The following is a 56,528-nucleotide window of genomic DNA, read 5'->3' on the forward strand; positions in this document are numbered from 1 at the left end:
TTGCTGCCGTGGTGCTCGGCGGCACCTCGCTGGCCGGTGGGCGCGGCACCATTCTCGGCACGCTGATTGGTGCTTTCGTTATCGGCTTTCTCGCCGATGGTTTGATCATGATGGGTGTCAGCGAGTTCTGGCAGATGGTGATTAAAGGCATCGTGATTATCGTGGCGGTGATCATCGACCAGATGCAAAGTCGCATGCAGCAGAAAGCGGCAGTGGTGGCACAAAAAGCGGTGATTGAGGAGAGTGCCAGTCCGGCAAAAAGGTAATCGGTTGGGTGCAGGCGTAGTGAGTCTGCACCTTTTTTTCTTTATCGGGAATATATATTCATTGTCGATTTAAAATTCAGAGGTGTTTATGAATCCTTTCAACTACTCGATAGCGGATCTGGCTGCCAAAGCGCGTGCCGTGCGCCGCCGCATCATCCAGCTTAATGCAGGCAGCCCGGCTGGTGGGCACACGGGGGCCGATCTCTCTCAGGTGGAGATTTTGACCGCGCTCTATTTCCGCATCCTTAACTGCGCGCCGGATCGCACCAACGATCCCCAGCGAGACATTTATATTCAGTCGAAAGGCCACGCGGTTGGCGGTTATTACTGCGTGCTGGCGGAAGCGGGTTATTTCCCCACCGAATGGCTGCCGACGTATCAGCATGCTGATTCACCTCTGCCGGGCCATCCGGTACGGCAGAAAACGCCGGGCGTTGAGCTAAACACCGGCGCGCTGGGTCACGGTTTACCGGTCGCCGTCGGCATTGCCTTAGCAGCGAAGAAAGATAACAGCGACCGACGCATATTTGTCGTCACCGGCGACGGAGAACTGGCGGAGGGCAGTAACTGGGAAGCGGCGCTGGTGGCGGCGCATTACGGCCTCGATAACCTGGTGATCATCAACGACAAGAACAAGCTGCAGCTGGCGGGCCATACGCGCGACATCATGAACACCGATCCGCTGCCGGAAAAATGGCGCGCCTTTGGCCTGGAGGTGAGCGAGTGTAGCGGCAATGACATGGCTGCCGTGGTTGAGGCCATCGAAAAGCTGCCACGTAACGGCGGCAAGCCGCAGGTGATTGTGGCGCATACCGAAAAAGGCTTCGGCATCTCCTTTATTCAGAGTAAACCGGAGTGGCATCACCGCGTGCCGAAAGGCGAAGAGATTGCATTGGCATTGGAGGAGCTGAAAGATGAGTAATGCAAAACACCTGGCGACGGTGATGGTCGAGGCTTTTATTGATGCGGTGAATCGCGGCGTTGATTTGGTGCCGGTGGTGGCGGATTCCACGTCAACCGCCAAAATCGCGCCGTTTATTCAAGCGTTTCCCCATCGCCTGATTAATGTCGGCATCGCAGAACAAACGCTGGTGGGCACCGCCGCCGGTCTGGCGATTGGCGGCAAAGTCGCCGTCACCTGTAATGCCGCGCCGTTCCTGGTTTCCCGCGCTAATGAGCAGGTAAAAGTCGACGTCTGCTACAACAACACTAACGTCAAACTGTTTGGCCTGAATGCTGGCGCCAGCTATGGTCCGTTGGCCAGCACCCATCACAGCATCGACGACATTGCGGTGATGCGCGGCTTCGGCAACATCGAAATCTATGCGCCATCCTGCCCGCTGGAGTGTCGCCAGATCATTGAGTACGCGCTGGCGCATGTCGGCCCGGTGTATATCCGCCTCGACGGCAAAGATCTGCCGCAGCTGCACGATGAAAACTATCAATTCCGTCCTGGCCAGATTGATGTTCTACGTGAAGGTGATGACATCGTGCTGGTGGCGATGGGCTCCACCGTTCACGAGGTGGTGCACGCCGCTGAGCAACTGCATGAACAAGGCATTAGCGCGGGTGTGATCGCCATTCCATCGATTCGACCTTGTGATACCCAACGGCTGCGCGAGCTGTTAAATCACTATCCAGCGGTAATCACCGTGGAGGAGCATAACGTTAACGGCGGCGTCGGCAGCCTGGTGGCAGAAGTGCTGGCTGAAGGTGGCTGTGGTATTCCGCTATTACGTTTGGGCATACCGGACGGCGAGTACGCCATTGCAGGCGATCGCGCTTCAACGCGTGCTCGTCATGGCATTGACGCAGCCAGCGTGGTGAAGCGTGCAGTGCGCATCTGTGCAGGAGCGTAAAAATGGCAGGTTCGTTGATACTGGCGATTGATGAAGGCACCACCAACGCGAAAGCGATTGCGGTGGATCGTGCTGGAAACGTGGTGGCGCGCGCTAGCCAGCCGCTGACGCTGGAACATCCGCAGCCGGGCCTGGCCGAGCAGGACCCGCTGGCGATTTGGCAGGCGGTAAAACAGGCGGTGAGTGATTGCCTGGCGCAGTGCGCAGGCGCGGAGGTGGCAGCGGTGGCGATCAGTAACCAGCGCGAATCGGTACTGATCTGGCAACGACATAACGGCGAGCCGTTGACGCCGCTCGTGAGCTGGCAGGATCGTCGCTCGGAAGCCTGTTGCCGTGATTTACGTATGGCGGGTAAAGCGCCGCGTATTACGGGTCTGACTGGATTAGCGGTCGATCCAATGTTTCCTGCCGCCAAACTCACCGGCATGCTCGCCGCGCTGCCGAAGGGTTTGGTGCGTGCGCAAGCCGGTGAACTGTGCATCGGCACGGTAGACAGCTGGCTGAGCTGGCAGCTGAGTCAGGGCGAAAGCTTCGTTACCGATCATGCTAATGCGGCGCGCACCCAACTCTATAACCTGCACAGCGGCGACTGGGATGATGAACTGCTGGCGTTATTCCACATTCCACGCGCGGCGCTACCGCAGATTGTGCCGTCGGCCAGCGCCCATGGCGTGGTAACACGTCATGATATTCCCGGTTTAACGCCAGGCACGCCAATTCTGGCACGCATCGGTGATTCGCACGCCGCGCTGCAAGCGCAGCGCAGCGGCAACCAGGAGGTGGTGAAAGCGACTTACGGCACCGGGTCGTCATTAATGATGTCAATGGCGACGCCGTTGCTCACCGAAAATGGCCTCAGCACCACGGTAGCCTGGCACGACGGCACGCTGCGCTACGCTTTTGAAGGCAACATCACCCATACCGGATCGGGTGCCGCGTGGCTTGGGCGCATGCTCGGCGTTAGCGATCCGCGCGAACTTACGGCGCTGGCCCAGCGCAGCGAGCACAATCAGGGCATCTATTTTGTGCCAGCGCTCTCCGGCCTGGGTGCGCCATGGTGGGATCTTAAAGCGCGCGGTATGGTGTGCGGGCTGACCGATGCGGCGACGCCAGAAGTACTGGCGCGCGTGGCGCTGGAATCGATCGCTTTTCAGATTGCGGATGTGTTTTTCGCGATGGAACAGGCTAGCGGCGTGCGGTTGCCAGCGTTGTGCGTTGATGGCAGCGCCACGGAAAACAGCTGGTTGATGCAGCTGCAGGCGGATGTATTGCAGCGGCCACTTAAGCGAGCGCCAACGGCAGAAGTCTCCGCATTGGGCGCAGCGTTATTGGCGGGCCGCCAACTTAACTGGTGGCAACAGGGCAGTGAGATGCAGGCATTGCAGGGCGGCAGCGTCATTGTGCCGCGTGAGGAGCAGGCGAAAAGCATGCAGGATAATTATCAGGGGTGGCTTGATGCGGTGGCACGCTGTCGCTATCAGCCGCATTGACCGGTGCGGTTTTCGTAGGGTGCGCATTGATGCGCACCTGGGTTACTGGAATCGATTCGCTTTATCACGCGCCAGACGCTCCAGCGCAAAAATCACCTGCTGCAGCTGACGTTCCTGAAGGGGCTCGATGGCGGTAAAGCGGAAGCTCAGGCGTGGCGTCACGCGGGTTTCATTCTTGCTGGTAACGATGCTACGTTCGCCAATGTGCAGCAGCTGCGCAGTCACCTCGAAGTGACCATATTCCGCCAGGTCAACGCGGAGATTTTTAAAGGTATCGCCGCGATTCAGACCCTCAGGCAGCGCTTCGTCCGACAGCACGCCAACGCCGCCCAGTGACAGGTCCTGCAGACGGAAACGCGCAGTGCGGCCGTCGGGCCATTGACTGTGGCAATAAAAAACGGGCTCCAGCGGCGCGTTTACGCGGAAAAATTCGCGGCGCTGAATCTGCCACACCAGGTCGGGCAGCGAGGCGGCGAAAGCAGGCAATCCTTCGAAGTCGATACGCTGTAAACCGCTGAGGCCAAATTCCACTTTCGCACCGTGTGTTTCTGCGGCGATATTCACTTCGCCCCCCTGCAGCGCTAAATCGTTATCAAGCGCGTTGCTGCCAAGGTCAAAGATCACCTGGTCCTCATCGGCTGCCAACAGGCGGCTGATAAACTGCCCACGTGAGAAACTCACCATCAGCGGCGTTTGAAAACGCAGCAGGTCCTTCATGACCCCCAAAACCGCTAATGTGCCTCGCTTGAGGTATTGTTCTTTATCGGCTTCACCCACGTCCTGCTCCACTTATCCGATTATTGTTTTACGCGCGCTAAAGTTATCCGTCAGTTATCGGCACCGCTACGCTAAGCTTTAACATGCCAACGATGTCTTACTGCGACAATTTGCGAGGCAGATCAAAAAATCCCGTCTATACTTGTTGCGGTGAACACATTGATTAATAACGTAAGGAGCAGTAAATGGGTATTCTTTCATGGATTATTTTTGGTCTGATTGCCGGTATCATCGCTAAGTGGATTATGCCGGGCAAAGATGGCGGCGGCTTTATCATCACCGTGGTGTTGGGTGTGGTAGGTGCGGTGGTCGGTGGCTGGATCAGTACCCTGTTTGGTTTCGGTAAAGTTGACGGTTTCAACTTCGGCAGTTTCGTGGTGGCGGTAATTGGTGCCATCGTGGTGCTGTGGATTTACCGCAAAGTTCGAAGTTAACAGCGCAAAAATGATTTAATGAAATCCGCCATCCTTGCAGGGATGGCGGATTTTTTTATGTCAGGTTAAAAGTCGTAGCCTACCGTTGCCATTACGGTGCGCTCGGCGCCGCGATAGCAATAGCCGGTGCCATAACAGGCCGCCAGATACTTTTTATCCGTCAGGTTGTTGGCATTGACCTGCAGCCAGGCGCCTTTCAGCTGTGAATTCCACGCACCAAGATCCGCGCGTACCGATGCATCAAACAGCGTTACGGATGGCAAACGCGTGGTGTTTTCGTTATCTGCCCACTGTTTGCCGATATAGCGCACACCGGCACCGGCGCTTAAGCCATAATCAAACTGATAATGACCCCATAAAGACGCCATGCTGTTCGGCGTGACATACGGCGTATGGCCATCGTTGCCGTCCACGGAATCTTTGAAGCGCAGATGATTCAACGTGTAACCGGCGATGGTGCTGAAACGCGAGGTCAGCTGATTGCGTGCTTCCAGCTCAATACCCTGTGAATGCACTTTGCCCGATGGCGTATAAGTACCGTCCAGCACGTTACGGTTGGCGACATCATCCTGGGTCAAATCGTACACCGCGAGGGTGTACATATCACGCGTCCCGACCGGCTGATATTTCACACCCGCCTCATACTGCTCGGAAGTGGTCGGTTTCAGCTGATTACCATTAGGATCGGTTAATGACGCTGGCGTAATCGCCTGGCTCCAGCTGACGTAAGGCGATACGCCATTTTCGAAAGCATACAGCAGTGCGGCGCGTCCGCTGATGTGATCGTCCTGACGACGGCTGGTGCCGTTTTCCGACACGATGCGATCATAGCGACCGGAAAGATCCAGATGCCAGCGATCGAGCTGCAGCTCATCTTGTAAATACAGGCCGGTTTGATAGTAGCGGCGCGTTTGCGAGGTCCAGGCGAAGTCCGGCATGATGCCCACTTCATCGCCGTTCCAGGCATTCAGCGAACTGGCAGCTCCGCTGGCTTCGGTAATGTCATTTTTGTAGCGATGATACTCGGCACCCAGCGTCACGCGATGCTGCACGGCGCCCGTCGCGAAATCGGCCTGCAATTGGTTGTCGTTAGCCCATGCGCTCAGTGAAGAGCGTTCGCCGGAGAAATAGCGATTCAGCAGGTCCGGATTGGTGGCATTCCAGCCAATTTGATACACCTGATCAAGCGCGGTATTCGAATGGCTATAGCTGCCGGTAGAGTGCACGGACCATACATCGTTAAAGCGATGTGAGAAGTCATAGCTATAAATCTGTTCGTGGCGCTTGAACTGATCGTAGGCGCTGTCGCCCTCGTAGAAACTGTCGCTCAGCTTACGGCCATTGTGGCTGTAAAGCGTACCTTCAGCCGGCACCGAACCGTGATAGCCGCCAGAAGGATCTTTTTGCAGATAGGCGCGCAAGACTAAATTGGTGTCTTCACTCGGCTGCCACATCAGCTGCGGTGAAATCGCATACTTCTCTTCACGGGTGTGATCGTACTGGGTATCGCTGTTACGCGTGATGCCGGTTAAGCGGAATGCCCACTGATCGTTGATGGCGTTGGTGTAATCAAACGCGGCGCTGTTGGTGGCGTTGGTGCCGGTCGAAAGGCGGAAATGGCCCTCTTCAGCGAACTGCGGACGCTTACTCACCATATTCACTAAGCCGCCAGGTACGGTTTGGCCGTAGAGCGCGGAAGAGGGGCCTTTTATCACATCAATGCGATCGAGAAACCAGTTATCCACCTGCAGGATGTTGAAACTGCCGCCATCGCTCATGACGCGCAGGCCATCGAGGAAGGTGTTATCAACATCGCCACCGTGGAATCCACGCAGGGCAATGGTGTCGTAGCGCGTAGCGGCACCGCCAAAGTTGGTGAATACGCCTGGCGTGTAACCGAGCGCCTGATTGAGATCCTGTGCGCCCTGATCTTCCATCTGCTGACGCGTCACCACCGAAATGGACTGCGGCGTCGTGATCAACGGCTGATCGGTTTTACTGGCACCGCTGCTGCGCGTGGCGAGATAGCCTTGCGTGGGTGATGTTGCGCTCTCTTGCGGCTGAGCCGTGACAACAATCGATTCTTCAGCGAAGGTTGCGGCGGGTAATGCCAACGCAAGTGCGCACAGCATGCGGCCACGTTTCAGGGTAAACAGCGATGTCATGAGGGTTCCTGTTGTTATTAATGGGAATAGGTATCGATATTAGATTGAGAATTATTATCTTTTAATGCGGGTGTTTCAAGGTGTGAATTTGTTGTAAGAAGGTTGTGAGAAAATTGCACAGAGTGGCGAGTGGATTGCCTTTTATGGCATGAGGTTGGTGGATTAAGCGCAAGCCTGGTCGCCATGAATGGCGACCTTACGACAGGATGAAGTGGTTTTTGTAGGGTGCGCATTGATGCGCACCGGGAACCAATGAGGAAATAACTTACTTAACGCTGGTCAATGCCGGCATATTGGGAATATCGCCGGCGCTATTACAGGTTTTGTCTTTCGGGCAGTATTTGTCGAGCAGTTTCAACGTCACGCCGTTGGTCCAGCCAAAGCCATCCTGCAACGGATATTCACCGCCGCCGCCGCCGCCCAACTGAGCGCCTTCAACCACGTACTTCTCAACCAGCTTATGCTCCTTGTCATACGTCGCCTGTACGTTTTGCAGGAAGCGTTGACCAATCTGCTGTGCCAGCTTCGGTTGCTTATAATGCTCGAGACCTTCCACCGCAACCCATTGCAGCGGTGCCCAGCCGTTTGGCGCATCCCATTGCTGGCCGTTATTTACCGTGGTCGTAACCAAACCGCCCGGCTTCAGCAGCTGTTTCTCGACTGCGGAAGCGGTGCGTTCGGCTTGCTTATCGCTCGCCACCTGCATGTAAAGCGGGAACAGCGTCGCCGCCGTCAGCTGTGGATGAATCTGCTTTTTCTGGAAGTCGTAATCGGCATACCAGCCTTGTTTGTCGTTCCACAGATAGCGATTGATAGCCGCCTGACGTTTTTCCGCATCCGCCGCAAACGCTTTGGCTTTGTCATCCTGCTTGTCCAGTTTTGCTGCTTTGGACAGCGTTTGCTCCAGATGGAACAGCAGGCTGTTGAGATCGACCGGCGCTAGCTGGGTGGTGCGGATTGAGGCCAGATTATGCGCATCGGTAAACCAGCGCGAACTGAAATCCCAGCCTGAAGCCGCGCCCGCACGCAGGTCGCGATACACCTGCTGCTTATTACGCTCTGGCGCTTTGTTCGCCGTCGTCACGTCATCCAGCCAGGATTCGGTACGCGGCGCATCACGATCGTCCCAGTAACGGTTCAGTAGCGTGCCATCGCTAAGTTTGATAACACGTTTGCTGGCCTGGCCGGGCGCCACTTTGTCGCTATCCGCCATCCAATAGTCGTACTCTTTCTGCAGCTGCGGCAGGTATTGGCGATAGACATCATCACCTTTATGCGTCGCTAACAGGTCAACCATTAAACTGAAGAACGGTGGCTGCGAGCGGCTGAGATAGTAGCTGCGGTTGCCGTTAGGAATATGGCCATATTTGTCGAGCTCGGTAGCGAAGTTCTCCACCATATCCTGCACGCGATCCCAGTGGCCGCTCTCGGCCAGGCCCAGCATGGTGAAGTAGCTATCCCAGTAATAAACCTCGCGGAAACGTCCGCCTGGCACTACGTAGGGTTTCGGCAGCGGCAGCAGTGAATCGTACTGGCTGGCGCTCTGTGCGGTGCGCGTCAGCACCGGCCACAATCCATTAATGTGTTCGCGCAGGCTTTGACCGGCGGGCGGCACATATTTTTCCTGCTCTTGTGGCAGCGTAAAGTTGCTATCGACAAAATGCTTGAGATCAAAATTGCGCTGGCCCTTTTGCATCTGCCAGTCGGCCAGAATCGAAGAAGGATTCGATTTCGGTACCGCGTCGGCGAAGGTTTTCTGATCAGGGTAAAATTTAGCCTGCTGTACCGCATTGAACAACGGTCCCAGGCGCACATCCGGTGGCTGCGGTTGGTTGCTTAGCATGCGGCTTTGGTCATCGGCGTGTGCGGCGCTGGCACCCGCCAGCAGCGCGGCACTCAATAAAAAAGTCAGACGCGCGGGCGTAAATACGGCATTTTTTATCATCGGTTTTTCTCCTTGTCCGAAAAGGTGGTGTGCTAACGCATTGACCACCCGAACAACTTTAGTCGTTATCGCGCCGCTTAGCCTCGCATAGCGGTGGAAATGTGAAGCATCCTGAATTAATCACGCGAGAAATTGCGTGAGGCGACGGTTTTTGCTTGCCCTGTATCGCTATTTGCCTGAGGCTGAAGGCAAAAAAAGGAGAGCAGTATGGAGATTATCTGGTATCACCCGTCGCTGGCGCCGCAAAGCTGGTTGGACGGTTTGCAGCAACGTTTACCCGAAGCGCGCGTGCGCCAGTGGCAGCCGGGCGACAATGCGCCGGCCGATTACGCGGTGGTACGTTCCCCGCCCGTTGAGATGCTGGCGGGGCGTGAGCTAAAAGGCGTGTTTGCGATGGGGGCAGGAGTAGACGAAATCCTCAAACAGCTGCGCGACAACCCCCAGATGCTAGCTGATGACGTGCCGCTGTTCCGCCTGGAAGACACCGGCATGGCGCGTCAGATGCAGGAGTATGCCAACTGGTGCGTGTTGGGGTGGTTCCGCCGTTTCGCTGAATACCGTCAGCAGCAACAGCGGGCGCAGTGGCAGGAGCTTGACGCTATCGATCGCGAAAACTTCACCATTGGCGTGTTGGGCGCGGGTGTCCTTGGCCGCAGCGTGTTGGAAAGCCTGCGTCAGTGGGGATTCCCGTTGCGCTGCTGGAGCCGCTCCGCCAAACAGATTGACGGCGTGCAGAGTTTCCACGGGCGCGATCGGCTGAATGCTTTCCTCGATGGCACCCAGGTGCTGATCGATCTGCTGCCCACCACACCGGAGACCACGAACTTAATCGATAGCCAATTGCTGCGCGTATTGCCGCACGGTGCCTGTTTCCTTAATCTGGCGCGCGGTGCCCATGTGGTAGAAGCCGATTTGCTGGCCGCGTTGAACAGCGGCAAGCTTGCCGCCGCAGCGCTGGATGTGTTCCAGACCGAGCCGCTGCCGCAGGATCATCCGTTATGGTCTCATCCGCATGTCACAATTACGCCACATACTGCGGCCATTACTTTACCGGGTGAGGCGATGGATTACATTGCGGCTGCCATACTTGCTGTGCAGCAAGGCCAACAGCCGAGCGGTTTGGTCGATCGCCGACGCGGTTATTAATTCACATTGAGTCAGGAGATGAAGATGTATCCCGTTGATTTACATATGCACACCGTCGCCAGCACCCATGCTTACAGCACGCTGCATGATTATGTCGCTCAGGCGAAACAAAACGGCTTGAAGCTGTTTGCGATTACCGATCACGGTCCGGATATGGCCGATGCGCCGCATTATTGGCACTTTGTCAACATGCGTATCTGGCCACGCGTGATTGATGGCGTCGGCGTGTTGCGCGGTATTGAAGCCAACATTAAAAATCAGCAGGGCGAAATTGATTGCAGCGGCCCGATGCTGGACGCGCTGGATTTGATCGTGGCGGGCTTCCATGAACCGGTGTATGCGCCGCGCGATAAAGCGCATCACACCGAAGCGATGATTGCGGCGATGGCGGGCGGGCAGGTGCATATTATTTCGCATCCCGGCAACCCGAAGTTCCCGGTGGATATCCGCGCAATTGCTGAAGCTGCGGCGCATTACGATGTGGCGCTGGAGATCAATAACTCCTCGTTCACCCATTCGCGTCCGGGCAGCGAACCGAACTGCCGCGCCATTGCGGAAGCGGTGCGCGATGCGGGTGGTCGTCTGGCGTTTGGTTCTGATTCGCATACGGCATTCACGCTCGGACATTTCGAACACTGCCTTCGCATCACCCGCGAAGTGGATTTTCCTGAAGATCGCGTGTTAAATGTCACGCCGCGTCGCCTGCTCGATTTCCTCGAACAGCGCACCGGCAAACACATTGCTGAATTTGCTGATTTTTAACTTTTTTGCCTCAAGGAATTCTGTTGCATGAATGAGTTTTCCATTCTCTGCCGCGTCATCGGTTCGCTGTTTAATCGTCAACCTCAGGATCCGCTGTTGGTGCCGCTGTTCACTCTGCTGCGTGAAGGCAAACTGCAACAGCAGTGGCCGCTGGAGCAGGACGAACTGTTGTCGCGTTTGCAGCAGAATAGCGATCCGCAGGCGCTGGCTGCTGACTATAACGCTCTGTTTGTTGGCGGCGAGTGCAGCGTTCCGCCGTATGCGTCACAGTGGCCGAACGGTGTCGCTGAAGCGGACGTGCGCGCATTTCTTAGCGCACGCGGCATGCCGCTGAGCGACGCACCGGCCGATCATTTCGGCGTGCTGCTGCTGGCGGCATCGTGGCTGGAAGATCAGTCGGCAGAGGATGAATCCGCTGCGCAGCTGGCGCTGTTCGACGAGTATCTGCTGCCGTGGTGCGGCGCCTTCCTTGGCAAAGTGGAAGCTCACGCTACCACGGCATTTTATCGCACGCTGGCGGCGCTCAGCCGGGAAGCGATTCAGGCGATGTACGACGAGCTGAACGAAGAGCAGGGCGACGACGCCTGAGTATCACCAGCTTGCTGCGCTGCTGCCGAGCTTCACGCCTGGCGTAGCGCAGATCATTGGCGTGCCGGGCAGATATGCCGCGGCACGCAATCTCTCTGCAATCCCCCACTGATTAATCTCAATGGTGCTAAGTGCGTCATCGTGCTGTGCATGAATACCGTTTTGCCGATTTCCCGGTGCGGCGCCGTGCTGCTGCAACAGACGCGCGGTGCGGGCCAGTGACAAACGTGCCTGCCAGCCCACCCCTTGCGTGAGACGCTGACGTAAACCTTCCAGCACCGCCGCCGCCATCAGATAGCCGGTTGCGTGATCGAGCGCTTGCACCGGCAGCGGTGTCGGCTTGCCGCTGCCGCTCCAGCGCATGCCTTGTTCGGCAATGCCGCAGCCCATCTGCACCAGGCTATCGAATCCGCGCCGGTTGCGCCACGGGCCGCTCCATCCCCACGCATTCAGACTGACATCCACCAGCCCTGGCGCCAGCTGGCGTCGGGCGTCCGCATCCAGCCCCAATTTTTCCAACGCATCGGCGCGGTAACCGTGTACCAGTACATCGCTGTGCTGCAATAGCTGGCACAGCTGTTCGCGGCCCGCGCGGGATTTGAGATCGAGACGCGCGCAGCGTTTGCCGTAGGTGATATCTTCTTCCAGCGTCGGCTCCTGCCAGTTCGGCGGATCGATGCGCAGCACCGTTGCGCCAAGGCTGGCAAGAAAGCGTGTCGCCACCGGGCCGGCAATGATCCGCGTGAGGTCCAGCACGCGTACGCCGAGCAGCGGCCGCGCGGGCGATAATGGCCAATCTGGCGTTGGCGCTGCGTCGCTGGCCTGCTGGGCGATCAGCGGTTCCTGTTGCACCGCGCTGCCTTGCGGGTGCTGCAGCCATTGCGCTTCGCTGCGCATCTGCGCGGCGCAGCCGCCTGCCTCAATCACCGCCTGTTCCAGCGCGGCGGCGGGCCAGCGCGCCACGGCATGTGCCAGAGCGGCTCGGTTGGCCTGTTGGCCAAGCACCTGCTCCATTGCCGCCCGATGATGCGCGGCGTTGGTATGCAGGCGGATCCACCCGTCGGCGCTGGCATAATCACCGGCAAATTCATCCCAAAGCGCGGCAGGTGGACGATTCAAGGGGACAACGCTGTGTTGAAACCAGCGTGAAGCGAGGCGTACATTGACGCTCACCGGCCGGGATTGGCCAAGTAAATCGCTCAGCGCCTGGCTGGCGAGGCCAATACTGGTGGCCGCCAGTTCGCTAACGGCGAAGGCAGAGGCGAAGGTATCGGGTTGGAGAAAAGTGAGCGTGGGAAGCGGGTCCGCGCCACGCAATCCCTGCCACATTTGCTGCCACAGCGCGGCAGCACGTTGATAATCCATGTTGAGTCTCCGGATAACGCGCGAAACTCAAGCATAGCAGAGCGAATTTAACGGCGGCGTAAACGCGGAAACCGCGCGTGCATGCGCAGGTTGCGCAGGTTAATCACCGCAATTGCCGTACCTAAAATCACCAGCGAAGCGCCGAGAATTTTAAAGCTGTTCATGCTATCGCCGAGCACCAGCACGCCCATCAGCACCGCCAGCACCGGCGTCAGCAGCGAGTAGGGCATGATCAGGTTGACGTTATATTTCTTCAGTAAGGCGTACCACAGCGTATAGGCCACAATAGACGAGGCGATAGCGCTGTAAAGAATGCCAAACCAGCCGCGCCAGCCCGCGTGGCTCAGCGCATAAAACTGCTGTGATTCAGTGAGCCAGGAAGCCGCGCCAACGATGGGCACGGCGAGGAAGGAGATCCAACCGGTGAGCGTCAGAGGTTTGATCGGCGGCGATTTTTTTACAATCATATTGCTGATTGCCCAGCCAAAGGCGCTGCACAGTAAGATACACAACACCCACCAGGCAGGAATGGTTGGACTGCCCGAGAGCACCGCCACGCCGCTTAACGAAATGGCGATACCTATCAACTGCACCAGCCGCAGTTTCTCTTTCAATATTACCATCGCCAGCAGCATGGCAATCGGCGTACCGAGTTGCACCACGATGGCTCCGGTGCCGGCATCGGTGTAGCGCATGCCAACAAACAGCAGCGAGAAGTGCATAAAGCCGAAGGTGAACGCCAGCGTCAGCAGCCAGGGGAGTTGCTGGCGGGTGATGCGGCAGAAGGGGATCAGCACAATCGCCACCACCACAAAGCGCATCCAGGTAAGAAACAGCGGCGGAAGTTCCAGTAATCCCCACTTTACCGCCACGTTGTTGAAGGCCCAGATGGAAACCACCATCAGAACCATAAAAAAATGCCGCACTGCCACAATGTCTTCCTTCACGGATTAATCAAAATAAGCTCCGCCTAATGATGGCATGAAGGTGATGACTTCGGGCACAGGCGGCAAAATTTTTTCTTTCGCGCATGCGCTTATGCAGGAAAAAATAAGACATGTCGCTGATTTACTGGCAAAGTGGATGTCCGAAACACGACCATTATGAGGAACGTATTCGGCATGACACAGACCCGCGCTTTACCCCTTGCCCTGATTCAACTCGACGTTCCGCCGCAGCAGGTTGTGGCGCAAATTGGTGAACAACCTCAGTGGTTTATCGACGCGCTGCAACTGCAGCCCGATGACTATGTGATTGTGCGTCCGCATCTTGGCGATGATTTTCCGGCGTTTGACCGCGTCAGCGGTGCGATTCTTAGCGGTTCCTGGGCGATGGTGACCGATCACGCCGACTGGAGCGAACGTACTGCCGCATGGATCCGGGGCGCGCTCGAAGCCGAATTGCCGCTGCTTGGCGTCTGCTACGGCCATCAGCTGATGGCATATGCGCTGGGAGGCAAAGTGGGCGATAATCCGAATGGTTGGGAGCGTGGGCTCAAACCGCTCACGCGGAGCGAATGGGCAAAAAGCGATCCGTGGCTGGCCCCTTTGCCGGGTGAATTCCAGGCGTGGCTGTCACATCGCCAATCGGTATTAACGCCGCCGCCCCATGCGCAGGTGCTGGCGAGTTCGGCGCTCGATGGCTGCCAGATTTTGCGTTATTCACCGCAGGCGCTGTCGGTACAATTTCATCCCGAGTTTACCCGCAGCATCATGACTGCCTGTTTACCGGCTGGCATCAGCGATGACGGCACGCCATTAACGGGCGAAGATTGGTCACGTGAACTGTTGCGCAGCTTCTGGCAGCAAACGCGGCCGCAGCCGCGCGTGCAGGCTCAAGGTGCGTAATGCCGCGTGCAGCGGTAAACCCATGCGGGTGGCATGTTCTTCAGCACGCGTTGGCGCTCCCAGGTGAAGTAGCGTGACAAATTAGGCTGGGTAAACGAGGTGTATTGAAACTGCACAAATACGCCGCGTGGACCCAGCGCATCATGCACCGCATTCAAAATGTTATCGCGCGTCGCCGGCGGCAATGACAGCAGCGGCAAACCAGAAAAAATCACATCATATTCGCCGGAAAGATACTCCGCAGAACAGGCGCGCACCTGCATGCGCGGGTCCGGTAAGCCGCGCAGGCTTTTAACCAGCTCCGGGCTAATTTCGAACACATCCAACTGGGCTTGCGGCGACATGCGGGCCAGCAAATGGCGCGTCAGTACGCCGTCACCGGCGCCGAGTTCAGCGATACGCAAACTGTGATCCCAATTCACCGCATCACACATGGTGCGGCACAGCGCGGCGGAAGAGGGCGTGATGCTGCCCATTTTGCGCGGGTTGCGGATAAATTGCTGAACAAAGTTCGCTTTGGCGCGCATTAACGTCAGGGCTGAAGCCAACATCTGTTTCTCCTGGTTAGTATCCTGCTTCATATTGACCGCATATTTCGCCTATGTTTCGTTTTTTGCAGCATCACCGGGAAAACTCGGAATTATCTGGCGCCTGTTGCGCAAAAGCGCGCAATAAATAACGTAATGCCGATCGGTTAAGCGCGTTGTTTATCGCGCATCGCACCCTCTATTGCGCCGGATTCCCACGGTGAGGTCACAGTTTCCGGCTCTGCGATCTGACAGGCTGGCATTGATCGCTCAATGTTAATAACAAGTTTCACAGTTGTTAATGTCCACTCAGTCCCGCAAGGAGGAATACCATGCGTTACGCTGCTCCAGGAGAACAAGGTTCTCTCATTACTTTGCAATCGCGTTATGGCAACTTTATCAACGGCGAATTTGTTGCGCCGGTGAACGGTAATTACTTCGTCAACACCTCACCGATTAATGCTTCAACCATTGGCGAGTTTCCACGTTCGGATCGTGCGGATATCGATAACGCCGTAGCAGCGGCGCAGGCGGCGGCCGATGCATGGGGCAAAACCGCACCGCAGGCACGTTCACTGGTGCTGCTCAAAATTGCCGATCGCCTTGAAGAGAATCTGGAATACATCGCGGTCAATGAAACCTGGGATAACGGTAAACCAGTGCGCGAAACGCTGGCGGCCGACCTTCCGCTGGCAGTCGATCACTTCCGCTATTTCGCCGGTTGCGTGCGGGCACAGGAAGGCACCGCCGCAGAGATTGATGAATTCACCGCCGCCTATCACTTTCACGAACCGCTCGGCGTGGTGGGCCAAATTATCCCGTGGAACTTCCCGCTGCTGATGGCCGCGTGGAAACTGGCTCCGGCGCTCGGCGCAGGCAACTGTGTGGTGCTAAAACCCGCCGAACAAACGCCGCTGTCGATTACGCTGTTTATGCAGGTGATCAAGGATTTGGTGCCGCCAGGCGTGATTAACGTGGTCCACGGCTACGGCAAAGAGGCCGGCGAAGCGCTGGCGTCGCATCCGGGGATCGCCAAAATCGCCTTTACCGGTTCCACCGCAACCGGTGGCCATATTCTCGAGCTGGCCGCGAAAAGTTTGATTCCGTCAACCGTCGAGCTGGGTGGTAAATCGCCAAACATTTTCTTCGAAGACATCATGGATGCCGAAGAGAGCTTTATCGAGAAGGCGGCAGAAGGCGTGGTACTCGGCTTTCTCAATCAGGGCGAAGTGTGTACTTGCCCATCACGCGCGCTGGTGCAGGAGTCGATCTTCGAGCCGTTTATGGCGGCGGTAATGAAACGCATCAAAACCATCAAACGTGGCGATCCGCTGGATACCGAAACCATGATTGGGGCGCAAGCGTCGCAGCAGCAGTTCGACAAGATCCTCTCCTATCTGGAAATTGCGCAGCAAGAGGGCGCGCAAGTGCTGCACGGTGGCGGGGTGGAGAAAATCGGCGAGGAGTTTGCCAGCGGCTACTACATCCAACCGACCTTGCTGAAAGGCGATAACAGCATGCGCGTGTTCCAGGAAGAGATCTTTGGGCCGGTGGTTGGCGTGCTCACCTTCAAAGATGAAGCGGAAGCGCTCGCCATCGCCAACGACTCGATTTACGGCCTGGGTGCAGGCGTGTGGACGCGGGATATTAATCGCGCCTATCGTATGGGACGCGCGATTAAAGCTGGACGTGTGTGGACCAACTGTTATCACCTCTATCCAGCGCACGCGGCGTTTGGTGGCTATAAGAAATCGGGGATTGGCCGTGAAACCCACAAAATGATGCTCGATCATTATCAGCAGACCAAAAATCTGCTGGTGAGCTACAGCACGCAACCGCTGGGCTTCTTCTAATCGACGGCGGCAGCGGGGCGAACCGCTGCCGCCGTCATCACAGCGTCATTTAGGCGTGTCACAGTGCCTGAATCACGAATACAGATTTTTCCTCATGAAATTAAGCCAGGTCTTGCCGATAGTAATAACTCAGAGCGAGTAAAGTGATGCACTGCTTTTAAGGAGAAAAGATGAATACGCTGTATGACTTTGCGGAACTGCACGATGAAGTGCTGGATGCCGAGGAACAAAACATCATTACCGTGAATTTGCCAGGGCGTCAGGCAATTTACGTGATTGGTCAGAATGACGACGATGTGGATATGCTGTTAGACGTGCAAATTTGTGGTGTGTAGACCCACGTAGATGATGAGAAACGAAAAAATCCGCAGCCATTGAGCCGCGGATTTTAGTTTTGAGGCAGGTAAAGGGTTACTTCACGCAGGCCGCGCAGTTATTGTGAATCTGCTGGAAGAAGTCGTTACCTTTGTCATCCACCAGAATGAACGCCGGGAAGTTTTCCACTTCAATCTTCCAGATCGCTTCCATGCCCAGTTCGGCATACTCCACGCATTCCAGACTCTTAATACTCTGCTGCGCCAGCACGGCTGCCGGGCCACCGATGCTGCCGAGGTAGAAACCGCCGTGTTTGTGACACGCATCGGTAACCTGTTTGCTGCGGTTGCCTTTGGCCAACATCACCATGCTGCCGCCGTTGGCCTGCAGCAAATCAACGTAAGAATCCATACGACCCGCAGTCGTTGGGCCGAGTGAGCCGGAAGCATAGCCTTCTGGCGTCTTGGCCGGACCCGCGTAGTAAACCGGATGATCCTTGATGTACTGCGGCAAACCTTCGCCGTTATCAATACGCTCCTTCAGCTTGGCGTGCGCAATATCGCGCGCCACGATGATGGTACCATTCAGTGACAGACGGGTTGAGACAGGATAGGCCGACAGTAGCTTCAGGATCTCGCTCATTGGCTGGTTCAGGTCAACATGAACCACTTCACCTTCGCCCTGCTGGCGCAGTTCTTCCGGGATGTAGCGGCCAGGATTGTCTTCCATCTTCTCAATCCAGATACCTTCGCGGTTGATTTTGGCTTTGATATTACGGTCTGCGGAGCAGGAGACGCCCATGCCAACCGGGCAGGAGGCGCCGTGACGCGGCAGACGTACCACGCGGATATCGTGCGCGAAGTATTTACCACCAAACTGCGCGCCCAGGCCAAGTTCCTGCGACGCTTTCAGCAGCTCTTCTTCCAGCTGTACGTCGCGGAAAGCCTGACCATGCTCATTACCTTCGGTCGGCAGTGAATCGTAGTAGTGCGTTGAGGCCAGCTTAACGGTTTTCAGCGTGCTTTCCGCTGAGGTACCGCCAATAACGAAGGCGATGTGGTATGGCGGACAGGCTGCAGTACCCAGCGACATCATTTTATCGACCAGGTAGTTCTTCAGCTTCGCAGGGGTAATCAGCGCTTTCGTTTCCTGATACAGATAGGTTTTGTTAGCGGAACCGCCACCCTTAGCGATGCACAGGAATTTGTATTCGTCGCCGTCGACGCTGTAGAGGTCGATCTGTGCCGGCAGGTTGGTGCCGGTATTCACCTCTTTATACATATCCAGCGCGGCGTTCTGGGAATAGCGCAGGTTATCTTCGATAAAGGTGTTGTAGACGCCTTGCGACAGCGCGGCTTCATCGCCACCGCCGGTCCAGACGCGCTGGCCTTTTTTACCCATGATGATCGCGGTGCCGGTATCCTGGCAGGTTGGCAGTACGCCTTTCGCGGCAATCTCAGAGTTGCGCAGGAACTGCAGGGCAACGTATTTATCGTTTTTGCTGGCTTCGTCATCGGCGAGGATCGATGCCACTTGTGCCTGATGCGAGGCGCGCAGCATGAAGGAAGCATCGTGAAATGCCTGCTTTGCCAGCAGCGTCAGCGCTTTGGGATCCACTTTCAGCACTTCTTCACCATCGAAGTTGGCCACGGAGACGTAATCGCGGCTCAGCAGATAGTATTCGGTATCATCTTTGGCGAGAGGAAAGGGATCTTGATAATAGAAGGGTTTGTTCGACATGTTGGCTCACTTAGCTTCGTGTTGCCCGCCAGCATGACGGGCGACAAATTAGGCGATCTGTTATTTGGTTTTCTCTCGCCAGCCCTCCGCAGGGGCTGACTGGCGAGTATCATAACATTTTCACGGTAATGCGCGGCTCCGTTTTAACACCGAAGCAACATCATCAGAACATCATCACCATCCATGGATAGGCGACAACCATCAGCAGAACCAGGAATAACGCACCGAAGATGGTACCAAGACGCCAGTAATCTTTAGTTGGCAGATAGCCGCTGCCGTAGTAAATCGGGCTTGGGCCGGTGCCGTATGGCGTAATAATGCCCATCACACCTAAAGAAACACACATCATCAGACAGAATACCGGCATGTTGATGCCTGGGATTGATGCTGCAATGGTCAGCATGGCAGGCAGCAGTGCGGTGGTGTGCGCCGTGGTGCTGGCAAACAGGTAGTGCAACAGGTAGAAGGCAACCAGCAGGACCACAGCAGAAACTTGTGGGTCATAGCCCTGCAGTAACATGGCACCCTCTTTACCCAGCCAGGCGATGAAGCCAACGCGAGCTAAACCATCAGCCAGCGCAACCAGCGTGGCGAACCAGGCGAAGGTGTTCCACGCCGCTTTATTGCTGGTGATGTCATTCCAGTTCAGAACACCAGTCCACAGCATCAGCACAATAACTAACAGCGCGGCCATGGCTGGCTCAATCCACGCGGTAGCGAAGATCCACATCATCAGTGCGGCAACAACAAAGCCCAGCAGCAGGATTTCATTGCGTTTCAGTTTGCCCAGTTTAGCCAGCTCAGCGGTGGCCCAGCGTGGCACTTCATCATTCACTTTCACTTCTGGCGGATAGAGCCAGTAAGCCAGCAGCGGCATGGTGAGAATCAGCAGCACGCCCAGCGGCAGGAAGGCGAGGAACCACATGCCCCAGGAGATATCGAAACCGACCACGCTTTTCACCAGCGCCAGCGCCAGCAGGTTAGGAGCCAGTGCTGAGAGGAACATGGAACTGGTGATACAGGCGGCGGTGATCGCTACCCACATCAGATAAGAACCAATTTTACGCGCGCTCGGATCGTTCGGTTTTGAACCGTACAGCGGCGGCAGGTTAGCGATAATGGGGTAGATAGTACCGCCACTGCGCGCCGTGTTTGAAGGCGTAAACGGCGCCAGCAGCAGATCGGCGAAGGTAATGGCATAACCGAGCGTCAGGCTGCGACGGCCGAGATATTTCACCAGAATCAGCGCCAGACGGCGGCCGAACTGGGTCTTATCGTAGCCCGCAGCGAACATAAAGGCACCGAAGATCAGCCAGACCGTAGAGTTGCCGAAGCCACTTACTGCCCATTTGAACGACTGCGCCGCCGTTTTAAACTTGGGATCGGCCAGTTCCGCCGGGCTAAACAGCACCCATTGGCTGAACAGCGCAATCACCACCACGCCGGTTAAGCCGATAACGGCGCCCGGCAGTGGCTCGAAGATCAGCCCGACAATCACGCCGACAAAAATAGCGAAGAAGTGCCACGCATAAGGTTCCAGTCCCGCAGGGGTGGGAACCAGCAGCAACAGCACGGCCACAATAATTGGCAGGCACAACATGATCAGGCGGTTCTTTTTCCCCGGCGCCGCAGGCGGCGCTTGTAGGGATTCACTCTGGGTTGTTTGTGTGTTCATAGTTTTGGTCTGCAAGTTATGGAGAATGCGTTTGTACGCCCCGAATCAATCCGATTTTTTTAGTTACAAAACTCTTTTAACAGATTAGTCGTGACATTTAAAACTGGCTTTTAAATAAATCGCTTTCAGGAAAATTTGATACGCGAATTATCAATTGAATGTGGCTATGATGCGATTAATTAAAATATCTATTTTGATCCAGATCAATAAAATTTATTAGTGGTTTTTTTGCTTTAAGCATGCGTGCATTAATAAACGAACCATTAGGTGAAAAATAACCGTGCGATGTTAACGAAACGCCAAAAATCAAGCAAAAAAGAGCGGAAGGAGGCATTTTATCTTTATGATAAGGCTGGATTTGTTTTAAATGTAAGGAAAAAGTTGATTTTTGTCAAGTATTGGTTAAAACTTAGCGAAGCGAAGCTTTGAGACATGAACATCAAATATTATTTCCAAAGGTAAAACTTATATAACTAACGAATAAGGTTATGTAACTAAATAAAATGGTATATTTACACCATGAAATCGGACCACTTAAATAATTATAAAATCTCCGAACCGCCAAAGAATTGAATACAAAGTTTCTTAATTTTGGAGTTGCTCATCATGAATACGCTCACCCCGATTCTTAATCCGCTTACGTTACCGAAAGGTGCAGTGCTTAAAAACCGCCTGGTTATGGCACCGATGACCACCTGTACCGGTTACTTTGACGGCGGTGTTACCAGTGACCTTGTCGAATATTACCGCGTACGTGCCGGCAGCATCGGTACCGTCATTGTTGAATGCTGTTTTGTCGATAACCGTGGTCCGGCGTTCCCCGGCGCGCTCGGTATCGATAGCGATAACAAAATCCCCGGTCTGGCAAAAATTGCGCATGCCATCAAATCGCAGGGTTCAAAAGCGATTCTGCAGATTTATCATGGCGGCCGTATGGTGGAACCTGCGCTGATTGGCGGTAAAACGCCGGTCGCGCCAAGTGCCATTGCGGCGCCACGTGAGGGTGCAACCAAGCCGCAGGCGTTGACCGCAGAAGAAGTCGACGTGATGATCACCAAGTTTGGTGATGCGGTGAACCGTGCAATTAAAGCCGGCTTCGACGGTGTCGAAATCCATGGTGCCAACACCTATTTAATTCAGCAGTTCTATTCGCCCAATTCCAACCAGCGCGACGACAAATGGGGCGGCAGCCGCGATAACCGCGCCCGCTTCCCAATGGAAGTGCTAGAGATTACCCACAAAATGGCTGACCGCTTCGCCGCGGCGGATTTCATTATTGGTTATCGCTTCTCACCGGAAGAGCTGGAAGTCCCTGGCATCCGCTGGGATGACACGCTTTATCTGCTGGAGAAACTGGCGGAACGTGGTCTGGACTATGTGCACTTCTCTGTCGGCCAGCTGCTGCGTCCGTCTATTGTCGACACGCAAGATCCGACCCCGTTAATCACCAAATATCTGGCACAGCGCTCACCTAACCTGGCAAAAGTGCCGGTGATTGGCGTTGGCGGTGTGGTGAATAAAGAAGACGCGGAGAATGCGCTGGAGCATGGCTTTGATCTGGTCGCGGTAGGTAAAGCCTGCATTGCCTATCCAGACTGGACCGACCGCGTCATGAAGAATGAGCACATGGAGCTGTACATCGACAGCACCAAGCGCGAAGCGCTCACCATCCCAGAACCGCTGTGGCGCTTCTCGCTGGTGGATGCCATGATCCGTGACGTCAGCGATACCGGTCGTAAATACAAAGCCGGCGTTTATCAGGCGAAAGTGGAAGCCGAAGCGCTGAAGCTGAAAATCAACGTCACGCTCGACACCGACCGTATCACCGATATCTCGCTGGTGCCGGACCCGAGCCTCGACGTCGATTTCACCAGCACCTTTGAAAGCCTGCGTGAACGCATTCTGGTGGCGAACAGTCCACACGTTGATGCCATTACCGGCGCCACCACGCAGAGTGAAGCGCTGAAGAAAGCGGTATCCCGCGCCATGACCACCTCGAGCAAAGAGTATGTGATTGAAGAGGGCGGCAACCCGAATGCGCCGGTCAATTACGATGTGGTGGTAGTCGGAACCGGTGGTGCTGGTTTGGCGGCGGCGATTCAGGCACATGACGATGGCGCACGCGTCGTGATCATTGAGAAGATGCCCACCATCGGCGGTAACACCATCAAAGCGTCGGTCGGCATGAACGCGGCAGAAACCCGTTATCAGAAGCTGAAAGGCATTGAAGACAGCAAAGAGTTGTTCTACGAAGAGACGCTGAAAGGCGGCAAATTCAAAAACAACCCGGTGCTGCTGCGCGAGTTTGTTGAGCAAGCGCCCGAAGCGATTGAGTGGCTGGCGGCGAAACAGATTGAACTGTGCGACATCACCATCACCGGCGGTATGAGCATCGATCGTACGCACCGTCCGGAAGATCGCTCAGCGGTGGGTGGGTTCCTGATCAGCGGCCTGGTGAAGAACGTTAATCAGCGCAATATCGAAGTGCTGCTGGAAACGTCGGTCGCCGAAATTTTGATGGAAAACGGTGCGGTCACCGGCGTGAAAGTAGTGGATGAGTATAACGATAGCCGCATCATCAACGCGAAAAGCGTGATTGTGGCGACCGGCGGCTTCAGTGCTAACCGCGAAATGGTGGTGAAGTATCGCCCTGAGCTGGATGGTTTCGTCACCACGAACCATAAAGGCGCAACCGGTAGTGGCATCGCCATGCTGCAGCACATTGGCGCGGATACCGTCGATATGGGCGAAATCCAGATTCACCCAACGGTTGAACAAACCACCTCGTACCTGATTTCCGAAGCGATGCGCGGCGGCGGGGCGATTCTGGTGAGTCAGGCGGGCAAGCGTTTCTATAACGAAATGGAAACCCGTGACAAAGTCTCTGCTGAGATCATTGCGCTGCCAGAGAAGAGCGCATGGATCGTGTTTGATGAGCAGGTACGCGCCAATAACAAAGCGGCGGATGAATATATCGCCAAAGGTTTCGTGATCAGCGCACCCACGCCGCACGAGCTGGCGGTGAAACTCAACATGGATCAGGAAGCGCTGCAAACCACGCTGGGTCGTTACAATGAGTTCGTGGCGAAGCAGGATGACGAAGACTTTGGCCGTAAAACGGCGCTGCGTCATCCGCTGAATAAAGGTCCGTACTTTGCGATTCGTATCGCACCGGGCGTGCATCACACCATGGGCGGCGTCACCATCAACACCGATACCGCGGTGCTGGATGCACAGAAAGCGGTGATTCCAGGTGCGTGGGCGGCAGGTGAAGTGGTCGGCGGCATCCACGGTGCAAACCGCATCGGCGGTAACGCGGTGGCAGATATCATCATCTTTGGTATCAAAGCTGGTCACAATGCCGCTAAACTGGCGCTAGGACACTAAGCTGTAAAGATGCCCGCCTCGTGCGGGCATCATTTTCTTTAGAGGCATGCAATGACCGCTGGCGTCTTTTCTTACTCTGCCGTGCTCATGGGTTCGCCCATTCTGCTTAAACTCTTCGATGACAATCCCACGTTAGCCCGCCAGGTTTTTCAACTCATTAAACAGCAAGAAAATCTCTTCACCGTTAATCGCGCTGAATCTGAAGTGATGTCGATCAATCAGGCGGCTGGTCATCATCCGGTGGTGGTGAGCGAGCCGGTATTTGCCTTAATCAGCGTGGCACACGCCGTGAGTTTGCTGCCGGAAAGCGCGTTTAATTTCACTATCGGGCCGGTGGTGAAGTGCTGGAAAATTGGATTTCAGGGGCGCGCGGTGCCGCCGGCAAACGAGATTGCTGCTCTATTGAAACTGACCGATCCGCATCAGGTGGTGCTTAATTCCGCTGATTGCTCGGTATTTCTGCAGCAGCCGGGCATGGAGATCGATCTGGGTGCCATCGCCAAAGGCTATATCGCCGATCGCGCGCAGGCATTTCTGCGCCAACAGGGCGTGCAGCAGGCGCTAATCAATCTGGGCGGCAACGTACAAACGCTGGGCTCGCCGCCGCATGAGCCGCAAGGTTGGGGCATCGGCCTGAAAAAGCCGTTTGGCCGCGACGATGAACTGTTAGGCGTGCTGCAGGTGCAGGGAAAATCGGTGGTGACGTCGGGGATTTATGAGCGCTATTTTGAGTTGGATGGGCGCTGCTGGCACCATATTTTTGACCCGCAAACCGGTTATCCGCTCGATAACGAATTGCTGAGCGTGACGGTGATTTCCGATCGCTCAATTGATGGTGATATCTACACCACGCTATTGTACGGCATGGGCGTAGAGCAAGGGCTGGCGTATCTCGCTGACCAGCCCGACATCGATGCGGTATTTGTCACGCGCGATCGGCAGATTATCTGCTCCTCGCCGCGCCACTTCCAGTTCCAGCAGCGCGATTTCGCCTGGCAACTGCGTTACTGACAATATTGCTGCAGCAGCGAATGGTACTCCGGCTGCAGGCGATAGCGATATACCGGTCGACCGGTCGCGCCATAGTGAATGCTGGTAAACAGAATATTAATCTGCGCCAGCCAAATCAGATATTTACGACAGGACACGCGCGAAATATTCACTTCCGCCGCCAGCTCATCGGTTGAGAATTCGTGACCTGGATGGGCATCAATCCACTGGCACAGCGTGCGCAGCGTCTGCGGCGTTAAGCCTTTTGGCAGTCGCTTATTGTCGTGCTGCGTTGCCGGGCTGCCGTGAATCAGCAAATCAACATCGGACTGCTGATAGTAATGCTGATTGTCCATCAGCGATTTCTTCTGTCGCCAACCGGTCAGCGCCTCTTCAAAGCGCGGGAACTGGAATGGTTTGATCAGATAATCCACCACGCCGTAATGCAGCGAAGTTTTGATATTCTCCGCATCCGCGGCGGACGAAATGATGATCACTTCGACTGCGCTCTGCGCCGTGCGCAATTCCGGCAACAGATCGAGACCATTTTCCTGCTGCATATAGATATCCAGCAGCACCAGATCGACCTCGGTATCACTGTTAAACAGGATCTCTTTGGCCTGCTTCAGCGTCGAGGCGGTGCCGCAGCAGTTAAAGCCCTGTATTTGGCCGATATAAGCGCGATTCAGCTCGGCGACCATGGCGTCATCGTCGACCACTAGCACATTGATCATGCGGATTGGTTTCCTCCATCCCAGGGAAGTTGGACTAAAAATTGGGTAAATACCCCGGCTTCAGACTCTACGCTCACGCTGCCGCCGAGGTTTTCCGTTTGCTGCTTCAGCAAAAACAGTCCGACGCCGCGATTTTCACCTTTGGTAGAGAAGCCTTTTTCGAAAATGGTATTCAGGCGTTCAGCTTCAATACCGGGACCGTCGTCACTCACTTCACACGTCAGCCAGCCATTCTGATAATGCAGCATGACGTGGATCTCACCCTCAATCTGCTCGCTGAGCGCATCAAGGGCGTTCTCAATCAGGTTGCCGATCACGGTGATCAGGGCCGCCATTTGTTGCTCATTGCCGCTGTCAGGCAAGAAACTGGCATCGCTGATCGTGAGGCGATGACCACAATCTGACGCGCGATTAATTTTACTCAACAGAAAACCCGCAATCACCGGCGACTTAATTTTATCGAGCAGAAAGCCAATTTCGGTCTGATAATTGTTGGCGGTCTTGAGAATATAGGCTTCAACCTGCGCGTAATTTTTCATGTGCAGCAGGCCTAAAATCACATGCAGCTTATTCATAAACTCGTGCGAACGTTCACGCAGCGCATCAACGTAGTTTACCATGCCCGTCAGGCGCTGCATTAGCTGACTGATTTCTGTTTTATCCCTGAAGGTACACACGGCGCCGATAATCCGCCCCTGATTTCGCACCGGTACGGTATTGCTCAGTAATACGCGCCCATTCACATTAAGCTCTTCATCACGGCGCGCTCTCCCGTTGTGCAACACATGCTGCAGATGATCGTTAATCACCGAAGCATCATAAATACGGTCGCCGCTCATCATGCCGCTGGCCATCGGATCGTTAAGCAGCGAACGTGCCGCCTGATTCACCAGCGTCACCTGCGCCTGGTCGTCCATTGCCACCACGCCTTCTTTCAGCGAGTTGAGAATCGCCTGGCGCTGTTCGAACAGCGTCGAAATTTCGTAGGGTTCAAGACCAAACAGAATGCGTTTCAGCACGCGTACCAGGACAAAGGTACCGATAGCGCCCGCCAGCGTACCAATAAAAATGGTCCACAGGATACTCCAGCGGCTCTGGTTGATCTGCACGGTGACGGCATCCAGCGAGATGCCAATCGCCACCACGCCAATCTGCTGATGCTGCGCATTGAAAACCGGGGTGAAGACGCGTAGCGCTTTCGCCAGTGAACCTTGATTCACCGAGACGTTCTCATGGCCGTGCAGGGCCGGCTCAATATCTTCACCGATGAAGTGTTTACCAATCAGTTCAGGGTTGCGATGCGAATAGCGGATGCCGTCCATATTGGTCACCGTGATGAACAACAGGTTATTGCTCTCCTCAACGGCTTTGGCAATCGGTTGGATGCGCGTACCATTGGGCGGATAGGCTAAAGCGCGCTGTATTTCGGGCGAATCCGCCAGGGTGCGCGCCACCGCCATGGCTTTATCTTCCAGCTGCGCGCGGGTTGAGGCGCCAATCTGGAAAAAATAAAACATGTGCACGCTGAGCAGCACCAGCACAATGACCGCGCTGAGCATCAGGGTAACCAGCGTATTAAGCTTCATCGGCTGCTTACGCGCCGCGATTCCTTGCTGTGAAGAAGACATGATCGCTCTCGGTAGAGAAGAGGGCGCTTAGTATGACGGATAATAGAGGGAAGGTCGCGTACTCTCATCCATGGCATCGTGCCGGGTTTGATTGTGTAGGGTGCGCATGTACGCGCACCTGGGGTTCGGAATTAACTCGATTTAACGCGATTAGCAAAGCTCTTACGCAGCTTCTGCAATTTCGGTGGGATCACCGCCATGCAGTAACCGTTGCGCTGCCCGGCGCCTTCCCAATAATCCTGATGATATCCTTCCGCCGCATACCACTCTTTCAGCGGCTCGATGGTGGTCACCACCGGATCGCTCAGGCCTTCCTGCGCGCGCGCAATGGCGGCAATCGCTTCGGCTTCCTGCTCGGGGTTGGCGGGGAAAATCGCCGAACGGTATTGCGTGCCAATATCGTTACCCTGGCGGTTCAGCTGGGTTGGATCGTGGGTAGCAAAGCTGATATCCAGCAGATCGCCATAGCTCACCTGCGCCGGATCGAAACCAATGCGAATCGCCTCCGCGTGGCCCGTAGCGCCGCTGCACACTTGCTCATAAGTCGGATTCGGACGTGCGCCGCCGGTATAACCGCTCTCGACTGACTCCACGCCAATCACATCTTTAAAAACTGCTTCGGTACACCAGAAACAGCCACCGGCGATCACCGCATATTCGGTTGCCATTGTTTTTTACTCCTGTCAGGGCGAAAGCATCAAAGTGGGGTCAAGCCTATAGCAATTCAAGCAGTTAAATTAACATTTCTGGCTTAAAGTCATCGCGCTTATCGAGCAGTAATTTGCTCATCACGCTAAAGCGGCCTTCGCCCGTGTAGTGCAACGTGGGCGGAAACTCTGGCGTTTCGGTGATATGCGCTTTAACGATCTCGAAAATGAAGAAGTTGTAATTATTCACCATCGAATCGTCATACAGCTGACACTCAAAGCTGGCAAAACACTCATTAATTAACGGGACATTGACCACGCTTGCCGGTTCAGGCGTCAGTTTAAAGGCATCAAACTTATCAAGGCGATCGCCGTGGCTATTACCAATCGCCACCACGTTGTCGACCAGATCCGCCGATGGGACGTTGATCACGCACTGGCCGCTCTGGCGGATCAGGTCATGGCTGTGGTTGCCGCCAGCGATCATGCAGCCAACCAGCGACGGCGAAAATTCCAGAATGGTGTGCCAGCCGAGCGTCATGATGTCGCGTCGATCCTCATACTGAGAACTCACTAATACCACCGGACCCGGCTCCAGATATTTCCGCGCTTTGCTGACCGGAAAGTCGATTTTATGCATCGGGCTTCTCCTGTTGTAGGTAGCGATGTTCTAAGTGTAGCTGCCAGCCTTTACTGGGCGGCAATTTCGCGGCATGTTAATGCGTCATCTTATCTGGAGCTGTTTTATGGAATCTGTGTGCGCATCGACATCCCGCCCGACCTTACATCTGCTCTGTGGCAAAATTGCTGCCGGCAAATCAACGTTGGCCCATCAGCTGGCGCAGCACACGGGTGCGGTGATCGTCAGCGAGGATGCGTGGTTGGCCCATCTATTTGCCGAAGAGATGCATGATGTGGCTGATTATTTGCGTTGTGCGGGTAAGTTGCGTAACGCGATGACGCCGCACCTGATCGCCTTGTTGCAGCGTGGCGTTTCGGTCGTGCTGGATTTTCCAGCCAATACTGTCAATCAACGGCAGTGGATGAAGGCGGTGATCCACAGCGCCGGGGCAGAGCATCAGCTCCATTATCTTGATGTGCCCGATGACGTGTGTAAAACACGCCTGCATGCGCGCAACGCCAGCGGGCAGCATGACTTCGCCGCAACCGATGCGCAGTTTGCGCTGATCAGCAGCTACTTCGTTGCGCCCCAGAGTGAAGAGGGCTTTAACGTGGTAACGCATAGCGAATTAAGCAGGTAAATGATGAACCCTTCTTTGTGTCAGACGCTCAATCTCACCTATCCGATTATCCAGGCGCCGATGGCGGGCGTCTCCACGCCGGAAATGGCGGCGGCGGTCAGTAACAGCGGCGCGCTGGGATCGATCAGCGTAGGTGCTTCAACGCCGCAGCAGGCGGATATCATGATCCGTAAAACACGTTCTCTGACCTCCGCGCCCATTAACGTCAACGTCTTTTGTCACGCGCCGGTACAGCGCAATGCGCAGTTAGAACAGGCCTGGATTACACGCTTCCAGCCCGTATTTGAGCGTTATGATGCGGCGCTGCCCGCGTCGCTGTCGGAGATTTATCAAACTTTCCTCGATAACGACGCGATGCTGGAGGTGCTGCTGGCTAACGCACCTGCCGCAGTGAGTTTCCATTTCGGGTTACCTTCCGCCGCATTTGTGCAGCGATTAAAAAGCCGCGGCATTATTACGCTGGCGAGCGCAACTAGCCTTGCTGAAGCACAGGCTATCGAAGCCGCCGACATCGATTTTATTGTCGCGCAGGGCATTGAGGCCGGGGGACATCGCGGGATGTTTAATCCTGCAGATGAAGATCAGCAGCTCAGCACCTTTACGCTGGTACAAACGCTTCGCAAGGTTTCGCGCCTGCCATTAATTGCCGCAGGTGGGGTGATGGATGGTGCGGGAATTGCTGCCATGCTCAAGCTGGGCGTGGCGGGCGTACAGTTAGGTACCGCGTTTATCTTGTGCCCGGAATCAGCCGCCAATGCGGCTTATCGCCAAGCGTTAAACAGCGAGCAGGCCAATAGCACCGAGATTATTGCGGCCATCTCTGGCCGTTCGGCCAGATGTATCACTAACGATTTTTGCCACCTTGCACGTGAATTTGCGCAGGATTCCATTCCGCCTTATCCGCTGGCCTACGCGCTAGGCAAAGCGCTGGCTGCCGCTGCAGCGGCCAAAGGTGATCATGGATTTGGTGCTCAGTGGGCTGGTCAGGGCGCTGCACTGGCGCGAGAGATGCCTGCGGCAGAGCTAGTGAAAACGCTCGTCGCGGAGTGGCAGGCGGCGTAAGGCGGCAAAAGCGCGTTCATTGACGCTCAGCGTTCAGTAGCTGGATAACAAAGTCGATGAAGGCACGCACTTTGGCAGGGGGAAGGTGCCGCGAAGGATACAAGGCGTAAAGCGGAAAACGCTCGCCTTGCCATTCGGTGAGTAATTCTACTAAGCGGCCTTCAGCAAGCAGCGTTTCAATACCGCTGGCTTTGATGCGCGCAATACCGGCACCCGCCAGACAGGCCGCGAGCAGCGTGCCGGATTCATTGACCATCAGGCGGCTGGAAATTTTGGCCGCAACCACGTCGCCATTTAAACGGTACTCCCACTCGAGCGGCAACCCGGTCATGGTGCTTTTCATCTGGATACAGGCGTGATGAGCCAGATCGTCAGGTGTGGCAGGTTGGCCATGCTGACGCACATAGTCTGGCGATGCGACCGTCACCGTGCGCGTCTCCAGTAGCTTGCGTGCAACCAGCGAAGACGTGGGTGGATGCCCAAAGCGCACGGCAATATCAAAACCTTCAGCCACCATATCGCCAAGCCGATCGCGCACCACCAGCTCCAGAGCAATCTCCGGATAGCGCTGCATAAACCTATCAATATGCGGCGCCAGAATGTGGCGTGAGAAAAAGGGATCAACATTAATGCGCAGCCGCCCATGTATCGCGGTGGAAGCGCCGGAGGCCAGACTTACCGCATCGCCAATGCCCGCCAGCAATGGGCTTATCTCTTCATACAGTGTCCGCCCCTCATCTGTCAGGGTGATGGCGCGGGTGGTTCTGTCAAACAGTCGTACGCCGATGCTGGTTTCCAGACGTGTCACCGCACGACTCACTCCAGAGGGCGACAAATTGAGCGCGTCAGCCGCGCGAGCAAAACTGCCGCTGTGCACGATAGCGGCTAACACGCTGATATTTGACAACAAACGGCCATCAATGCTCATCAAAATTTCTCACATACGCAGGGTGATTCTATGTCATCAAAGTAATGAGTCGATGTGCATTCTGTCAATTAACCGGGTTTCCTATACTGCCGTCCGTACCGTTTCTTTAAGCAAACAGGAAATTAACCCATGTATGTGATCACTGGTATTACCGGAAAGGTTGGCGGCGCAGTTGCGCGCGCCTTACTCAGCAACAATCTTCCCGTGCGCGGCGTAATGCGAGATGTCAGTAAGGCTGCCCAGTGGCAGGACCTGGGCTGTGAGGTTGCCTTTGCCGAAATGAAGGATGCCAGTGCATTGGCCGATGCGTTTAACGGTGCGACTGGCGTGTTCATTCTTCCCCCGTCGGATTTTGATCCCGCGCCGGGATTTCCCGCCGCCCGCCTCATCATTGATGCAGTGGTCCAGGCTATTCGTTGCGAATCGCCTGAGAAAGTGGTTTGCCTCTCGACCATTGGTGCTCAGGCCGAGAAAACGAACCTGTTAACCCAGCGTACCCTGCTGGAGCAGGCGCTCAATGCACTGGATCTGCCGGTTACTTTCCTGCGTCCGGGCTGGTTTATGGAGAACTGCGCATTAGATGTCGTCTCTGCGCGTGATAATGGTGTGATTCACAGCTATTTGCATCCGCTGGATAAAGCGGTACCGATGATCGCCACCGCTGATGTCGGCACCCTAGCCGCAATGTTGCTGCAGCAAGAGTGGCAGGGGAAACGCATTGTTGAGTTAGAAGGCCCGCAGCGCGTGACACCCAACGACATTGCTAACACGTTTGCCTCCATTCTAGGGCGCCCGGTGGTTGCGGAAGCCGTCGAGCGTGATGCGTGGGAAGCGATTTTTCGTTCGCAGGGGCATCAGCATCCTTTACCGCGCATGCGGATGATCGATGGCTTCAATGAGGAGTGGATCTGCTTTGAAAAGCCGCAGGCAGAACGGGTAATGGGTGAGACGGAACTTGAAGTGGTGTTGCGCGCTTTGCTCAAAACCGCAGGCTAATGAAATCGGCGCCAAAGAAAATCTGCACCGCTAAGCCCTTCGGTGCAGATTTTTCATCCTTTCACTCTCGGTTTTCAGGGCTCATCAATACGCGCGACTTTTAATGTGGTTTGTTCCCCGTGACCATACACTTTTCCGCTGACGCGGACTTTGTCATCTGCCGAATAGGTTTTTCCCTTAAAGGCCTTTGCATCTGCGATAATTGTTACGTTTCCGGTGTTATCGCGAAATTTGTAACTGTCACCTTTTAATTTTTCGACGATATATCCCTCCAGCGTAACGTATCCTCCCTGACGGAAATCCCGTATTTGGGATATTGCGGTCTGTCCGGTATCTTCAGAACCTTTGTAACCCGCATCCTGTTTATTCTGCGGCGGCGGGGTTTCCCCGGCTTTGAATCCACCTTCAGCGGCACTCACACCTAAACTAAACATCATTATTACCGAAGCCAAAATAATAGGTTTCATCGTCTCTCCATGGATTTATTCGTTCATGCTGGATTAAGTCTGGCACAAATATTCACGATTGCACTGCAAGCGCACCGGTAATAACAAACGCCACTTCTGAGTATTTATGCCAGGGTATAAAGGTGACTTTTTTATCAATCGGGATAAGCGAGCCATTTCATTCGCGGTGCGCTTATTAGCACACCTAAAATTAAATCCCATTAATTAGGACAATAACGCATGAAAGCTATCGTCTATAACGGACCTTTTGATGTATCGGTAAAAAATGTACCGGATGCCAAAATTGTCCGCCCAACAGATGCGCTGATTCGTATTACGACCACGAATATCTGCGGCTCAGATTTACATATGTATGAAGGGCGTACCAGCTTCGAAGAGGGGCGTATTTTTGGTCATGAAAATCTTGGAGAGGTGATTGAAGTTGGCAGCGGAGTAGAACGTATCAAGGTCGGAGACTACGTTTGCATGCCTTTTAATGTCGGATGTGGTTTCTGTGAAAACTGTGAAAAAGGCTTAACCGGCTTCTGCCTGACAGCCAATCCGGGCACAGCGGGGGCTGCCTATGGATTTGCCGAGATGGGCGCCTGGGAAGGGGGCCAGGCCGAGCTGCTGCGGGTGCCTTTTGCCGATTTCAATTGCCTTGTGCTTCCTTCGGATGCGCAAGAGAAGGAGGAGGATTATGTCATGTTGTCAGATATCTTCCCCACCGGCTGGCATGCGACCGAACTCGCAGGTATGCGGCCCGGCGATAGTGTAGCCATTTATGGGGCCGGGCCAGTAGGCTTGATGGCGGCCCATTCCGCCGTGATCAAAGGGGCGTCACAGGTCTTCGTGGTGGATACGCATGCCGACCGTCTTGCGCTGGCAGAGAAAATGGGCGCTACGGCAATCAATGCCGTGGGGGAAGATGCCGTTGAGAAAATTCTTGCGCTGACCGATGGCCGTGGTACGGATTGCGGCTGCGAATGTGTGGGCTACCAATGCTGTAATCGGCATGGGCATGAAGACAATAGCGCGACGATGAATAGCCTGGTCGCCTCGACCAAAGCAACCGGCGGTATTGGCGTGGTGGGGGTATTTATTCCGCAGGATCCAAACGCAGCCAGTGAGCTGGCAAAGGTCGGTAAAATGCCGTTTGATTTTGGTAGCTTCTGGTTTAAAGGGCAGTCAATTCGTACTGGCCAAGCGAATGTAAAAGCGTATAACCGCCAGTTAGCCCGGCTAATTGCAACAGGTAAAGCTCAGCCGGGCAGTATTATCTCTCATCGCTTATCGTTGGAAGAGGGGCCCGACGGCTACCGTCATTTTGACGATCGCGACGATGGCTGGACCAAGGTTATCCTTAAACCCTAAATTGCCCGCTTGTGGCGCCACGGTCGCCATCCTTTACGCGATGTCGACCGTGACGATTAACCCGGCCTGCAACCAGAAAAGAGATGTCCCTGATTAATCCACTCTGACAAGCTATTATTTGCGTCAAGTCAACCTAAGCGAAACGGGTATTTAGTGACTGAACGAGTAAGTCTAAAAAAATAATTAAACGCTTCGTTTAAAATTACGCCTCTTTAAATCAATGTTATTGATTCATTCGCGCATCATTTATACATGAAGCGGCAATCTTTCTGATTTTATGCTCTACAGTTAATGGGGTCTTAACCTGAAGGAGCATGTGACATGTCGAAAGAAAAAAAAGAACAGAATTTAGAACATACCGCCCCGCATAAAGGGCCTGAAACATCTCAACCGGGATTAGGGGATTTAGCGCCGCAGGGCGGAGGACATAAACCTGCGGCAGAACCGACGCCACCGGGCAAACAGCCCACTGCACCGGGCAGCCTTAAAGCCCCCGAGACGCAAAACGCGAAACTTGAGCAGCTTGATGAGTATCGTAAAAATGGCGAAAACGCCGGGCTTACGACCAACCAGGGCACGCGGATTGCAAACGATCAGAACTCGCTTACCGCGGGTTCGCGTGGGCCAACGTTGCTGGAAGACTTTATCATGCGTGAAAAAATCACGCATTTTGACCATGAACGTATCCCAGAGCGTATCGTCCATGCACGTGGTTCAGCCGCACACGGCTATTTCCAGCCCTATCGTTCGTTAGAAGCCCTGACCAAAGCCGGCTTTCTCAGCGATCCCGACAAAACCACACCTGTCTTCGTGCGCTTTTCCACCGTGCAGGGGGGCGCCGGATCGGCCGATACCGTGCGTGATATCCGTGGATTCGCCACCAAGTTTTACACCGATGAGGGCGTGTTTGATTTGGTCGGCAACAATACCCCGGTATTTTTCATTCAGGATGCGCACAAATTCCCGGACTTTGTTCACGCGGTAAAACCCGAGCCGCATAACGAAATTCCACAGGGACAGAGCGCACATGACACTTTCTGGGACTATGTGTCGCTGCAGCCTGAGACGTTGCATAACGTGATTTGGGCGATGTCCGATCGCGGTATTCCGCGCAGTTATCGCACCATGGAAGGGTTCGGCATTCATACCTTCCGCCTGATTAACGCGGAGGGTAAAGCCACCTTCGTGCGATTCCACTGGAAACCGGTTGCCGGCAAAGCCTCGCTGTTGTGGGATGAAGCACAGAAGCTGACGGGCCGCGATCCCGATTTCCACCGCCGCGATCTGTGGGAAGCGATTGAAGCCGGTGATTACCCGGAATACGAATTAGGCCTGCAGCTAATACCTGAGGAAGACGAGTTTACATTCGATTTTGATATTCTTGATGCGACAAAACTCATTCCTGAAGAGCTGGTACCGGTTGAGCTGGTCGGTAAAATGGTACTCAATCGCAATCCAGACAATTTCTTTGCGGAAACCGAGCAGGTAGCGTTCCATCCGGGACACATTGTTCCGGGACTGGACTTCACCAACGATCCGCTGCTACAGGGACGACTGTTCTCCTACACCGACACGCAAATTAGCCGCCTCGGTGGCCCCAACTTCCATGAAATCCCGATTAACCGTCCGGTTTGCCCTTACCATAATTTCCAGCGACAGGGCATGCATCGTACGGAAATTGACACTAACCCGGCCAACTATGAACCCAACTCGATCAACAATAACTGGCCGCGCGAAGTCCCACCGGCGGCCAAGCAGGGTGGATTCGAAAGCTATCAGGAGCGGGTGGAAGGCAGCAAAGTACGCGAGCGCAGTCCGTCGTTTGGTGAATACTACTCCCAGCCAAGGCTGTTCTGGCTGAGCCAGACAGCGGAAGAGCAGCAACATATTATTGGCGCTTACTCGTTTGAGCTCAGTAAGGTGGCGCGTCCTTATATCCGTGAGCGCGTCGTTGATCATCTGCTGCAAATCGATGTCAACCTGGCGCAAGGCGTGGCGAAAAATCTGGGCCTCAAGCTGAGCGATGAGCAGCTTAAGACGGCGCCGCCAAAAGATGTGAATGGCCTGCAAAAAGATGAAAGCCTGAGTCTGTATGCGCAGCCGAGTGGTGACGTTAAAGGTCGCCAGGTGGCCTTACTGCTCAGTGACGGCACGAAAGCAGCCGACGTTCTTGCCATCCTTCAGGCACTGAAGGCAAAAGGTGTGCATGCTAAACTGCTGGCCGCGCATATGGGGCAAGTGCTGGCCGATGATGGTTCCGTTCTGCCGATCGACGCGACCTTTACCGGACTTCCTTCGCTCACCTTCGACGCGGTGATTGTGCCTGATGGCAATATCGATGCGTTACTGCTCAGCGGTGATGCGCGCTATTTCTTGCTGGAAGCCTATAAACACCTCAAAGCGATTGGCCTGAGCGGCGATGCGCGTCGGTTTAAAGCGCAGTTCAACGTGCAGGACAGCGAAACGGAGGAGGGGCTGGTGGAAGCCGCCAAAGCGGAGGGAACATTGATGGATGATTTCCTGACCGTAATGGCGTCCCACCGGGTCTGGTCGCGCAGTAAGAAAGCATTGACTGTAGCGGCATAAAAGCCGTGGGCGGAGTGAATTGCTCCGCCCTCTGCAGGCTATTTTTCCGGCTGGTGAGTGTGGGCGTCGGTCACCATTGGCTTAATCTCAAACACGCCTTGCGAGGCCATCACAGAACAGCTTAGTGCGGCCGCCAACGTTAGCCCAATCCATATCTTCTTCATCTGTCCTCTCCCGCAAAAATATTATTTCACTTTCAGGTTTAGCATTGTTTATTTGAAAGTCGAGCATGATGAGGATTTTAAGAAATATCCTTCCTGATAAGTTGGATTAAAGGTGAATTTAAGTATCACCCGAAATCATTTATTAAGGTAACCAGTTATTCCTGATTATCGCGTTAACGTGTGATTTTCATTTTTATTCTGAAATCTGAACTAGCCTTGATCGTGGCAGTTATTTAGTGGCTGCATTCGGCGTCCACATCGTTAAACTCTTCAGGAAAACCATTTTGGAAAATCAGCAATATTCTCATCCGCAACGTATTAATGGATTCGCCGGACTGGGTGACTATGCGGCAATTGGGGAAGGACGATCCGTGGCGCTTATTGCGCCAGATGGTTCTATCGACTGGTGGTGCGCACCTAATCTCGATTCAAAACCCCTTTTTGACCAAATACTTGATCCACAGATTGGCGGTTTCTTTCAGATCGTCCCCGTGGCGGATTACCGCGTCACGCGCAACTATCGCGAAAAAAGTAATGTGCTTGAGACCCGTTTCGATACCGATAGCGGGTCGGTGCTGCTAACAGAATCGATCAATAGCACGCTGGCAGGGCGCTTACCCTGGAGTGAACTGGCCAGGCGTATTGAGGGGCTGGCAGGTGAGGTGACCTTAAGAATTACGCTGCGCTTCGGCACCGCCGCCGAGACGCGTTCCCCGTGGATTGCGGACAGCGCACAGGGCAAGGTGTATCACATTGCCGATTTGATGGCGATGCTGCGCACCAGTGAAGACATTATTCTCGATCATATCGACGATGAATTAGTGACCGGCACGCTCACCGTGAGCAAAGGCGCACGTTCGCTTTGTGCCCTGCTGGTAACGGAAAAAGAGCCGCTGGCGGTCCCGGACATGAATGCCATTGATGGCCGCATCGAAACCAGCGACACGGCATGGCGTGACTGGGTCAACAGCCTGAGCTATAGCGGCCGTTATGCGCCGCTGGTGATACGTTCGGCGCTGTCGTTGAAATTTCTCTGGTACTCGCCGACGGGCGCGCTGGCGGCGGCCGCCACCACATCACTGCCTGAAGGTATCGGCAAAGAGAAGAACTACGACTACCGCTACGCCTGGGTACGCGATGCCTGTCTGATCATTAAAGCCTTTATTTGCCTGGGCGCGCTGGAAGATTGTAAAGCCGCGTTCTCCTGGCTCACGCAGACCATCATCGATCATGGCGTACGGCTCCGCGCCTGCTACACCCTGGAAGGTGAGAAAGTCCCTGAGGAGCGCTATCCAGCGTTACGCGGCTATCAGGATTCGCAGCCGGTGCGTATTGGTAATAACGCGCGCGATCAGGTTCAGCTCAGCATGTACGGCGATATGCTGGCCACGGCGCAGGGCTTCGTGGAGGCCGGACACGTGCTGGACCTCACCACCGCGCGCCTGCTGGGTGAGCTGGCAAACTGCTGTGCGGATAGCTGGCGCCAGAAGGATTCTGGCATTTGGGAGTTGCCGGAAGAACAGCACTATACCCATTCGAAGATGGCATGCTGGCTGGCTTTAGATCGTGCGGTGGTATTGGCCGAAAAGAAATACATTGAGCCCACCTGGGTTGAACGCTGGAAGCGAGAACGTGACCGCATTAGCCACTGGATCGAAACGCACTGCTGGTCTGAGACGCTGCAGAGCTATACCTTTTATGTGGGCAGTGATGAGCAGGTCGATGCCGCGCTGACGCTGATGCACCATTATGGCAACAGCGTTAATCCGCAAAGGATGCTCTCCTCTTATCGCGTAATCCGGCGCGAACTGGGGAATAACGGTGCGATGCTTTATCGCTATAGCAACGTAGATAAAGAGGAGAGTACTTTCCTGGCGTGCTCTTTCTGGATGGTGGAAGCCTGGGCGGCCATGGGCGATGGCGCCGGTGCAGAAGCGATGATGGAAGAGATTTTGGTCGCGCTTAATCGTCAGGGTAACGTCGACATTTTCAATGAAATGTATGATGTCCGCACGCAGTCATGGCGAGGGAATATGCCTCAGGGGCTCAGCCATCTGGCGCTGATCTTCGCGGCTCAGGGCATTAGTCATGCTCTGAAGCCATCATAAAAAAGCCCGCATAGCGCTGGCCCAACGATCGCGTATGTAACGCGTGCGGTATGAGTCGACCACGGAAAGTGGTCGACTCATACTACCGTACTCGCTTGTAACGGTCATAGGCGGTAGTGATGGCGCGCTAACCTGCCATTATCTGCGAGTCACCGCGGCGTTTTAAGCGGTTGTATTGATATTTCATCCCAGCCGATTATCCGCAGAGACTAATCTGATAGTTCACCTTCACTCGCTGATTTATCCACTATCAACTTCCCCTCTGTTATTTACATGCTTAACTCTGTTGTGGGCTTAAAACAGAGGACACAATGCCGTTAAAAAGGAAAATGGATAAAAAGGTCAACACCGAATCTGGCCTGCTGAAAAGCATTGTGCTGTCCGGTCTCTTCCTGATCCTCACGGTGGTCGGTATGAGTCTTTGGACGCTACGGGAAGACTGGCTGGCCACGGTGCATCAAACGCAGGAAACGGCGATGAATCTCGCCGTGTCGCAGTCGCGCCAGGCGGAAGATACCTTTCTCCAGGCAGAACTTTCGCTGAGACAGATACAGCGCGATCTGCAACTGCAGTTGGCGACAGGGATTCAGGGGGCGGATCTGAGCCATACTATGCGTGAGTTGCAGCACCGCCTGCCGCAACTGCACGGACTGTTTTATTACGATGCGGACGGCACATGGATCGCGACCTCTGCCGATCGCGTGCCCAGCAACATCAATAACGCCGATCGTGAATACTTTACTTATCAGCGCAGCAACCGACGCAATAACCTGCACATTGGCCCGGTGATTCGCAGCCGCAGCACGGGCGATCTGGTAATCCCCGTATCCCTGCGGGTGAGCGATGCCAGTGGCGGATTCAAAGGGGTATTGTTGGCGACCATAAAGGTGGATTACTTCCGTCGTTTTTACAGCTACTACGAGCTCGGCAAACGCGATGTGCTGGTATTAATGTTGTCCGACAGCACCGTGCTTTATGCCCGTCCGATGCCAGACAGTTACATTGGTAAAGATCTCTCCTCAAGTCCGCTGTTTCAGCATATGCTCGCCAAAATGGATCGCGGCAGCGGTCAATGGAAGGCGGCGCTGGACGGGCAAGCGCGGATCTTTGGCTTTGCGCGTTCTGATCGCTATCCGATCATCGTCGCCGCGGGTTACAACGCCGACGATCTCTTTAGCATTTGGATTAATGGGCGGGGGCAGGACATTATCCTCAGCCTGATTCTGCTGTTGACCATCTTATTACTGGGGACGTTTCAGCTGCGTCATGCACGGCGCGTATTGCGCTATCAGCAGGAACTGACCAGCCTACGAGATGAGCTGCACAAGGCCAATCTGTCGCTGGACAAGCTCGCACATATTGACGGGCTTACCGGGTTAGCGAATCGCCGGGAATTCGATCGCTTCCTCCGTGAAGCGCTGGGCAACGCGGCCGCAAGCGGTAAACCCCTTTCGCTCATCATGATCGATATCGATTTTTTCAAACATTACAACGACACCTACGGACACATTGCGGGAGATGAAGGGTTGAAGGTGATAGGTGAGCTACTGGCTTCGTTATCCGTGAGGCGATCGGATATGGCGGCCCGCTACGGTGGGGAGGAGTTTGCGCTTATCTTGCCGGATACCGCATTCGATGAGGGGATAGCGCTGGCTAACCGCGCGGTAGAAGCCGTGAGGATGATGAAGCTGCCCCATGCTTCTTCACCGCTCGGTCACGTGACGCTTAGCGCCGGCTGCGCCACGACGTCCACGCCCGCCATGGTTTCCGCAGTAAAACTGCTGGAGCATGCCGACCATGCTTTGTATAGGGCGAAGCGTGGCGGGCGTAATCGTGCGCAAGGGATCGATATGCCGGCGTTGCCAGAGCAGAGAAGGGAGTAACCGACTGACATTCTCGTCTCTGGCTTATTCCACCGTCGGCAGCTGATAGTTGATATATTGACGAAGCGCTTCGTGCATTTGGCTATTTAGCTCATCCTCTAACCCGCGCTCTTCATATTCTTTTGCTAGCTGAATGATAACCTCATCATATTTTCCCTTAAAGGTGATGTTATTTACCGCAACTTGCTTGATCATCAGTTCGCGCAAGGCAGCAACTTCGATTTCCAGCCTGTTTACGTTCTCTTCAAGTTCTTTCACTCTCTCTTCACTCGACATACTGCCTCCGGGTGTTAATCAAATTTAACGGTGTAGGGGAAGGATGATATCGCCAGAATATCGCATTGGCCTGTTATTAATTCAAGGGAAAGGAAATGGTTAACGTTACCTTATTAACAATTTGCATTGGCTGGTAATAACCCATTCATGAGAAATAATTGGCCTCGATTATTTAGCGATAGGCGTCAATAAAGCGAAGCGCATCAAGGTTACTTTGCCACGGGAAGATCGGATAAACGTGTTGTATATGCCGGTGAAAGCATCTCACGCTTCATTGCCCAGGGCTTCTGGATACCCTGTCCGGCAAACCATAACGCACCGCGCTGGTGGGCGTTCATCTTGTCGATCAGTGCCATTAGCTGCTCGCTGTTGTGACGCGGCTGATATTCGGCAAACAGGTCGAACTGCGCCACGCCATCGCTGAAAAAATCCCCCAGCATCACGCCGCCTTTCATGTAGCGCTTACCGGGAACCCAGATGCGATCCAAACAGTTGAGCGTCGCTTGAATGATGTCACGACTATCGGCAGTTGGCGTAATAAGCGTCTGGCTAGCGGCATTCGCATAATAGGGATGATGCGGATCGTGTGGGCTGGTGCGAATAAAGGTGCCAATATGGCGACAATATTGCCGCTCGCTGCGCAGCTTTTCGGCGGCGCGGGCAGCGTAATTGGCAATAGCCTCGCGCATATCGTGATAGTCGGTAATGCGGTCGCCAAACGAGCGCGAGCACAATATATTTTGCCGATTCGGGACCACCTCATCAAACGCCAGGCAAGGCTCACCGCATAATTCACGTACGGTGCGCTCCAGAACCACGCCGAAGTGTTTGCGGATCAACGCTGTGGGCGTTTCAGCTAACTGCAGCGCGGTATCAATGCCCATGAGATTGAGCTTTTTCGATAAGCGGCGACCGACACCCCATACCTCTTCAACCTTGACCCGCTTCATCAATTCACGCTGGCGCAGCGGTGCGGAAAGATCCATCACATTCTCGGCTTTGGTCCAGCGCTTGGCGGCCCAGTTGGCCAGTTTGGCGAGGGTTTTGGTGGGGGCAATACCGACCCCCACGCGCAGATGCGTGTCCTGATAGATGCGATCGCGAATATCCCGCCCCAGCTGTTCTAGCGTCATACAGGCGTCGATGCCGGTGACATCAACAAAGGCTTCATCAATGGAGTACTCGTCGACGCGTGTGGAGATCAGCGCCAGCGTCTCCATCACGCGCCGCGACATATCGCCATAAAGCGCATAGTTGGAGGAGAACACCACCACGTTATGGCGCGTTAACTCTTCGCGATGTTTAAAGTAGGGCGCACCCATTTTAATGCCGAGCTTTTTGGCTTCTTTACTCAGCGAAATAATACAGCCGTCGTTGTTGGACAGCACCACAATCGGTTTGCCGCGCAGATCCGGGCGAAACACGGTTTCGCAGCTGGCGTAGAAAGAGTTCACGTCCACTAAGGCGAACATTAGCGGCCCAACGTTTTGATCACGTGTTTGACGATGCCGAAGACTTCGAACTGATCCACATCGGGAATGGGGATGATCGCATGGGCCGCATTCATGGGTTTGAGGTGCAGGTAGGGCCGCAGCATAAGTTGTTTGACGGTGAATTCACCCGAGAGAGAGGCGACCACAATATCGCCGTGCCTGGGCTTGGGGGAGCTGTCTACCACCAGCAGGTCCCCCTCCGCAATACCGCCTTCAATCATGGAATCACCGCTTACTCTGATGAAGTAGGTTGAACTGGGGTGATCCACTAAAAAGTGGTTGAGGTCGATGCGCTGTTCAACGTAGTCCTGAGCCGGTGAGGGAAAGCCACAGGGCACCCGACTAATGAATAAAGGGAAGTCTACAATGGCGCGGATTTCCGCGGGCTGATAAAACTGCATGGCTGCGATCTCAAATTATTACTGTATGTGTATACAGTAATATCGAGTGGGCAGGTTGATCAAGCCAGTACCGGCGACTATCTGCAAAACACTTGGCAGGAAAGGGAATTTAATTTTAGTGAAAGTCCGCGGCTTGCCCATGCAGAGGCAAGCCATAAACGGGATACGAAGGCTAAATCATCATCCCCAAAATCTGCAGCGTGCTCTGCTGCGAAGCGGTGATGAATGGAATGTCTTTGATGTGTTGCATGCCGAAGGCTTCATAGAACTTACGTGCGCGGACATTCTCGCCTAATACTTCCAGCCACAAGTAGCCTTCGCGCTTATCGCGTGCCTCATTAATAATGCTCTCGAACATCCATCTGCCGTAATTCTTGCCGGTTTCTTCCGGGTTGAGATACAGCTTGTTCAGCAGTGCGCCGCTCATGCCTGAATCCGGTACCGGTGTGTTCCAGGTGACTTTGGCAAAGCCAATGGGTTTGTCCGTCTCGGCGATAAGCCAGCTCTCATTCGGTGCGGCCAGACTGCTGGCAAGCTCGATGAGGCCGTACTCTTTGTCGATAAAGGCATCCAGTTCTTCTGCGGAAACCCACATATGCTTGAAATGCGCACTGTAGGTCATGCGTCCCAGCTGGTGCAGCAGCTCTGCATCCTCCGCCTGGGCTTTACGTATGGTGAACTCCATGCCAGCTATCCTTTCTCATTCTTGTTATTAACCTTATCGTCGGTCATCACAATCATGACCGAAGGGCACTTACCATAGCGTGTTAGTAACAAAAACCCAAGAAAACAGGCGATTACTGTTAACAAATGCGCGCAGCAACGGCGTCGATCTTTATCTTCTTACTCAATGACCCGATAATACCGTAATGCCGAACAGTTAAGCGCCGTCTCACATCACCGCACCTTCCGTAGCGGCGCGATTTATCGCGCAATACATTGCGCCGCTACAAGGTGTGCTCTCGGTAATGAGGGTTTTCATGTCTTAACTGACAACCATTACCCGATAATACCGCAGTATCGTTGCAGCACGCGCTGCGTAAGGCGGGAAGCCGATGATCTATAGTTAACACTGAGAAGCAAGCGTAAGCCCATATTCTCAGGAGGTAAAAGATGTCAGATTCGCAACCTAAAATTATCGGTGAAGCGGCCTACGCCTTGCTGGTACGTCGCGAGGAAGTCAACGTCTACTCGCTGCTGGCCGAACTTGCGCGCATGTCGGAAAACGAGAAAAGTCGTCAGCGGCTGGAGCGCATTGCGCATGCCCGCCAATGGTTAATGGCGCATCGTCAGCCGGCAGAAAGCGATAATCGCGCCCATTCGGCGTTACGTGGCCTGAGTCGACAGGAAGGGAGCGTTAGAATGCCCTCTGCGGATGGAGACGACAGTTGACGCCACAGGGCTCACGCGCCGGTCGCTGCCGGCGCTGGGCTCACGAATTTGGAAATAATAAGTTTCCAATTATCCGAATCCGCTCCCATTAGCACTTTTTGCAACAAACACCCCCGTATAAGTTCAGTAAGCTTTTTGTACAGCTTTAGATTAACCTGTACAACTTTCATTAGGTCAGCTGACCTAACATTTTAATTTATTGGGGTCAATTATGCGTCAGAACGGATATACGCCAAGTTCAGTCGAGGCCATTGCCAACTATTTCAGCAAAGCGTCTCTGCCATCGCAGCAAGAAACATTAGGACAGGTCGTGGTCGAAATCCTGCGTGAAGGACGTAATCTGAACCGCAAATCGCTTTGCACCAAGCTTCTGCGCAGACTTGAACTCGCTTCCAATGCGGAAGAAGAGCACCATTATCATCAGTTAATCGGTCTGTTGTTCGAACGTGAAAGCTAAGAACTGATTTGACGTCCAGGTTGTACAACTATAAGACTTTACTCTGATAACGCACTTCCTTGTGTATGACCTGCGACAGGCTGTACTGCGCTACACTGACTTGTGTAGCGCACCCATTTTGCCGTGTGCCGGGTTGAGGGCGAAGCGGCATTCAGAGATTCGTTATGAATAGAAGTGAATACCAGAAAATAATCGATGAAATAATCGGGGAAGCGGCGCTAGTGCTGTTGCAAAAGGCGGGGCCGGTAAATACTCAAGCGCTGATTGATCAGCTTATATGTATGAAAGAGCAGAGCACCGACCACGAACAGCGTGAAGCGATTATCGCCGCTATTACCGATGTGCGTAACAGCATCCTGGCGGGTAAGAAACTGCGGGAAGAGCAACCAAACAGGGACAATGTTCTGCCGCTATTTGGTGATAAGGAACAGTCTGGCAGCAACCGCAAGCATTAAGCGTTTGCCTCGTGTTTAGTGAATTATCATTTGAACGTATCGCTATCAGTACGGGACTGGAATCATGTCGGAAAATCACGACCTCTACTCTGCACTGCCTGACATTGAGTTGGCAGAGCATTTTCGCAATGCAGACAGCAGCCTAAAGCATGAATCGGCAGTATTGGATAGAGTTATTCGCCACGTGCTGGCCACCGAAGGGCGCGTCAGTAATAAATCGATCATTCTCTGCCTGATTATGGCACTGGAATCTGCGGATACCGATGCCGAAGGCGATATCCTGCGTAGAACGCTGGAAATCGTTGTGGGCTATACGCCAGACGATGCCTGATAGTTGATTTTTGTCCCCCCAGCCGTGGGGGGCAATTTAGTGCATCATACCTGCCAGTAACCGCATCGCGGCATCGCACAGGCGCTGCAATTCTTTATCCTTTGTCCCTGACTTCATTACATGAAGCGATAAAGAAATATCATGCGCTTTGAAAACGCGCTCCTCCCTGATGAACTCCGCGACGGCCATACCGATGAGCGCATAAAGGTCCGGTGTTGGACGGTTTTCATCTCTCAACATCACCTCCGATGCTTGTATATATATACAGTCTGGCATAGGGAAATAGGCGGCGATACCTTTTTCGTGCGTTGTGTTGAGGGAAGGAATAAATAAGCGAAGCGTTAATTAGGCGATAATGTTTGATAAATGCGCGGGTTAAGCCAAAATATTAGCGTGAAAAATTTACTCTTTTTTCAATAGCGCCGCTTTCTGTTTCGCTCTATCAATGTTAAATCTGTGTAACCAGGTGCGAAACTGCTTCAGCTGGGCTTGTGAGGAGCTTTCATTAGAAAGCGTGCAAATATAAAGCTGACTCTGCGTATGATTATTCATACCCAGCGCATAGAATTCACTTTTATTTTCACGGTGTTGCAACTCAATTCCCGTGAAATGCATTTCTTTGCGCAAATGCAGAATAGCTTCGAACTTTTTAAAGTCCATCATCATGCCCTTATTATTCTAAGTTGATAGCAAGAGGAGCTGGCTTCATATAGCGTAAACCTATGCAGAGAGTAAGCCAGCACATGTTGAACTGAGTCGCTTAAATCACGGATAGCCACGTTTCGCGACGGATCGCTTCAGCCATTTACGTTTACTCCCGCTTTGCTTATCCATCGCTAATGCGCTGGCGCTGGCAGGATCAAAAAGTGACAGGCTTTCTATCTGGTGCACCATAATCACTTTACGAAATTCCAGCGCGCTTTTCGGCGTGGAAGAGAAATCAATACTGTGATTGTGGTACCACTTACTGTAGTTATGCTCGATCGCCAGATTCAGCGTACGGGCGTCGCGATAACCGCTGAGCATCGGAATCAACACAATATTTGCCGTGTTGGCATATTCGAACGTAGCGGCATGAATCATACCAATATATATACGCTTTGATTTCAGCGTCACCCAGGCTAATTCACCTTCTTCCATGCACTGCAGTAATAGCTGCTCAATGCCATTAGAGCGCGAAAGTCGCTGATAAAGCTCTTTGCGGCTGCCCGGATTAAGGCGTGCGCTGACAGCCCAGTTAGAGCGATACATACAAAACAGAATGGCGAAGGCCAGCATCAATACGACCGGTGCCTGAATGCCTAAAAAACTCCAGGTCATGAAATCGACATTCCAGTGAACATTCTCCATCGACGACAGCGCAAAAGCGTTGTTCACCCCCGATGCGATAAGCAATATGAGCCAGATTATTCCCGTTGCCAGCACGCCTTGTAGCACAAATATGCAGCCATAAAGTGCAATCAGAAAATAGACATCCCAGCCGAAAGAACGCTTAATCTTTAAGCGACTCGACATATCACGACTGGTATACCAGTAGCCGCATACCATCATGACCATAAATATTGCGGTACCCATTTAAATATCCTTCAACGTCATGACATGCTGAGCAAAATCGCGCTGTACTTCAGGGCTCAATGCATTTACCGAGGCGTTACCATCTTCATCGATAATTATTCTGTCGCCTTCCTGTATCGATTCCTGAATATCCTGGCGAGTCATCACTTGCACCAGCGCCTCTGGACTACCGAACATAGACGTTAAAAAACCAAACATAGCGAGGGATCCTTTTATTCATGCCAACACAAACTATGGCACATCCCTCGACGGCTACGCGCTTAAAGGCGGCGTGATGGATGATATCGGTAACTTTCCGGATTAATCTGCCAGCAGGTAATAAAAACGGAGAGGAATAAATAGACAGCAGCCATAATAAATTACAGCTGCTTTTATTTTTGCGATCAGAAAAGCTCAAGATAGAGTGATTTAATCATCTCAACGCTACACTCACGCGGATTTCCACCGGTGCAAATATCGTCATAGGCGGCCGCGGCCAATGCTGCGGCATCCTCCACCCGCATACCGATATCGCGTAATTTGAGCGGAATACCGATGTCACGATTGAGGCGGGTCACGGCGTCAATCGCCAGCGTACGCGCCTCCGATAAGGAACATTCATAGGCGCCTTTGATACCCAGCGCATGCGCGATATCGCGGTATTTCTCGCCGGTATATTCCGCATTGAAAGCCATAATATGCGGGAGCAACACGGCGTTGGCGATACCGTGCGGTGTTCCATAAAAAGCGCCCAGCGGGTGCGCCATGCCGTGTACCAGCCCCAGTCCGACATTGGAAAAGCCCATACCAGCAATGTATTGCCCCAGCGCCATATCGGCCACGCCGGCTGACACACCTTTCACGGAATCACGCAGCGAACGGCCAATAATCTCAATCGCTTTGAGATGGAACATGTCGGTCAGTTCCCAGGCGCCGCGGGTAATAAATCCTTCAATGGCGTGGGTCAGTGCGTCTACGCCGGTTGCCGCTTTCAGGCTGGCTGGCATGCTGGCCATCATGTCGGGATCGATAATAGCGATCGCCGGGATGTCATGCGGATCGTAGCAGACAAATTTGCGTTTCTTCTCTTCATCGGTGATGACGTAATTGATCGTGACTTCTGCAGCCGTGCCGGATGTGGTGGGCACAGCAATAATTGGCACCGAGGGATGGCGCGTGGCGGCACCACCTTCCAGCATGCGCACGTCGGTAAATTCGGGATTAGCAATCATCATACCGATGGCTTTGCAGGTGTCCTGCGGCGAGCCACCGCCCACGGCAATCAGATAATCCGCGCCCGCACGGCGAAATGCAGTGACGCCTGCGTGTACCACTTCTACGGTTGGATTGGGGATCACGCGATCATAAACCTCATAATCCAGGCCGTTTTGCGCCAGCAGGTCGGTAATGCGGGTGGCGACAGAAAACTTGATCAGATCTTTATCCGTGACCACCAGCGCTTTGGTAAAACCGCGCTTGTTAATCTCATCAACGATGGCGTTGATAGCACCCGAACCAAAGTAAGCCGTTTCATTGAGGATCATTCTGTTAATCATGTTAATTACCTTCACGTAGATGCCATATTTGAGTTTTTTTGATTAAAATCATCAAGATAAAATGATTTAACCCTATTTAGATCTACGGGGTAAAAGGGATGTTTATATTGCGTTTCCTCAATAAAAGCGCTGTTTCCCGCCTGCTGGACTGGCGACGCGCAAGTGAGAGGAAAGTAACGGAGAGTCGAAGAGTGCGCAGGGCGGAAATGGCGAAAGGCTGCCAGCGATGCAGCCAGCGTTGGCGGGGGCGATCAGGAACCTAACCGCATATTCTCGGCGCGTTTTGCGGTGTCATAAACATATTGCAGCATGGGTTCCAAATCGGTATCGGGGCCGGAACTGATAATCTTGCCGCGCAGCCACTCTATTTCGCTGGTGATATCCGGAGGGAAAATGGTGTTGTTCTGCGCATTGCGCAGCCACTTAAGCAGAAAGTTATTCTTACCGCGTACGCCACCCGACTTTTTCGTTTTGGCATTGATTTTCAGCGCAATCAAAATGCAGTAATAGAAGTGAACGCGTTGGCTGTAGTTTTGCGGCATCATTTTCTACCTCCCACCCTGACATGGCCAAAATGTGAAGTTGATCGGTTTTCCACCATCCTGATTCCTGCCTGAAGTCATCTCAATGCGCTGATTTATGCTCTCAAGAGCCGTAACTCCGCACTGTGACCGCGCGGTAGACGCACCATATGACAATCTTTGCCGCCGAATCAAGTCGGCTTAATCTGGGAAATATTTGCCGGCATTGTGGTGTCCGACGCGATTGCGGCAGTCATAAAACTAAGCGAAGCGCCTGAAAAGCCACGGACGCAATTTTTTTCCTGCCTGAAGCTTAAAACGGCCACTTATCCTATAGCGAAGCCGTATGCATCTGGCAATATCGTGATCTACGTCTACACTTAAAGCTGACGATGTTCGCTGTCAGGTTGCCATGTGAGTCCAGATCATGTTTGTTTGTGGGGAGTTAACTATCGAAATACCGTGTTGTCGGCAAAATCTCCTCGCACGCCATTCTGCGGTTTTTAACCGCCTCTCTCATTCAACCTGTCTCCGAACATCCACAGAAGCGAAACCCCAGGATACAGGAGGAGAGTCGTGACCCCCGCGGTTAATCAGAACAACACGTTGCCGTCGTTGAGCGGCGGACTTTATGCCTTCTTTTTTGACGTCGACGGTACGCTGGCGGCGATTCAGTCGCAGCCCGAGTCGGTTTCAATTCCCGCCTCGGTTCGCCAGCACCTGCAACACATTTCCAATCTTAGCCACGGCGCGTTAGCACTGGTCTCTGGACGCCCGATTGCGCAACTGGATGAACTGGTTGCGCCACTTGAAGCGCCAGCGGCCGGCGTGCACGGCGCTGAGCGGCGTGATGCCAGCGGACGCGTCCATCGTCACAGCTTGCCGGGCGATATCGCCCATACCTTGCAAACTGAGCTGCAGCAAACGCTGGATCAATGGCCCGACACCCTGCTGGAAGTCAAGGGTATGGCTTTCGCGCTGCACTATCGCAATGCGCCGCAGTACGAAAACGCCATTATGCAGCTGGCGGAAGATGCCGTTGCACGTTTTCCCGAGCTGGCGCTTCAGCCAGGAAAATGTGTCGTAGAACTGAAACCGCAGGGCATTGATAAAGGTGCCGCGGTGCGTGAGTTTATGCAGGAAGCCCCGTTTATCGGACGTATTCCGGTATTTGTGGGAGACGACCTGACAGATGAAAAAGGATTTCTCGCGGTGAACGCGATGCAGGGGATTTCTGTCAAAGTCGGTGAAGGTGCCAGCCACGCACGCTATCGTCTGAACAGCGTTGAGGCAGTGTGGCACTGGCTTGAACAACTATTATTACAACTAGAACATGACAATGTTGGTAAGGAGTTTAGGTTATGAGTCGTTTAGTCGTCGTATCTAACCGTATCGCTATTCCCGATGGCAGCAAGGCCAGCGCAGGCGGACTTGCTGTCGGTATTTTGGATGCACTGCAAGATACCGGAGGATTATGGTTTGGCTGGAACGGAGAGATTAGCGAGTTCTCTGGTGAAGATGAGGATGAAGAGCTCACGCAGCTCGAGCATAACGGAATTACCTACGCGTCATTGCCGCTCAATCAGAACGATTACGATCAATATTATCTCCAGTTTTCGAATACCGTGATTTGGCCGGCCTTCCACTATCGCCTTGATCTGGTTGAGTATCAACGTGAAGCCTGGGACGGTTACTGCCGGGTTAATACCTTACTGGCGCAGCGCCTAAAACCGCTGCTGCAGCCGGACGATATTTTGTGGATCCACGATTATCATCTGCTGCCGTTTGCTGCCGAGCTACGTAAACTCGGCATTAATAACCGCATTGGCTTCTTCCTGCATATTCCGTTCCCGACGCCAGAGATCTTCAACGCTCTGCCGCCGCATCAGGAGCTGCTGGAGATGATGAGCGATTACGATCTGCTGGGATTCCAGACAGAATCCGATCGCGTTGCGTTCCTCGATAGCCTGAGCCAGCTAACGCAGTTGCAGAATAAAGGTGAGAAAAAGCACCGTGCCTTTGGCAACACCTTTATGACCGAGGTGTATCCCATTGGTATCGAACCGGACACCATTAAAGAGATGGCTGAAGGACCATTGCCACCGAAGATGGCCGCGATGAAACGCGATCTGGGTGATTTGCAAAATATTATTGCCTGCGAGCGTCTGGACTATTCAAAAGGTCTGCCAGAGCGTTTTCTGGCATACGAAGCTTTACTGGCGAATTTCCCGCAGCATCGCGGCAAAGTGCGTTACTCGCAGATTGCGCCAACCTCACGCGGTGATGTGCAGGCGTATCAGGACATTCGTCACCAGCTGGAAACCGAAGCGGGGCGCATTAACGGTAAATACGGCACCTTGGGCTGGACGCCGCTTTATTATCTCAACCAGCACTTCGATCGCCGCCTGTTAATGAAGATCTTCCGCCTGACCAACGTTGGCTTGATAACGCCATTACGTGATGGGATGAATTTGGTGGCGAAGGAGTATGTTGCGGCGCAGGACCCCGATAACCCAGGCGTACTGGTGCTGTCGCGCTTTGCCGGTGCGGCGCAGGAGCTGACGTCCGCGCTGATCGTTAACCCTTACGATCGTGATGACGTAGCGGCCGCGCTGGATCGCGCCTTGACCATGCCGCGTACCGAGCGTATTTCGCGCTACAACGACATGATGGCCGTGTTGCGCAAACAGGACATTTCACATTGGCGTGAAAGCTTCCTGAAAGATCTGAATACCTTGCCGGTGCGTAGTGAAGATCACGGTACGGTAAATAAAGTCGCTACCTTTCCCAAATTAGCGTAAGACAGACCCTTTGGTCATGTAGGGCCGCCAACAATGGTGTAATGCTCGTCAGTTAAGCATGAATCGGTCACCATTAATGGTGACCCTACGTGGATATCGCCGGGTTTTCGTAGGGTGCGCATTCATGCGCACCTGCATAAACAGGCATTTTTTTGCTTAAGTGAGCGGCATTACGCCAACAATGGTGGCTCTACACGCATCGCATACTCCACAAACCACTAGCTCTCCATTTGCAGCCTGCCACTTTATTAGCCTGAATCGTGTCCTGCTGCCCGCTGTACTGCAAAGCGTTTTCACGCGCCACCATAACCTGACGAAATCGATTTCATTTCTTAATGCCGTAATGGGCTGACACATCAGAAAAAAAGCACATTTTGGTTAAAAAGCAGGCAGTCAAACGGCAAAAAGCGCTTTTTTTTGTCGCAACCCTAAAGATTCGTCGTGGCACGCCGATAGTTATCGTGAGATAAACCGCAAATCCGCTGATTCATTCATTTCTCTAATGTAACGCTCTGTTACATACCCTGTCGTACGCTAAACACTCCCTACGATCTACTGACAGTTCCCTGGCGCAGCGCGCCCAGTCTTCACGCTTCGCTTGCGGCATAGTAATGGTGCTTGCAGGCAATATTCCCTGTAAGTGATTAATTTAGAAGCGAATAATTTCGCTCTGTTTCGGAGTATTATCCTGCATATAACGGCTATTACAGCGGGATATAGCACTAATAGTGCAGATGGGCAGATAACTGATCGTGTGGTAATGGCAATCTCCGGCAGAGACTAAAACCGGTGACGCGTCGATGAAATATTAAGGAAACAATTCGAATTCGTACAAAAAACGCACAACATAAAAGCGATGCTGAAGGTTTCAGAAAAAAATTTGCCTTAAAAGTGTGACACAGATCACACTTTATCTAAAATTTCGCGCCACTCACGTTGTATGTCGAAATCAGACGATATAGATTTGCCTTGTTTTCGGAATAGTCTTAAAAAACTGTAAGCAGACGTCACGGAAGATGGTTACAACTCAAGCAAAGAATGGCCTGGAGTTTTGATTACTACTGATCAGCGTCCTGACAGGAAATGAAACGGTCAGGAACGCGTTGGCTCAAGCCTGATTATTTTTTTGCCATCTTTAGATTTACCAACCAGCAGCCCGAACCATAGAACATTTAATTCTGTGGCCGTATATGTGTCGCGTCTATCAGGATGGAAAAAAATGGGTACATCAGAATTACTAAAACATATATATGACATCAATTTGTCATATTTGCTTCTTGCTCAGCGTTTAATTAACCAGGAAAAAGCTTCAGCAATGTTTCGTTTAGGCATCGATGAATCGATGGCGGATGCATTGTCACAATTAACTTTACCTGAGATGGTAAAATTAGCGGAAACCAATCAACTGGTTTGCCAGTTCCGCTTTACCGATCACAACCATATTAATCGTCTGACCCAAGAGTCACGCGTGGATGACTTGCAGCAAATCCACACCGGTATTTTATTATCCAGCCGCTTACTGCGTAACGCGTCGAAAGATGACGTTTCTGCGAAGAAGAGGGCCGTTTAATGAGTGAAAAAAGTATTGTTCAGGAAGCGCGCGATATTCAGCTGGCAATGGAGCTGATTACATTGGGCGCGCGTCTGCAAATGCTCGAGAGCGAAACGCAATTGAGCCGCGGACGCCTGATTAAATTGTACAAAGAATTACGCGGTGCACCCCCACCGAAAGGCATGCTGCCATTCTCAACCGATTGGTTCATGACCTGGGAACAAAATATCCACTCCTCTATGTTCTGTAACGCCTGGCAGTTCCTGTTAAAAACCGGATTAAGCAGCGGCGTTGAAGCGGTGATCAAAGCGTATCGTTTATACCTTGAGCAGTGTCCGCAATCGGACGAGGGCCCGCTGTTGGCGCTGACGCGCGCATGGACCCTGGTGCGATTCGTTGAAAGCGGCATGCTGGAACTTTCTGACTGTAAGTGCTGCGGTGGTAGCTTTATCAACCACGCACACCAGCCAGTCGGCAGCTTTGTCTGCAGCCTGTGCCAGCCGCCATCACGTGCCGTAAAAAGACGTAAACTTTCTGCAGATTCTGCCGATACCTTTCCACAACTGCTGGATGAACAGGTTAAACGCGCCGTTTAAGTTTGTTCGCATCGTGGAAAACATCCAGCAGCGGTTAATACCGCTGCTTTTTTTTTGCCTGCGATTAGCGAATAACACCTGCGGCTCTCTGGCTTAACTTCCATCAACACGTTACGGACGTAAGGATTTTTTGTGCTGATTATTCTGGGTTATATCGTGGTCGTCGGCTCCGTGTTGGGCGGCTACATGATGGTCGGTGGACATTTAGGTGCGCTTTATCAACCGTCGGAGCTGCTGATTATCGGCGGGGCCGGTATTGGTGCCTTTTTAGTCGGCAATAATGGCAAGTCGATCAAGAAGACATTAAAAGCGTTGCCATTGTTAATGCGCGGCTCGAAATATAACAAAGCCGTATACATGGATTTAATGGCGCTGCTTTATCGACTGATGGCGAAATCACGCCAGCAGGGCATGCTGTCATTAGAACGCGATATTGAAGACCCGAACCAGAGTGAAATTTTTGCTAACTATCCGCGTATTTTGTCCGATAAACAGTTGGTGGACTTTATTACCGACTATTTACGTTTAATGGTTAGTGGAAATATGAATGCATTCGAAATCGAAGCCCTGATGGATGAAGAGATCGAAACTTACGAACACGAGTGTGAAGTACCAGCGCAAAGTATATCTGCAGTGGGTGATGGCTTACCGGCTTTCGGCATCGTGGCGGCGGTAATGGGCGTGGTTCACGCGCTGGCCTCGGCCGATCGTCCTGCGGCAGAGTTAGGGGCATTAGTGGCCCATGCGATGGTCGGTACTTTCTTGGGCATCCTGCTCGCCTACGGCTTTATCTCGCCGCTGGCATCCGTGCTGCGTCAGAAATGTGCCGAAACCACCAAGATGATGCAGTGCGTGAAAGTGACATTGCTCTCCAGCCTTAACGGCTACGCGCCGCAGATTGCGGTCGAGTTTGGTCGCAAAACGTTGTATTCCGCCGAGCGCCCGTCGTTTACCGAACTGGAAGAGCACGTGCGTAACGCGAAGAACCCGGCGAAACAAACTTCGGATGAGAATTCATGAAAGCTGGCAATCGCCCCATTGTGCTGGTTAAAAAGCGCAAACATAAAGGTCACCATGGCAGCCACGGTTCGTGGAAGATTGCCTATGCCGACTTTATGACGGCGATGATGGCGTTCTTTATGGTGATGTGGCTGCTCTCCATCTCCAGCCCCAAAGAGTTGGTACAAATTGCGGAATACTTCAAAACCCCGCTGCGGGTGGCATTAACCGGCGGCCAGCGCAGCAGCGACAGTGAAAGCCCGATCCCTGGCGGCGGTGACGATCCCACGCAGCAGAAGGGAGAAGTGAAGAAAATCGTTGATATGGATGCGCAGAAAAAAAAGCTGGAAGAGATTCGCCTGAATCGTCTGCGTGAAAAACTCGACCAGCTGATTGAAGCCGATCCGCGCCTGAAAGCACTGCGTCCGCACCTGATCATTAATATGGTGCAGGAGGGGCTGCGTATTCAGATTATCGATAGCCAGAATCGCCCGATGTTTAAAACCGGCAGTGCGGAAGTTGAGCCTTACATGCGCGATATTCTGCGCACCATCGCTCCGGTACTGAACGATATTCCCAACAAAATTAGCCTGTCAGGCCACACCGACGATATCCAGTATGCCAACGGCGATCGTGGCTACAGCAACTGGGAACTGTCGGCAGATCGTGCCAATGCCTCACGTCGTGAGTTAATGGTCGGTGGGTTGGACGGCAGCAAAATGCTGCGTGTGGTCGGTATGGCCGACACCATGAAGCTGAAAAACCGTGGTGCTAATGATGCAGTCAACCGCCGCATTAGCCTGCTGGTGTTGAATCACGACACCGAAGCGGCGATTGAAAAAGAGAATGCCGAGAGCGATGCCGTACAGGTGAGCGACCCGGCGCAAATTATTCCCGACATTACCGCACCGGCTGTACCGGCTGCGCCGACTGCTCCGACAGGTTCCACTGCGACACCGGCTGCGCCGGCTGCGACAGCGACACCTGCGGCAGTGGCCACTCCGGCGGCTGGCGCGGTGACACCAGACCAACCCTCACAGCCGAGGTGATCCCGTGAGCATGGACATCAGCGATTTTTACCAGACGTTTTTTGATGAAGCCGATGAGCTGTTAGCGGATATGGAGCAACACCTGTTGGGACTCGATCCCCAGGAGCCCGATTCCGAGCAGTTGAATGCCATTTTCCGCGCCGCCC

General features: G+C 53.7%; 57 protein-coding genes (2 of these 57 running past the window's edge). 32 read left to right on the forward strand and 25 right to left on the reverse strand.

Going from position 1 to position 56,528, the window contains the following annotated elements; genetic code table 11:
* From AC07WB_RS07725 to AC07WB_RS07740, 4 genes are all read left to right on the forward strand, one after another.
* Positions 1–266, forward strand: partial view of an ABC transporter permease gene (locus AC07WB_RS07725; protein WP_097094198.1) — the 3' end only. Its footprint begins 841 nt before the window's first position; only the last 266 of its 1,107 coding nucleotides appear in the window; its start codon lies beyond the left edge, outside the window; it ends in the stop codon at positions 264–266.
* Positions 267–354: 88 nt separating this feature from the next.
* The gene (locus AC07WB_RS07730) at positions 355–1,188 is read left to right on the forward strand and encodes a transketolase (protein WP_345826861.1); all 834 of its coding nucleotides are present in this window, start codon (positions 355–357) and stop codon (positions 1,186–1,188) included.
* Positions 1,181–2,125 (forward strand): transketolase family protein, encoded by a 945-nt coding sequence (locus AC07WB_RS07735; RefSeq protein ID WP_494940268.1) that lies wholly within the window; start codon positions 1,181–1,183, stop codon positions 2,123–2,125. Before AC07WB_RS07730 ends, AC07WB_RS07735 begins: the two co-directional genes overlap by 8 nt.
* A gap of 2 nt (positions 2,126–2,127) precedes the next feature.
* Positions 2,128–3,615 (forward strand): FGGY family carbohydrate kinase, encoded by a 1,488-nt coding sequence (locus AC07WB_RS07740; RefSeq protein WP_494940269.1) that lies wholly within the window; start codon positions 2,128–2,130, stop codon positions 3,613–3,615.
* A gap of 42 nt (positions 3,616–3,657) precedes the next feature.
* On the opposite strand, the gene AC07WB_RS07745 is transcribed toward AC07WB_RS07740, so the two are convergent.
* On the reverse strand, positions 3,658–4,392 hold the full coding sequence (locus AC07WB_RS07745; RefSeq protein ID WP_494940270.1) for a flagellar brake protein: 735 nt from the start codon (positions 4,390–4,392) through the stop codon (positions 3,658–3,660).
* A gap of 185 nt (positions 4,393–4,577) precedes the next feature.
* Here AC07WB_RS07745 and AC07WB_RS07750 point away from each other — a divergent pair, with 185 nt between their 5' ends.
* Positions 4,578–4,826 carry a GlsB/YeaQ/YmgE family stress response membrane protein gene (locus AC07WB_RS07750; protein WP_008102737.1) on the forward strand — a complete coding sequence of 83 codons (249 nt, stop codon included), beginning with the start codon at positions 4,578–4,580 and terminating at the stop codon, positions 4,824–4,826.
* 65 nt (positions 4,827–4,891) lie between these two features.
* On the opposite strand, the gene AC07WB_RS07755 is transcribed toward AC07WB_RS07750, so the two are convergent.
* Both AC07WB_RS07755 and treA read right to left on the reverse strand, forming a co-directional pair.
* Complete coding sequence (locus AC07WB_RS07755; protein WP_494940271.1) at positions 4,892–6,991, reverse strand: TonB-dependent siderophore receptor; 2,100 nt, start codon at positions 6,989–6,991, stop codon at positions 4,892–4,894.
* A 265-nt stretch (positions 6,992–7,256) separates the two neighbouring features.
* The gene (gene treA, locus AC07WB_RS07760; RefSeq protein WP_494940272.1) at positions 7,257–8,936 is read right to left on the reverse strand and encodes an alpha,alpha-trehalase TreA; all 1,680 of its coding nucleotides are present in this window, start codon (positions 8,934–8,936) and stop codon (positions 7,257–7,259) included.
* Between the two features lie 207 nt (positions 8,937–9,143).
* Between treA and ghrA the strand changes: the two genes are divergently transcribed.
* The 3 genes from ghrA to AC07WB_RS07775 are packed head-to-tail and all read left to right on the forward strand — an operon-like array spanning position 9,144 to position 11,432.
* Entirely contained in the window at positions 9,144–10,082 is a 939-nt protein-coding gene (gene ghrA / locus AC07WB_RS07765) for a glyoxylate/hydroxypyruvate reductase GhrA (RefSeq protein ID WP_345826857.1), read from the forward strand.
* 24 nt (positions 10,083–10,106) lie between these two features.
* Entirely contained in the window at positions 10,107–10,844 is a 738-nt protein-coding gene (locus tag AC07WB_RS07770) for a phosphatase (RefSeq protein ID WP_097094190.1), read from the forward strand.
* A 27-nt stretch (positions 10,845–10,871) separates the two neighbouring features.
* Positions 10,872–11,432 (forward strand): TorD/DmsD family molecular chaperone, encoded by a 561-nt coding sequence (locus tag AC07WB_RS07775; RefSeq protein WP_345826856.1) that lies wholly within the window; start codon positions 10,872–10,874, stop codon positions 11,430–11,432.
* A 3-nt stretch (positions 11,433–11,435) separates the two neighbouring features.
* Here the strand turns inward: AC07WB_RS07775 and AC07WB_RS07780 are convergent, their stop codons facing one another.
* Positions 11,436–12,797, reverse strand: coding sequence for a CoA transferase (locus AC07WB_RS07780; RefSeq protein WP_345826855.1), 1,362 nt, complete (start codon positions 12,795–12,797; stop codon positions 11,436–11,438).
* A 47-nt stretch (positions 12,798–12,844) separates the two neighbouring features.
* The gene (locus AC07WB_RS07785; protein ID WP_400455464.1) at positions 12,845–13,729 is read right to left on the reverse strand and encodes a DMT family transporter; all 885 of its coding nucleotides are present in this window, start codon (positions 13,727–13,729) and stop codon (positions 12,845–12,847) included.
* A gap of 189 nt (positions 13,730–13,918) precedes the next feature.
* Between AC07WB_RS07785 and AC07WB_RS07790 the strand changes: the two genes are divergently transcribed.
* The gene (locus AC07WB_RS07790; RefSeq protein WP_494940273.1) at positions 13,919–14,644 is read left to right on the forward strand and encodes a glutamine amidotransferase; all 726 of its coding nucleotides are present in this window, start codon (positions 13,919–13,921) and stop codon (positions 14,642–14,644) included.
* Here AC07WB_RS07790 and AC07WB_RS07795 read toward each other — a convergent pair.
* Positions 14,632–15,195: a class I SAM-dependent methyltransferase gene (locus AC07WB_RS07795; protein WP_097094185.1), complete on the reverse strand. Its 564-nt coding sequence runs from the start codon at positions 15,193–15,195 to the stop codon at positions 14,632–14,634. The two genes, AC07WB_RS07790 and AC07WB_RS07795, sit on opposite strands and share 13 nt — an antisense overlap.
* 308 nt (positions 15,196–15,503) lie before the next feature.
* Here AC07WB_RS07795 and exaC point away from each other — a divergent pair, with 308 nt between their 5' ends.
* Positions 15,504–17,024 (forward strand): acetaldehyde dehydrogenase ExaC, encoded by a 1,521-nt coding sequence (exaC, locus tag AC07WB_RS07800; protein WP_494940274.1) that lies wholly within the window; start codon positions 15,504–15,506, stop codon positions 17,022–17,024.
* 170 nt (positions 17,025–17,194) lie between these two features.
* Entirely contained in the window at positions 17,195–17,359 is a 165-nt protein-coding gene (locus AC07WB_RS07805) for a hypothetical protein (protein ID WP_400455472.1), read from the forward strand.
* A gap of 76 nt (positions 17,360–17,435) precedes the next feature.
* Here AC07WB_RS07805 and fumA read toward each other — a convergent pair whose 3' ends face one another.
* Complete coding sequence (gene fumA / locus AC07WB_RS07810; protein WP_097094183.1) at positions 17,436–19,079, reverse strand: class I fumarate hydratase FumA; 1,644 nt, start codon at positions 19,077–19,079, stop codon at positions 17,436–17,438.
* A gap of 163 nt (positions 19,080–19,242) precedes the next feature.
* Positions 19,243–20,754, reverse strand: a complete 1,512-nt coding sequence (locus AC07WB_RS07815) for an anion permease (RefSeq protein WP_097094182.1) — start codon at positions 20,752–20,754, stop codon at positions 19,243–19,245.
* 267 nt (positions 20,755–21,021) lie between these two features.
* On the opposite strand from AC07WB_RS07815, the gene AC07WB_RS07820 reads away from it, so the two are divergent.
* The 3 genes from AC07WB_RS07820 to AC07WB_RS07830 all read left to right on the forward strand — a co-directional run bounded on the left by AC07WB_RS07820 (position 21,022) and on the right by AC07WB_RS07830 (position 25,152).
* Entirely contained in the window at positions 21,022–21,183 is a 162-nt protein-coding gene (locus AC07WB_RS07820) for a hypothetical protein (protein ID WP_494940275.1), read from the forward strand.
* A 177-nt stretch (positions 21,184–21,360) separates the two neighbouring features.
* Positions 21,361–24,141, forward strand: coding sequence for a flavocytochrome c (locus AC07WB_RS07825; protein ID WP_097094181.1), 2,781 nt, complete (start codon positions 21,361–21,363; stop codon positions 24,139–24,141).
* A gap of 51 nt (positions 24,142–24,192) precedes the next feature.
* A complete protein-coding gene (locus AC07WB_RS07830; protein WP_494940276.1) occupies positions 24,193–25,152 on the forward strand; it encodes an FAD:protein FMN transferase in 960 nt (319 codons plus the stop codon).
* Here the strand turns inward: AC07WB_RS07830 and dcuR are convergent.
* The 4 genes from dcuR to AC07WB_RS07850 form a co-directional block, all read right to left on the reverse strand.
* Complete coding sequence (dcuR, locus tag AC07WB_RS07835; RefSeq protein ID WP_097094179.1) at positions 25,146–25,865, reverse strand: two-component system response regulator DcuR; 720 nt, start codon at positions 25,863–25,865, stop codon at positions 25,146–25,148. The genes AC07WB_RS07830 and dcuR overlap by 7 nt on opposite strands.
* Positions 25,862–27,493: a sensor histidine kinase gene (locus tag AC07WB_RS07840; RefSeq protein WP_494940277.1), complete on the reverse strand. Its 1,632-nt coding sequence runs from the start codon at positions 27,491–27,493 to the stop codon at positions 25,862–25,864. Before AC07WB_RS07840 ends, dcuR begins: the two co-directional genes overlap by 4 nt.
* Positions 27,494–27,624: 131 nt before the next feature.
* Complete coding sequence (msrA, locus tag AC07WB_RS07845) at positions 27,625–28,161, reverse strand: peptide-methionine (S)-S-oxide reductase MsrA (RefSeq protein WP_097094177.1); 537 nt, start codon at positions 28,159–28,161, stop codon at positions 27,625–27,627.
* A gap of 64 nt (positions 28,162–28,225) precedes the next feature.
* Positions 28,226–28,780 carry a flavin reductase family protein gene (locus AC07WB_RS07850; protein ID WP_494940278.1) on the reverse strand — a complete coding sequence of 185 codons (555 nt, stop codon included), beginning with the start codon at positions 28,778–28,780 and terminating at the stop codon, positions 28,226–28,228.
* 106 nt (positions 28,781–28,886) lie between these two features.
* Here AC07WB_RS07850 and AC07WB_RS07855 point away from each other — a divergent pair, with 106 nt between their 5' ends.
* Both AC07WB_RS07855 and AC07WB_RS07860 read left to right on the forward strand, forming a co-directional pair.
* On the forward strand, positions 28,887–29,402 hold the full coding sequence (locus tag AC07WB_RS07855) for a P-loop nucleotide/nucleoside kinase family protein (RefSeq protein WP_097094175.1): 516 nt from the start codon (positions 28,887–28,889) through the stop codon (positions 29,400–29,402).
* A 3-nt stretch (positions 29,403–29,405) separates the two neighbouring features.
* Positions 29,406–30,464 carry an NAD(P)H-dependent flavin oxidoreductase gene (locus tag AC07WB_RS07860; protein ID WP_494941058.1) on the forward strand — a complete coding sequence of 353 codons (1,059 nt, stop codon included), beginning with the start codon at positions 29,406–29,408 and terminating at the stop codon, positions 30,462–30,464.
* A gap of 16 nt (positions 30,465–30,480) precedes the next feature.
* Here AC07WB_RS07860 and AC07WB_RS07865 read toward each other — a convergent pair whose 3' ends face one another.
* Complete coding sequence (locus AC07WB_RS07865) at positions 30,481–31,392, reverse strand: LysR family transcriptional regulator (RefSeq protein WP_494940279.1); 912 nt, start codon at positions 31,390–31,392, stop codon at positions 30,481–30,483.
* Between the two features lie 129 nt (positions 31,393–31,521).
* Between AC07WB_RS07865 and AC07WB_RS07870 the strand changes: the two genes are divergently transcribed.
* Positions 31,522–32,388: an NmrA family NAD(P)-binding protein gene (locus AC07WB_RS07870; RefSeq protein WP_494940280.1), complete on the forward strand. Its 867-nt coding sequence runs from the start codon at positions 31,522–31,524 to the stop codon at positions 32,386–32,388.
* A 74-nt stretch (positions 32,389–32,462) separates the two neighbouring features.
* On the opposite strand, the gene AC07WB_RS07875 is transcribed toward AC07WB_RS07870, so the two are convergent.
* On the reverse strand, positions 32,463–32,855 hold the full coding sequence (locus AC07WB_RS07875) for a YgiW/YdeI family stress tolerance OB fold protein (RefSeq protein ID WP_097094172.1): 393 nt from the start codon (positions 32,853–32,855) through the stop codon (positions 32,463–32,465).
* Positions 32,856–33,074: 219 nt separating this feature from the next.
* Here AC07WB_RS07875 and AC07WB_RS07880 point away from each other — a divergent pair, with 219 nt between their 5' ends.
* Together AC07WB_RS07880 and katE are read left to right on the forward strand one after the other, a co-directional pair.
* The gene (locus AC07WB_RS07880; protein ID WP_494940281.1) at positions 33,075–34,208 is read left to right on the forward strand and encodes a glutathione-independent formaldehyde dehydrogenase; all 1,134 of its coding nucleotides are present in this window, start codon (positions 33,075–33,077) and stop codon (positions 34,206–34,208) included.
* A gap of 321 nt (positions 34,209–34,529) precedes the next feature.
* Positions 34,530–36,794: a catalase HPII gene (gene katE / locus AC07WB_RS07885; RefSeq protein WP_097094170.1), complete on the forward strand. Its 2,265-nt coding sequence runs from the start codon at positions 34,530–34,532 to the stop codon at positions 36,792–36,794.
* A gap of 38 nt (positions 36,795–36,832) precedes the next feature.
* Here katE and AC07WB_RS07890 read toward each other — a convergent pair whose 3' ends face one another.
* The gene (locus tag AC07WB_RS07890; RefSeq protein ID WP_320204454.1) at positions 36,833–36,958 is read right to left on the reverse strand and encodes a hypothetical protein; all 126 of its coding nucleotides are present in this window, start codon (positions 36,956–36,958) and stop codon (positions 36,833–36,835) included.
* A gap of 284 nt (positions 36,959–37,242) precedes the next feature.
* On the opposite strand from AC07WB_RS07890, the gene AC07WB_RS07895 reads away from it, so the two are divergent.
* Positions 37,243–39,066: a glycoside hydrolase family 15 protein gene (locus tag AC07WB_RS07895; RefSeq protein ID WP_345826845.1), complete on the forward strand. Its 1,824-nt coding sequence runs from the start codon at positions 37,243–37,245 to the stop codon at positions 39,064–39,066.
* Positions 39,067–39,377: 311 nt separating this feature from the next.
* Complete coding sequence (locus tag AC07WB_RS07900) at positions 39,378–40,949, forward strand: sensor domain-containing diguanylate cyclase (protein ID WP_345826844.1); 1,572 nt, start codon at positions 39,378–39,380, stop codon at positions 40,947–40,949.
* 24 nt (positions 40,950–40,973) lie between these two features.
* Here AC07WB_RS07900 and AC07WB_RS07905 read toward each other — a convergent pair whose 3' ends face one another.
* From AC07WB_RS07905 to AC07WB_RS07920, 4 genes are all read right to left on the reverse strand, one after another.
* Positions 40,974–41,225 carry a hypothetical protein gene (locus tag AC07WB_RS07905; RefSeq protein ID WP_345826843.1) on the reverse strand — a complete coding sequence of 84 codons (252 nt, stop codon included), beginning with the start codon at positions 41,223–41,225 and terminating at the stop codon, positions 40,974–40,976.
* A 209-nt stretch (positions 41,226–41,434) separates the two neighbouring features.
* Positions 41,435–42,697, reverse strand: coding sequence for a translesion error-prone DNA polymerase V subunit UmuC (gene umuC, locus AC07WB_RS07910; RefSeq protein WP_345826842.1), 1,263 nt, complete (start codon positions 42,695–42,697; stop codon positions 41,435–41,437).
* Positions 42,697–43,119 carry a translesion error-prone DNA polymerase V autoproteolytic subunit gene (gene umuD / locus AC07WB_RS07915; RefSeq protein ID WP_097094165.1) on the reverse strand — a complete coding sequence of 141 codons (423 nt, stop codon included), beginning with the start codon at positions 43,117–43,119 and terminating at the stop codon, positions 42,697–42,699. The genes umuC and umuD overlap by 1 nt, the downstream gene beginning before the upstream one ends.
* A gap of 172 nt (positions 43,120–43,291) precedes the next feature.
* The gene (locus tag AC07WB_RS07920; protein ID WP_345826841.1) at positions 43,292–43,804 is read right to left on the reverse strand and encodes a GNAT family N-acetyltransferase; all 513 of its coding nucleotides are present in this window, start codon (positions 43,802–43,804) and stop codon (positions 43,292–43,294) included.
* Between the two features lie 428 nt (positions 43,805–44,232).
* Between AC07WB_RS07920 and AC07WB_RS07925 the strand changes: the two genes are divergently transcribed.
* The 4 genes from AC07WB_RS07925 to AC07WB_RS07940 all read left to right on the forward strand — a co-directional run bounded on the left by AC07WB_RS07925 (position 44,233) and on the right by AC07WB_RS07940 (position 45,754).
* Positions 44,233–44,511, forward strand: coding sequence for a hypothetical protein (locus AC07WB_RS07925; RefSeq protein WP_097094163.1), 279 nt, complete (start codon positions 44,233–44,235; stop codon positions 44,509–44,511).
* Positions 44,512–44,722: 211 nt separating this feature from the next.
* A complete protein-coding gene (ycgZ, locus tag AC07WB_RS07930; RefSeq protein ID WP_097094162.1) occupies positions 44,723–44,968 on the forward strand; it encodes a regulatory protein YcgZ in 246 nt (81 codons plus the stop codon).
* Between the two features lie 164 nt (positions 44,969–45,132).
* Positions 45,133–45,423, forward strand: coding sequence for a hypothetical protein (locus AC07WB_RS07935; RefSeq protein ID WP_097094161.1), 291 nt, complete (start codon positions 45,133–45,135; stop codon positions 45,421–45,423).
* 64 nt (positions 45,424–45,487) lie between these two features.
* Positions 45,488–45,754 carry a biofilm development regulator YmgB/AriR family protein gene (locus AC07WB_RS07940; protein ID WP_097094160.1) on the forward strand — a complete coding sequence of 89 codons (267 nt, stop codon included), beginning with the start codon at positions 45,488–45,490 and terminating at the stop codon, positions 45,752–45,754.
* A gap of 36 nt (positions 45,755–45,790) precedes the next feature.
* On the opposite strand, the gene AC07WB_RS07945 is transcribed toward AC07WB_RS07940, so the two are convergent.
* The 6 genes from AC07WB_RS07945 to AC07WB_RS07970 form a co-directional block, all read right to left on the reverse strand.
* Positions 45,791–45,994 carry a hypothetical protein gene (locus AC07WB_RS07945; protein WP_494940282.1) on the reverse strand — a complete coding sequence of 68 codons (204 nt, stop codon included), beginning with the start codon at positions 45,992–45,994 and terminating at the stop codon, positions 45,791–45,793.
* A gap of 162 nt (positions 45,995–46,156) precedes the next feature.
* On the reverse strand, positions 46,157–46,420 hold the full coding sequence (locus AC07WB_RS07950; RefSeq protein WP_320204453.1) for a hypothetical protein: 264 nt from the start codon (positions 46,418–46,420) through the stop codon (positions 46,157–46,159).
* A gap of 99 nt (positions 46,421–46,519) precedes the next feature.
* Complete coding sequence (locus AC07WB_RS07955; RefSeq protein ID WP_097094157.1) at positions 46,520–47,329, reverse strand: hypothetical protein; 810 nt, start codon at positions 47,327–47,329, stop codon at positions 46,520–46,522.
* Positions 47,330–47,527, reverse strand: a complete 198-nt coding sequence (locus tag AC07WB_RS07960) for a hypothetical protein (RefSeq protein ID WP_097094156.1) — start codon at positions 47,525–47,527, stop codon at positions 47,330–47,332.
* Between the two features lie 185 nt (positions 47,528–47,712).
* On the reverse strand, positions 47,713–48,864 hold the full coding sequence (gene fucO, locus AC07WB_RS07965; RefSeq protein WP_097097549.1) for a lactaldehyde reductase: 1,152 nt from the start codon (positions 48,862–48,864) through the stop codon (positions 47,713–47,715).
* A 251-nt stretch (positions 48,865–49,115) separates the two neighbouring features.
* Positions 49,116–49,406: a hypothetical protein gene (locus tag AC07WB_RS07970; protein ID WP_097094155.1), complete on the reverse strand. Its 291-nt coding sequence runs from the start codon at positions 49,404–49,406 to the stop codon at positions 49,116–49,118.
* Between the two features lie 555 nt (positions 49,407–49,961).
* Here AC07WB_RS07970 and otsB point away from each other — a divergent pair.
* The 7 genes from otsB to cheA form a co-directional block, all read left to right on the forward strand.
* On the forward strand, positions 49,962–50,750 hold the full coding sequence (gene otsB / locus AC07WB_RS07975) for a trehalose-phosphatase (RefSeq protein WP_400455507.1): 789 nt from the start codon (positions 49,962–49,964) through the stop codon (positions 50,748–50,750).
* Positions 50,747–52,186, forward strand: coding sequence for an alpha,alpha-trehalose-phosphate synthase (gene otsA / locus AC07WB_RS07980; protein WP_345826839.1), 1,440 nt, complete (start codon positions 50,747–50,749; stop codon positions 52,184–52,186). Before otsB ends, otsA begins: the two co-directional genes overlap by 4 nt.
* A 1,219-nt stretch (positions 52,187–53,405) precedes the next feature.
* Positions 53,406–53,756 (forward strand): flagellar transcriptional regulator FlhD, encoded by a 351-nt coding sequence (gene flhD / locus AC07WB_RS07985; RefSeq protein WP_008102850.1) that lies wholly within the window; start codon positions 53,406–53,408, stop codon positions 53,754–53,756.
* Positions 53,756–54,334, forward strand: a complete 579-nt coding sequence (gene flhC, locus AC07WB_RS07990; RefSeq protein WP_097094152.1) for a flagellar transcriptional regulator FlhC — start codon at positions 53,756–53,758, stop codon at positions 54,332–54,334. The genes flhD and flhC overlap by 1 nt, the downstream gene beginning before the upstream one ends.
* A 132-nt stretch (positions 54,335–54,466) precedes the next feature.
* Positions 54,467–55,354, forward strand: coding sequence for a flagellar motor stator protein MotA (gene motA / locus AC07WB_RS07995; protein ID WP_097094151.1), 888 nt, complete (start codon positions 54,467–54,469; stop codon positions 55,352–55,354).
* Positions 55,351–56,382, forward strand: coding sequence for a flagellar motor protein MotB (gene motB / locus AC07WB_RS08000; protein ID WP_097094150.1), 1,032 nt, complete (start codon positions 55,351–55,353; stop codon positions 56,380–56,382). The genes motA and motB overlap by 4 nt, the downstream gene beginning before the upstream one ends.
* A 10-nt stretch (positions 56,383–56,392) precedes the next feature.
* On the forward strand, positions 56,393–56,528 hold the 5' portion of the coding sequence (gene cheA / locus AC07WB_RS08005) for a chemotaxis protein CheA (protein ID WP_494941059.1). 1,847 nt of this gene lie beyond the right edge of the window; the window shows 136 of its 1,983 coding nt (coding positions 1–136); its start codon is at positions 56,393–56,395; its stop codon lies beyond the right edge, outside the window.

The sequence above is a fragment of the Pantoea sp. GW821-FHT03E06 genome (genome assembly GCF_059420725.1).

Coding starts and splice junctions, on each gene's coding strand:
- AC07WB_RS07735 (WP_494940268.1), top strand. CDS start 1,181: ATGAGTAATGCAAAACACCTGGCGACGGTGATGGTCGAGGCTTTTATT.
- AC07WB_RS07955 (WP_097094157.1), bottom strand. CDS start 47,329: ATGGGTACCGCAATATTTATGGTCATGATGGTATGCGGCTACTGGTAT.
- AC07WB_RS07755 (WP_494940271.1), bottom strand. CDS start 6,991: ATGACATCGCTGTTTACCCTGAAACGTGGCCGCATGCTGTGCGCACTT.
- AC07WB_RS07825 (WP_097094181.1), top strand. CDS start 21,361: ATGAATACGCTCACCCCGATTCTTAATCCGCTTACGTTACCGAAAGGT.
- treA (WP_494940272.1), bottom strand. CDS start 8,936: ATGATAAAAAATGCCGTATTTACGCCCGCGCGTCTGACTTTTTTATTG.
- AC07WB_RS07840 (WP_494940277.1), bottom strand. CDS start 27,493: ATGTCTTCTTCACAGCAAGGAATCGCGGCGCGTAAGCAGCCGATGAAG.
- AC07WB_RS07780 (WP_345826855.1), bottom strand. CDS start 12,797: ATGGATTATCAACGTGCTGCCGCGCTGTGGCAGCAAATGTGGCAGGGA.
- AC07WB_RS07900 (WP_345826844.1), top strand. CDS start 39,378: ATGCCGTTAAAAAGGAAAATGGATAAAAAGGTCAACACCGAATCTGGC.
- umuD (WP_097094165.1), bottom strand. CDS start 43,119: ATGCAGTTTTATCAGCCCGCGGAAATCCGCGCCATTGTAGACTTCCCT.
- AC07WB_RS07935 (WP_097094161.1), top strand. CDS start 45,133: ATGAATAGAAGTGAATACCAGAAAATAATCGATGAAATAATCGGGGAA.
- AC07WB_RS07830 (WP_494940276.1), top strand. CDS start 24,193: ATGACCGCTGGCGTCTTTTCTTACTCTGCCGTGCTCATGGGTTCGCCC.
- katE (WP_097094170.1), top strand. CDS start 34,530: ATGTCGAAAGAAAAAAAAGAACAGAATTTAGAACATACCGCCCCGCAT.
- motB (WP_097094150.1), top strand. CDS start 55,351: ATGAAAGCTGGCAATCGCCCCATTGTGCTGGTTAAAAAGCGCAAACAT.
- AC07WB_RS07775 (WP_345826856.1), top strand. CDS start 10,872: ATGAATGAGTTTTCCATTCTCTGCCGCGTCATCGGTTCGCTGTTTAAT.
- AC07WB_RS07925 (WP_097094163.1), top strand. CDS start 44,233: ATGTCAGATTCGCAACCTAAAATTATCGGTGAAGCGGCCTACGCCTTG.
- AC07WB_RS07890 (WP_320204454.1), bottom strand. CDS start 36,958: ATGAAGAAGATATGGATTGGGCTAACGTTGGCGGCCGCACTAAGCTGT.
- fumA (WP_097094183.1), bottom strand. CDS start 19,079: ATGTCGAACAAACCCTTCTATTATCAAGATCCCTTTCCTCTCGCCAAA.
- AC07WB_RS07805 (WP_400455472.1), top strand. CDS start 17,195: ATGAATACGCTGTATGACTTTGCGGAACTGCACGATGAAGTGCTGGAT.
- msrA (WP_097094177.1), bottom strand. CDS start 28,161: ATGGCAACCGAATATGCGGTGATCGCCGGTGGCTGTTTCTGGTGTACC.
- flhD (WP_008102850.1), top strand. CDS start 53,406: ATGGGTACATCAGAATTACTAAAACATATATATGACATCAATTTGTCA.
- umuC (WP_345826842.1), bottom strand. CDS start 42,697: ATGTTCGCCTTAGTGGACGTGAACTCTTTCTACGCCAGCTGCGAAACC.
- AC07WB_RS07815 (WP_097094182.1), bottom strand. CDS start 20,754: ATGAACACACAAACAACCCAGAGTGAATCCCTACAAGCGCCGCCTGCG.
- AC07WB_RS07850 (WP_494940278.1), bottom strand. CDS start 28,780: ATGCATAAAATCGACTTTCCGGTCAGCAAAGCGCGGAAATATCTGGAG.
- AC07WB_RS07945 (WP_494940282.1), bottom strand. CDS start 45,994: ATGTTGAGAGATGAAAACCGTCCAACACCGGACCTTTATGCGCTCATC.
- AC07WB_RS07770 (WP_097094190.1), top strand. CDS start 10,107: ATGTATCCCGTTGATTTACATATGCACACCGTCGCCAGCACCCATGCT.
- AC07WB_RS07860 (WP_494941058.1), top strand. CDS start 29,406: ATGAACCCTTCTTTGTGTCAGACGCTCAATCTCACCTATCCGATTATC.
- AC07WB_RS07905 (WP_345826843.1), bottom strand. CDS start 41,225: ATGTCGAGTGAAGAGAGAGTGAAAGAACTTGAAGAGAACGTAAACAGG.
- AC07WB_RS07790 (WP_494940273.1), top strand. CDS start 13,919: ATGACACAGACCCGCGCTTTACCCCTTGCCCTGATTCAACTCGACGTT.
- AC07WB_RS07870 (WP_494940280.1), top strand. CDS start 31,522: ATGTATGTGATCACTGGTATTACCGGAAAGGTTGGCGGCGCAGTTGCG.
- AC07WB_RS07875 (WP_097094172.1), bottom strand. CDS start 32,855: ATGAAACCTATTATTTTGGCTTCGGTAATAATGATGTTTAGTTTAGGT.
- AC07WB_RS07960 (WP_097094156.1), bottom strand. CDS start 47,527: ATGTTTGGTTTTTTAACGTCTATGTTCGGTAGTCCAGAGGCGCTGGTG.
- AC07WB_RS07920 (WP_345826841.1), bottom strand. CDS start 43,804: ATGGAGTTCACCATACGTAAAGCCCAGGCGGAGGATGCAGAGCTGCTG.
- AC07WB_RS07855 (WP_097094175.1), top strand. CDS start 28,887: ATGGAATCTGTGTGCGCATCGACATCCCGCCCGACCTTACATCTGCTC.
- AC07WB_RS07750 (WP_008102737.1), top strand. CDS start 4,578: ATGGGTATTCTTTCATGGATTATTTTTGGTCTGATTGCCGGTATCATC.
- ghrA (WP_345826857.1), top strand. CDS start 9,144: ATGGAGATTATCTGGTATCACCCGTCGCTGGCGCCGCAAAGCTGGTTG.
- AC07WB_RS07880 (WP_494940281.1), top strand. CDS start 33,075: ATGAAAGCTATCGTCTATAACGGACCTTTTGATGTATCGGTAAAAAAT.
- fucO (WP_097097549.1), bottom strand. CDS start 48,864: ATGATTAACAGAATGATCCTCAATGAAACGGCTTACTTTGGTTCGGGT.
- flhC (WP_097094152.1), top strand. CDS start 53,756: ATGAGTGAAAAAAGTATTGTTCAGGAAGCGCGCGATATTCAGCTGGCA.
- AC07WB_RS07740 (WP_494940269.1), top strand. CDS start 2,128: ATGGCAGGTTCGTTGATACTGGCGATTGATGAAGGCACCACCAACGCG.
- otsA (WP_345826839.1), top strand. CDS start 50,747: ATGAGTCGTTTAGTCGTCGTATCTAACCGTATCGCTATTCCCGATGGC.
- ycgZ (WP_097094162.1), top strand. CDS start 44,723: ATGCGTCAGAACGGATATACGCCAAGTTCAGTCGAGGCCATTGCCAAC.
- dcuR (WP_097094179.1), bottom strand. CDS start 25,865: ATGATCAATGTGCTAGTGGTCGACGATGACGCCATGGTCGCCGAGCTG.
- AC07WB_RS07730 (WP_345826861.1), top strand. CDS start 355: ATGAATCCTTTCAACTACTCGATAGCGGATCTGGCTGCCAAAGCGCGT.
- exaC (WP_494940274.1), top strand. CDS start 15,504: ATGCGTTACGCTGCTCCAGGAGAACAAGGTTCTCTCATTACTTTGCAA.
- AC07WB_RS07970 (WP_097094155.1), bottom strand. CDS start 49,406: ATGCCGCAAAACTACAGCCAACGCGTTCACTTCTATTACTGCATTTTG.
- AC07WB_RS07795 (WP_097094185.1), bottom strand. CDS start 15,195: ATGTTGGCTTCAGCCCTGACGTTAATGCGCGCCAAAGCGAACTTTGTT.
- AC07WB_RS07865 (WP_494940279.1), bottom strand. CDS start 31,392: ATGAGCATTGATGGCCGTTTGTTGTCAAATATCAGCGTGTTAGCCGCT.
- AC07WB_RS07940 (WP_097094160.1), top strand. CDS start 45,488: ATGTCGGAAAATCACGACCTCTACTCTGCACTGCCTGACATTGAGTTG.
- AC07WB_RS07950 (WP_320204453.1), bottom strand. CDS start 46,420: ATGATGATGGACTTTAAAAAGTTCGAAGCTATTCTGCATTTGCGCAAA.